Origin of the sequence: Thiomicrorhabdus sp. ZW0627 (assembly GCF_029767005.1) — a bacterium.
Taxonomy (GTDB): Bacteria; Pseudomonadota; Gammaproteobacteria; order Thiomicrospirales; family Thiomicrospiraceae; genus Thiomicrorhabdus.
Genome location: NZ_JARUQR010000003.1, coordinates 115,344 through 172,607 on the forward strand (window position 1 = coordinate 115,344; position 57,264 = coordinate 172,607).

Sequence of the window (57,264 nt, forward strand, 5' to 3'; positions counted from 1 at the left end):
GTCGAGTTGGCCAATCTTGATTTGATGCCGGCGAATGGTGACCTGACGGCCGCCGAAGTTGAACTTTTAGAAGAAAATATGGGGCCGAAGCGACTGCGTAAGGCTCTAAAAAAGGTTCGTACTGAGTATGATGCGGTGCTGATCGATTGTCCTCCGACCTTGAATATGTTGACCTTGAACGCCCTGACGGCGGCTGACGGGATTGTTGTACCGGTGCAGTGTGAGTATTTTGCGTTGGAAGGGCTTTCCGCACTTATGGACACCATCGAGACCGTTAAAGAACAGCTTAATCCGACTTTGCATATCGACGGTTTGTTGAGGACTATGCATGACCGTCGTAATAACTTGGCGAATGACGTTTCAAATCAATTGGTTTCACATTTCGGTATGAAAGTACTGCAGACGATCATTCCCAGAAACGTCCGTTTGGCTGAAGCGCCGAGTTACGGAGAATCAATTTTGGATTACGACGCGTCTTCAAATGGTGCCATCGCTTATCTTGCATTGGCGAATGAACTGATTCGAAAAACACAAATTTAACATTAACTCTGACAATAGAAAAAGAAGGTAGGGTAACCGTGGCAAAAAAACGCTCAGGAATGGGGAATCGTGGCATTCACGCCATGATTGGTGCAAAACAGAAGTCAGAGAACAGCAATACGGATCTGCGGATCGAAAAGCTTTCGGTTACTCAGTTACAGGCCGGGGTTTATCAGCCTCGCCAGCAGTTCGATGAAGCGGCCCTTAAAGAGTTGGCCGACTCCATCCGAGTTCAGGGTGTGGTGCAGCCTATTATCGTCAAGGCGGTGGATGATGACCGTTATGAAATCATAGCCGGTGAACGCCGCTGGCGGGCAGCACAACTGGCTGGCTTGGATAAGGTGCCGGTGGTAATACGTCAAGCAGACAGTCAGACTACCTTGGCGATGGCTCTGATTGAGAACATCCAGCGTGAAGACCTTAATCCGATCGAAACGGCAATCGGTCTGAAGCGTTTATTGAAAGAATTTGAATTGACGCAGCAAGAGGTGGCTGATGCAGTAGGTCGTTCGCGTACCGCCGTCTCTAACCTCTTGAGACTGTTAAAGTTGCCTCAAAGTGTGCAGGATGCATTGCATGATGGCCAAATTAGTATGGGACATGCCCGAGCCATCATTACGCTGCCTGAAGAAGTCCAGCTGCAATTGACGGATAAAGCTATCGAAAAGGGCTGGTCAGTAAGGGAAATGGAAGAAGCGGCACAGCAGATTCTTGTTCCATCAAAAATGGTTAAGCAAGCGAAGCAAAATCGCATTCCAGGCATTAAAGAAATTCAGGAAAAACAGCAGGTTCTGGCAGACAAGATTTCGGCTAAGGTCAGGATCAGCCACCGTGAAAACGGTAAGGGAAAGTTGGAGATAAGCTATAACGATATGGATGATTTGAATCGATTGTTAAATCTTTTTTAAAACAGAAAAAGTTGATAGAAAATCTCAATTAAAAAAGCTGGCCCATAAGACAAATATATCTAGTGGCATAAAATTTAGTACACACAGTATGTAGTTGATCGCAAAAAAAGCCATAGAAAAAACACAGAAAAACAAACTTATAAGCTAGCTTTTGGGTCCATAAAGCATTATTATGTGCGGCCGTTTAGCTTGAACAATTTTCAACTAAAAAGTATCATTAATAGAGTTTGTCATCGAATGAGTGATTCAAATAAAGAGCCACAGAAGCCAAAACCAGGTGACGCGCCGAAACCAGCGGTAAATTTCCTATTGATGAGTGCCGGATCGATTTTTACATCAATGATCGTGGCTGGTTTTTTGGTTGGCTATGCGTTGGATCAGCTATTTGAAACGACACCAATATTTTTACTTTTGTGTGGCCTGCTAGGGTTTATCGGCGGCACACAAAAGGTAATGCGGCTTTCGAGTAAATTGGATCCGGTTGTAGAAGAAAAGAAAGATGATCAAAAATCTTAATCAACCGTTGAAGATCCAGGGCATCATCGGTTTGATCGCCGTTGTGATTTTTGCCACTCAAGGTCAATTGTGGTCATCCGTTTATGGGCTGTTTATCGGTATGATGAACGTGCTTATGTTAAGCGTTACGTTCAAGAAAGCCGACCAGAAAGCGGCGGAAGATCCAAAGTTTGGAATTTTAGTTTTATATTTGAGTGCAGTCGTCAGATTCATTCTGTTGGCTGTGTTGTTTGTTTTAGGGCTGGCGCTCTTTAAGTTCGAACCAATGGCGGTTGTGCTGACATTCGTTGTCATGCAGATCGGTCAGATGTTCAACCTTAAAGGTAAGCGTCGTTTGACTGACTAAGGAGAAGACCCTTGAGTGCTGAAAAGATGGGAACTGTCGAGTATATTCAACATCACTTGACAAATAATCACATAGGCGAAGGTTTCTGGACATTTAACCTAGATACCATTGTTGTAAGTTTATTGCTTGGCGCGCTGATCGTATTTGTTGCAGCACGTCTTGGTAAGCAAATCGAAGCCGGAACGCCTGGTGGATTCCAGAACTTCGTAGAATCTATTCTAGAATTCGTTTCTACCAACGTTAGAGACGCTTTTCCTGGCCACAACCCTCTTATCGCGCCATTGGCATTGACCATTTTCCTTTGGGTTTGGTTGATGAACTTCATGGATTTGATCCCTGTTGACCTATTGCCATATCTATATCAGTTGATTACCGGTGATCCACATGCACATCTTAAGGTGGTTCCAACAACTGACTTAAACACGACTTTGGCAATGGCATTTTCAGTATTTGCTCTAATCGTTTTCTATAACATCAAAATCAAAGGTGTGGGTGGATTCATCAAAATGTTCCTATTCCATCCATTCGGTAAGTTCTTTGTTCCTGTGAACATTGTGATGACTTTGATTGAAGAAGTTTCAAAACCGCTTTCACTTGCTCTGCGTCTGTTCGGTAACATGTTCGCAGGTGAGTTAGTATTCCTACTGATCGCATTGATTGGTGGAACTTTAGCAGTGGGTGCCGCTGCGCTATTCTGGGCACCTCTACAAGTCCTGTTAGATTTAGGTTGGTTGATTTTCCACTTGTTGGTTATCACCCTACAAGCCTTTATCTTTATGGTGCTTACCATTGTTTATCTAGGGATGGCTCACGACGAAGGTCACTGAGTCTGACGTAGAGGCAATAAAAAGAATAGGTGGTTCTTGCGAACTACCAAAAAGGTTTAAGCGCACCTGCTTTAAGGTTTCATGATGAGGTCTGAAGTAAAAAGCTTTATTTATAACTTTTATTTTTTTAATTTTTAACTTGTAAAACTTTAGGAGAAAGTCGATGGAAGTAACTGCTACTATGATTGCTGATATCTACTCTGCAACTGCTATTGGTGTAGGTGTAATTTTGGCTGCTGCTGGTCTTGGTTCAGCTATTGGTTGGGGTCTGATCTGTTCAAAAACTTTGGAAGGTATTGCACGTCAGCCTGAAATGCGTCCTGCATTGATGACTAACATGTTCATCTTCGCTGGTTTGATGGAATCTTTCCCATTCATCATCCTAGCTTTCGCTATGTGGTTCCTATTCGCTAACCCATTCATCGGTGCAATGACAGCTGCTTTGGGTGCATAATCCAAAGCGCTTAATTAAATCGAAAATTTAATTTTTTAAATAACGAATGGCGAGGTAACCACCGTGAGTATTAACGCAACGCTTCTCATCCAGATTATTGCATTTGTGCTATTAGTCTGGTTTGTGAACAAAGTGCTGTGGGGGCCGCTGTCTAAGCTAATGGAAGAACGTCAGAAGAAAATCGCTGACGGTCTTTCTGCCGCTGAGAAAGGTAAGCATGAACTTGAGTTAGCCGAACAAAAAGCAAAAGAAGTGCTTAAGGAAGCTAAAGCTCAAGCTCAAAACATACTAAGTCAGGCTGAAAAGCGTAGCTCTGAAATCGTAGAAGATGCGAAAGTAAAAGCAAACGAAGAAGCTGACCGTATTAAAGCTGCCGCCCAAGCAGAAATTGAGCAAGAAGTTAGTCGTGCGAGAGAAGACCTTCGTAAAGAAGTCGCTTCTTTGGTTGTAACTGGTGCAGAGAAAATTCTTCAGAAAGAAGTCGATGCAGCAGCACACAATGACATGCTTGAAACCTTAGTTAAATCAATCTAAGGAAACTTCTATGGCAGAATTAATGACAATTGCAAGACCTTATGCTGAAGCTGCTTTTGCTATCGCAAAAGAGAAAAATCAGCTGACAGAGTGGTCTGAAGAGCTAGCAAATCTTGCTGCAATCGCTTCTGATGAAGCAATGCAGGCAATGATTGCGAACCCAGCTTACACAGACGAAAACGTGTTATCCGTTTTTGAATCTGTATTGGGAGCGAATCTTTCCGCTGAAGGTAAAAGCCTTCTTGCTGTAATGGCTGAAAATAAACGTTTAGCTGCACTTCCAGATCTTTCCGAAACTTTTGAAGAGTTGAAGGCTGTGGAAGAGAAACGCGTAAGAGCGACGGTTATTTCAGCGCGCAAAGCTACGGTTGAGCAGAAGAAAAAATTAAGTGCTGCTTTAAATGCTAAGTTTGATGCCGAAGTAGAGATTACTTATGAGGAAGATCCAAGCTTAATCGCTGGAATCAAAATCAAAGTCGGCGACTGGGCCATCGATGGTTCAGCAGTATCGCAACTTAACAAACTTGGCGCAGCAATCGCCCAATAATGGAGAGGAACACACATGCAATTGAATGCCTCTGAAATCAGTAACCTAATTAAAGACCGCATCGCCGGTTTTGACGGTGCTGCAGAGTCTGGCAGTGAAGGGACAGTCGTTAGCATCGCTGACGGTATTGCTCTTATTCACGGCGTGTCAGATGTAATGTATGGTGAGATGGTTCAATTCGACGAAAACACTTTCGGTATGGCGCTTAACCTTGAGCGTGATTCTGTAGGTGTTGTTATTCTAGGTGAATTTGAACACATCTCTGAAGGTGACAAAGTCACTTGTACTGGACGTATCTTAGAAGTGCCAGTAGGTCCTGAATTGAACGGTCGTGTAGTTGACGCCCTAGGTCGTCCTATCGACGGTAAAGGTTCTATCGACGCTAAAGTCACTTCACCAATCGAGCGTATCGCTCCTGGTGTTATCGATCGTAAGTCTGTAGATCAGCCTATGATGACTGGTATTAAGTCTATCGACTCTATGATTCCAGTCGGTCGTGGACAGCGTGAGTTGATCATCGGTGACCGCCAGACTGGTAAAACAGCTATTGCAATCGACGCAATCATTTCCCAGAAAAACACTGGTGTTAAATGTATCTACGTTGCAATGGGTCAGAAAGCATCTACTGTTAACAATGTAGCTCGTAAGCTTGAAGAATACGGTGCTATGGAAAACACGGTTATCGTTGCAGCTAACGCTTCAGATCCTGCTGCTCTTCAGTACATGGCAGCTTATGCTGGTTGTGCGATGGGTGAGTACTATCGTGACCGTGGTGAAGATGCATTGATCATCTATGATGATTTGACCAAGCAAGCTCAGGCTTACCGTCAAATTTCATTGTTGCTACGTCGTCCTCCTGGACGTGAAGCTTTCCCTGGTGATGTTTTCTATCTACATTCACGTCTACTTGAGCGCGCTGCTCGTGTAAACGAAGATTATGTTGAAAGATTCACTAACGGTGAAGTAAAAGGTAAGACCGGTTCTTTGACTGCTCTACCTATTATTGAAACTCAAGCGGGTGACGTTTCTGCATTCGTACCGACTAACGTAATTTCTATCACTGATGGTCAGATCTTCCTTGAAACTGGATTGTTCACTCAAGGTATCCGTCCTGCTGTGAACGCTGGTCTTTCTGTATCACGTGTTGGTGGTGCTGCTCAGACTAAAGCGATCAAGAAATTAGGTGGTGGTATTCGTCTTGACTTGGCACAGTACCGTGAATTGGCTGCTTTCGCTCAGTTCGCATCAGATCTTGATGCTGCAACTAAAGCACAGCTAGAACGTGGTAAGCGTGTAACCGAGCTGATGAAGCAGAAGCAATATTCACCTTTGACTATTGCTGAGATGGCAGTATCTCTATATGCCGCTAACGAAGGATACTTGGACGATATCGAAGTCGAAAAAGTATTGGATTTCGAAGCTGCATTACATGCCTCCCTAAACTCTGAACATGCTGAACTAGCCGCCAAGATCAATGAGAAAGGTGGTTGGGATGATGAAATCGTAACAGGTGTTAAAGCTTGTATCGAGTCATTCAAAACAAACGGCGTTTACTAAGATAAGGGGTAGGCCATGGCAGGCGGTAGTAAAGAAATACGAGCCAAAATTGGTTCCGTAACAAATACCAAGAAAATCACCAAAGCCATGGAAATGGTGGCGGCTTCTAAAATGCGTAGAGCTCAAGCTCGCATGGAAGCTACCAAACCATACGTCGAAAAAGTGAAGAGAGTAATCGAACACGTTTCCGGTGCACATCCTGAGTATAAGCATCCTTATACTCAGACTCGTGAAACGGTTAAACGTGTTGCATTGGTTGTCATCTCTTCTGATCGAGGTTTATGTGGTGGTTTAAACTCAAACTTATTCCGTAAGGCTTTGCCACAGCTTAAGGCGTGGAAAGAACAAGGTGTTGAGGTTGAGCTTGCTCTGGTTGGTAATAAAGCTAAAACATTCTTCCGTAGTTACGGTGGGAATGTTGTAGCTGCGGTTTCTGACCTAGGTGATACGCCTCATATTGAGGACTTAGTTGGTACTATCAAAGTTGTTTTAGACAAGTTTGATGCGGGTGAGATCGATGAAGTACATTTGGCTTCAAACGAATTTGTCAACACAATGGCACAAAACCCGAATATCCAGCAGTTAGTACCTCTTCAGTCTGTTGAATCAGATAGCGAAACGTATTGGGATTATTTGTATGAACCTGATGCTAAAACCGCATTGGATTTATTGATGCGTCGCTATGTTGAAAGCACTGTTTTCGGTGCCGTTGTTGAAAATGCTGCTTGTGAGCAGGGTGCTCGTATGATGGCAATGAAGAATGCAACAGACAACGCCGGTGAAATGATTAACGAGTTGAAATTGTCTTATAACAAAGCTCGTCAAGCTGCAATCACAGCGGAACTTTCTGAGATTGTTGCTGGTTCATCCGCTGTTTAAGTTTGAAGTATTTCAATAAAAGGTTAAAGATTATGAGTGGAAAAATAGTACAAATTATCGGCCCGGTCATCGACGTCGAATTTAAAGGTGCTGATTTACCAAAAATCTATGACGCGTTAAAAGTTGATGAACTAGATCTTACTCTTGAAGTTCAGCAACAAGTTGGTGATAGCGTAGTGCGTGCAATCGCAATGGGTTCATCCGACGGTTTGAAGCGTGGCATGGCGGTTACAAATACTGGTGAAGCGATTTCTGTACCAGTAGGTAAAGCAACACTAGGACGTATCTTCGATGTTCTTGGTAATGCGATTGATAACGCAGGTCCAGTAGAAACAGAAGAGCGCAACACAATTCACCGTGCAGCTCCTGCTTTTGACGAGTTGGCAGCTTCTCAGGAATTGTTGGAAACAGGTGTTAAGGTTATCGACTTGATCTGTCCTTTCGCGAAGGGTGGTAAAGTTGGTCTGTTCGGTGGTGCCGGTGTTGGTAAAACCGTTAACATGATGGAATTGATCCGTAACATCGCAATCGAGCACTCTGGTTACTCAGTATTTGCTGGTGTAGGTGAGCGTACTCGTGAAGGTAACGACTTCTATTATGAAATGGAAGAATCAGGAGTACTTGATAAAGTTGCTCTTGTATACGGTCAGATGAATGAGCCACCAGGTAACCGTCTACGTGTTGCTTTGACTGGTCTTACAATGGCTGAGTACTTCCGTGACGAAGGTCGTGATATCCTATTCTTCGTAGACAACATCTACCGTTATACTCTTGCTGGTACTGAGGTATCTGCATTGTTGGGTCGTATGCCATCTGCGGTAGGTTACCAGCCTAACCTTGCTCAAGAAATGGGTCAGGTTCAGGAGCGTATCACTTCAACTAAGACTGGTTCTATCACGTCTATCCAGGCTGTATACGTACCTGCGGATGACTTGACTGACCCTGCTCCTGCGACTACGTTCGCTCACTTGGATGCGACAGTTGTATTGAACCGTGCGATCGCTGAAACAGGTATTTATCCTGCGATTGATCCTCTGGATTCAACTTCACGTCAGCTAGATCCACAAGTTGTTGGTCAAGAGCATTATGACGTTGCACGTGGTGTACAGCAAACTCTTCAGCGTTATAAAGAGTTGAAAGACATTATCGCAATCCTTGGTATGGACGAGCTTTCTGAAGAAGACCGCTCTCTAGTAGCACGTGCTCGTAAGATGCAGCGTTACTTCTCACAGCCATACTTCGTAGCTAAGGTTTTCACCGGTGAAGATGGACGTTATGTCCCATTGAAAGAAACCATCCGTGGTTTTAAAATGATTATCTCTGGTGAGCTTGATGATGTACCTGAGCAGGCATTTATGTATGCTGGGGACATTGACGAAGTTCTAGAGAATGCTAAAAAATATAAAGGTTAATTGATCATGGCAGTCACAATGCAAGTCGATATTGTAAGTGCAGAAGGTGAAATCTTTTCTGGTAAAGTTGAGATGCTTTTTGCACAGGCTGCCGATGGTGAGGTTGGTGTTATGCCTCATCATACCCAGTTCCTTAGCCAGTTAAAGCCTGGAACAGTACGTGTAGTTAGTGGTGACGAAGAACAACATTTCTACGTCAACAGCGGCATCATCGAAATTCAGCCAAGTGTAGTAACGGTTTTGGCCGATACTGCTGTTCGTGCTGCAGACCTTGATGAAGCTGAAGCTGAAGCGGCTAAACAGCGTGCTGAAGAAGCAATGGCCAATGCCAAGTCCGATACGGATATCGCAAGAGCTCAAGTTGAGTTGGCGGAAGCGGTTGCTCAGATTCAGACGATCTCTAAATTAAGAGACCGTTTGCATAAAACTGGGTTGGCATAATTGTTAATCTTTGTGAAAAAGCGCCTTCATGGCGCTTTTTTTTCCTCTAGTGTTTTTAAATGATTCTTTATTCATTCGCTTTTGCTTATTGAATTTATTCAATAGTGATACGATCCCATGCGTTTTTCACAAGCAATTATCTAAAAGCACTATAATTTGTTATATCTTTTGTCTTCAAATTCACAGGTATGAGTATGTCCTTAAAGGTCGTGATCCTTGCCGCAGGTAAAGGTACGCGAATGCGTTCTTCCTTACCTAAAGTCTTACAGCCGTTAGCGCAAAAACCGTTACTCCAGCATGTTATTGATACTGCCGAACAGTTGGAACCTATTCAAATTGTCACAGTTATCGGTCATGGTGCAGAGCTTGTACGTGAAACGGTAACCGGTAGCGGCCTGGTATTCACCATGCAGGCATCCCAATTGGGAACTGGACACGCTGTAGTGCAAGCCAATGGTTATTACGAAGATGACGATACTGTATTGATTCTTTACGGTGATGTCCCGCTTACTGCTGAATCGACACTTCAGGATCTGTTATCTCAAGTTGATGACAGTCACCCATTGGCGTTACTGACTATTACGCTGGAAGATGCAAGCGGTTATGGGCGAATCGTACGTGACCAACACTATCAGGTCCAGGCCATCGTAGAAGAAAAGGATGCAACTACCGAAGAGAAAGCCATCAAAGAGGTCAATACTGGAATCATGGCTGTTAAGGGCCAGTACCTGAAAAAATGGTTGTCTAATCTTTCATCGGATAACGCACAAGGCGAATACTACCTAACCGATATTATCCAAATGTGTGTAGAAGATGGGTTCACCGTTCATACGACACAGCCACAGCGTATTCTTGAAGTGCTGGGGGTAAATGACAAGATCCAGCTCCAAAATCTGGAACGTCAATATCAGAAGGGCTTGGCTGAAGCACTTATGAAGCAAGGTACGACATTGATTGATGCAGATCGTTTGGACATCCGTGGAAATGTCAGTGTTGGTATGGATGTGACAATTGATGCTAACGTGATATTCGAAGGGACCAACCACCTTGGAGACGGTGTTTCTATTGGAGCGAACTGTATCCTAAAAAATGTCACTATCGGAGCGGGAACTGTTATCCATCCTTTCAGTCATCTTGAGGATTGTATTGTCGGACGCGATTGTACGATTGGGCCATACGCCCGGTTAAGACCGGGATCGGAATTGGCAGACTTGGTACGAATCGGTAATTTTGTTGAAACCAAAAAAGCTAAAATCGGCCAGGGGTCTAAAGTGAATCATTTGAGTTACATCGGTGATACCTTGATGGGGGCTGATGTTAACATTGGGGCTGGAACCATCACCTGCAATTATGATGGCGTCAACAAACACCTGACAGAAATCGGTGACCGTGTGTTTGTCGGATCGGATACCCAGCTGGTCGCACCGGTTAAAATCAACGACGGGGCAACCATCGGAGCTGGTTCGACCATCACAAAAGAAGCACCGGCAGAAGAGTTGACCCTGAGTCGTTCGAAACAGCTGACGATCAAGGGCTGGGCCAAACCCAGTAAGAAATAAACAGGCCTGTTGGGTTTTTCGTGCGATATATAACACTTGCTCCTGAACTGGCCGAGCCATTTAAAACAGCTTTGCAAAACCATGGTTGGCAGTTAAAGGGTCAGGATGCCGGTCAAGCGCATTTAGTCGGTTGGGGGTATGTCATGCACTGGAGCAAACAGGAAGAACGGATTCATCTTCATTACAAAGAAGTGCAAGGCAAAGCCGAGGCACAGCTTGAAATGACGCCGTCGGCCTTTAATGAAATTCAAGCAATCGTCGATCAACTCCATGAATAAAATTCACGCCTATATCGCTTTAACGCGCCTTGACCGGCCTATCGGTATCTATTTGGTATTATGGCCGGCTCTATGGGCCTTATGGCTCGCTTCAGACGGATTTCCGGATGCATGGCTACTATTTGTTTTCATTATCGGTGCGATTCTGATGCGTTCGGCGGGATGTGTCATTAACGATTATGCGGATCGAAACTTCGACGGTCACGTTAAGCGTACCTGCAACCGGCCCCTCGCGACCGGTGAGATTACGCCAAAACAGGCGTTGGTATTTTTTGCGGTATTATGCCTAGTCGCATTTGCGCTGGTTCTGACGTTAAATGCTTTAACGATCACTTTGTCTTTTGTGGCGGTCGGATTGGCTGCACTTTATCCATTTATGAAACGTCATACCCATTGGCCTCAGGCATTTCTCGGCGCAGCCTTCGCATGGGCGATTCCGATGGCGTTTGCCGCAGTACAAAATACTTTGCCCTGGCAAGCCTGGCCGGTTTTTGCTGCGACGATGGTTTGGTCTTTGATCTACGATACGGCCTATGCCGTCGGTGACAAAGAAGATGACCTCAAGATAGGCGTTAAGTCGACGGCGATATTGTTTGGACGTTATGTAGCCGAAATTATTGCCGTTTTCCAGTTGGTTATGTGGTTGTTATTATTGTGGATGGTCGACCTATTTGCGCTCGGCTGGCCTTATTGGGTCAGTTTAGCGCTGGTGGCCGGTATCTTTGTCCACCATTACTTGCAGTTGAAGAAGAATGACGACCGGGTTGCATTCCAAGTGTTTTTGCAAAACCATTGGATCGGTTTGATCGTTTTACTGGGAATTGCAGCAGATAAGGCGCTATGAGACTACTGTAATCGACTTTCTTTAGGCAGCTGTAGAATCGGTTCCAGATCCAATTGCCAGTTCGATGCATCCAGTGCCTTGCTGAAAATTTTCAACAGAATCGCAAGTACATCCGGCTGAAACGGTAGACCAATTCCCGGTCCGTTTTCCGGTTCCAGATTCAGTTCCGGATTATCGCTCCCCAACTCTTTGAACGTGATTCTGGTCAATAGGATTGGCTGTTCCCCCAATGGGTAGTCGGCTTTTTCGGGTTCTTGGTAATCGGTTTCGAAATCCCCTTCGGCCTGTGCAGCTTCCTGACGCATTCTGTTCTCAATGCTTTGTTCTTCGGAAAACAGTGCTTCACCGGTTTGTGGGTGTTGGCCTTGCAAAGCCGGAATCAATATACGCATATAGCGTCGTGTTATCCAAGCTGAATACACCTGTTGATTGAGTGTCTTTATCTTTAGGAGTATTCTATCTTCTAGTGGATTATAAGAAGCCTGGATTTGGGAAATTGCGTCTGACATAAATTGGCTATGGGAGTGTTGTTTTGCACGGTTGGCTAAAAAATATCATTATAAACTGCCTACAAGTTCTTGGGGGAATAATCCTCTCCGTGTCTGCTTATGCCGATTCTGTGGACGGTTGTTGCCATCCCTTTATCGATCGAAAGACTCCAATCCCCTTTTCGTACTTGGCTTTGGATGAAACCGCCAGCGAATCCTCTACGCTAAATGACAAACCTGATACCGAGAAAGATAATCCGCCGAAACCGAAAGAAAAATCCTATCTGCTGGAGGGGATAGACAAGACCTGGTTGAACGAAGGCTTGGAGTCCTTGGAACGGTTTCAGGTCTGGTTAGGTGCCCATGTCCAGCATACCACCGAAGGCATTGACGATTATTTTGGCACCGAAGAGGCATTTGAACGATCAAGAGGAAGCCGTCTGGACATCATGACGCCTGTGATTTTTCATGATTCCGGTCAAATTGAAATGTCGATGCGTTTGAGAGCGAAATTCGCCTTGCCCAAAATAGAGCGTCGTTGGCATCTTATGATCACGTCGGAAGACACCAGTGTCAAAGGCCAGGTTAATAATGATTTGGCTAGGGAAGTCACAGAACAAGATGGAACCGCTTCGCTTGGTTTCCAGGTGGCATTGGAGGACTTCAGCAAGTTGGCGACGTTGTTGGATTTCGGGATGAATTTTAAAAATGTGGTAGACCCCGATCCGTATGTCCGACTTAAAAAACGTTATGAGTGGGATATGGGATCAGACTGGACCGGCCGTATGGGGCAAGATCTATTTTGGGAGAGTATTGCCGGTTTGGGGCTGAATTCCAAGTTCGTATTCGACAAAAGACTGGATGATGAATATCTATTTCGTAGCCAGAGCAACGGGACATGGTGGCAGCAGGACGGATATTATGAATTGACCGAGCAACTCCTGCTCTATCAACAAATCAACCCATATCGAATCCTGACCTATCAGACCTGGTATAGCTGGAGTACTGAGAACACCGGTGTGCATACTACCGGTTACGGGGTCACGGTTAACTGGCGGGAACGCGCTTATAAGAACTGGCTCTTTTTCGAGGTTCAGCCCGGTATTGGTTTCAGCGAAGACAATGATTTTAAGAAGGCGGATTTAACCTTGATGCTGATGCTTGAGATGCGTTTTTTTCAAACTTAGCCGGGCATGCCGGGTAGAAAAACCTCTGTTAACAGTAGCGGCGCCTGTTGCTGTCTGAATAACGATCGTCGGGCGTAGCAGATATTCTCCGTCGAACTTTCCGGTTGCGGCATTCTCTCTTTAGGAAAAGGCCACGAATCCATCGGTTGTTTGCTTAGCTCAAATTCCGAACGTTCCAGGTTTTTCAATTCAAACAGTACCTCACCCAATGGCTTGTCTCCAAGAGTCTGTAAAGAATGCCAAGGGTTTTCGGTAGACATATTAGGGATGACGGTTCGCGCATAGACCCAATCCTGGTGCCCGCATTTCAGCATGACGCAACGAATCCACGCTTTATCTTGAATAGGAAGGTTTAGAGCCAGTGCTTCACTTCGAAGTGGAACCTGCCAAGCTTCGGATAGAATTTCCACCTGCATTTCCGGACAGGCCTGTCGAATCCTTTGCGTCAATGACCCTGGAGTCAATAACCAAGATTGGATTGACGGTGAAGAGGTAATGCGTTGAATGAGTTTTTGCGGTTTCCAGTGCATAAGACGGCCGGTTAGATATTCATGTTTAGGCTTGATGCGTGATATTTTAGACACATCATAGCGTGCTTAGGCGTGTTGATATTCAATTTTTTCACCAATCCAGCGGGATTGAAGTTTATCAACGATCTCCTGATGGGAGGCCACCAGTTTTTCGGACCAGTTTTGCGCCAGCGGAATCCACTCGGCGTCGCGTCGGAGATCGGCGATTCGGAATTGCAGTCCGCCGGTTTGCCGGGTTCCTAGAATTTCACCCGGCCCGCGGATTTTCAGGTCCTCTTCGGCGATTCTGAAGCCGTCGTCCGTGTCACGCATGATCTGTAAGCGTGCTTTGCCCGTTTCCGACAAGGGCGGCTGGTAGAGGAGTACGCAGTGGCTTTTCTTGCTGCCGCGGCCGACCCTCCCTCGCAACTGGTGTAATTGGGCCAGCCCTAGCCGTTCGGCGTTTTCGATGATCATCAAGCTGGCGTTTGGCACATTGACTCCAACTTCGATGACGGTGGTCGCAACCAGCAAGTCGAGTTCATGGTTTTTGAATGCATTCATGACGTTCGCTTTTTCGTCACTTTTCATGCGCCCGTGAATCAGTCCTGTACGTAGGTCAGGCCAGTAGCTTCGGAACTGTTCCGCCGTCACTTCTGCCGCTTGGGCGTGCAGTAGTTCCGATTCCTCAATCAGCGGGCAGACCCAGTAGGCCTGTACGCCTTCATGGCAACGTTCAGCCAGGTGTGTCATCACTTCCATGCGTTTTTCATTGCTGAGCACGGCGGTATCGATTGCTTGACGACCGGGAGGACGCTCGTCGATGACGGAAAGATCCAGATCGCCGTAAGCGGTCATCGCTAGAGTACGAGGGATGGGCGTTGCAGTCATTATCAACTGGTGAGGGTGGACTTCCATCACTTCATTTGGCTGTTCGGTTTCACCTTCCAGTACGATCTGATGCCCTTTCTGCTGTAAGGAGAGACGCTGGTGCACCCCGAAACGGTGCTGTTCGTCGATAATCACTAATCCAAGCAGATTGAAATTGACCGCTTCCTGAAATAGGGCATGGGTACCAATCACCACTTTGGCTTCGCCCGATTCGATTCGGCCCAGCATATAGCGTTTCTCGGCGGCTTTCATTTTGCCGCTCAGCCAGGCCGTTTCAATTCCTAAAGGTTCCAGCCACTCAGAAAAGGCGTTGCGGTGCTGTTCAGCGAGTATCTCCGTCGGTGCCATGATGGCGACCTGATAACCGGCTTCGGCCGCTTGAATTGCGGCGATCGCAGCTACGACGGTTTTACCGGAGCCGACATCCCCTTGAACCAATCGCTGCATCGGGTGGGTTTGGGAGAGGTCGTGGTGAATCTCTTGTAACACCCGTTGCTGCGCCGAAGTCAGAGTGAAAGGCAAAGATGCAATCAGTTCGTTGGCCATCCGGCTCGGCGGCAGTTTGGGCGCCAGACGTTGCTTTTCGAGCAGCCTAAGTTGCTGCAATCCAACCTGGTGGCTGACCAGTTCTTCAATAATGAGGCGTTGTTGAGCCGGGTGTTCGAAACGTTTGATGGCACCGAGGTCATCATCCGGTTGCGGACGGTGCAGGGTCATGATCGCTTCATTGAGATTTGGCAGGTGTTCGGTGGCCATCATCTCATCGGGCAGCAGTTCCTCAAGCGGGTATTGCTTTAACAGAACCAATGCCTGATTGATCAGTTTCAGCAGACTGGCCTGCCCGAAACCTTCCGTGGTCGGATAGGTCGGGGTTAGAGTGTCGTCCAGTTCAGGCGGATGGTTTGGATCGATGAATTCATAGTGGGGGTGAACCATTTCATGGCCGTTGGGGCCGCCACGGACTTCACCGAAGACTCGCAGGGTTTTTCCGCGGGTGAATTGTTGGGCCTGCCGATAGTGAAAATGGAAAAAACGTAACGTCAGGAAGCCGCCGGAAGGCGACTGGATTTTGACTAGTAAGCTGCTGCGCCGGCCGCGCGTCAGGTGTTGCGAGAAGATGGTACCCTCGACTAATGCCTCCTGACCGATGAAGATGCTGTCCAGAGGGGTGAGGCGAGTCTTGTCCTGATAGCGTAACGGGAGGTGGAATAGCAGATCTTGAACCGTGGAAAGCCCGAGACGTTGCAATTTCTCCAGTTGCTTGGGACCGACTCCTTTTAGATTTTCGATAGGGTAGCTGGCTAACATGGAATTCATCAAATTAACGGATGTAGAGATTCTATCAAAAACCACCAGGCCTGTTGGCTTTTGAGGATTTAGAAAACGTGGTTAAACATCCATTTTATCCGCTACCTGTTGGATAAAGTCGTGAATGTAAGGTTGGTCGTGCAGGTCGATGTGAGTCGCGGCATATAGGATCGACCACAGTCCTTCCTTACCAAGGCTGCGTGTTGGCAGGTGACTGAATTCGGGTTGAGTTTCGATCAGCCATTTGGGCAGGACGCATAACCCTCTGCCGGAATCGACCAGTTGGAGCATCATCAGGGTCAGCTCCGAATGACGTAACTGTTTGGGCTGGACGCCCTGAGGGTTTAGAAATCTGCGAAACACATCCAGTTTTTTATGTTCCACCGGATAGGCAATCAGAGTTTCGTCGGCAAAGTCTTGAGGATCCAGCCACTCCTTGGTGGTCAAAGAGTGTGTTTGAGGCAGGACGCAAACCAATTCGTAACTGAAAAGCGGATCGAATTTCAGGTTCTTCATCGGTTCTGGATCGGACGTGATGACCAAGTCGAGCTGTTGCTGCTGGAGTTTTTTAAGGGGACGGTCGCTCAAGGAGTTAAGAATATCCAGATCCACGCCTCGCCATTTCTGTTGATATTGACGCAGCATCGGTAGCAGCCACTCAAAACAAGTATGACAGTCCACACCAATGAACAAACGTCCTTGTTCACCTTGCTCGAGTGCTTGCAGGATGGTTTCGGTCTGCTGGAGTTTCGGTAGAACATCCTGAGCGGTTTTCAGCAAGGTCTGGCCTGCGGGTGTGAATTGGATCGGCGTCGTTTTACGTTCGAACAGCTTCAGGCCGAGTTGGCCTTCCAGCTGTTTGATCTGGTGTGAAAGTGCCGACTGGGTCATATAAAGATGATCGGCGGCTTTATTGACGCTGCCTTGTTCTGCCAGAGCGAGAACGGTTTTGAGGTGCTTAAGTTCTATCATGAAATAAATTCATATTAATGTGAAAATTAATCGTTTGTTTTCATATTGTTCAAATTCTATCATCCCTCTTCATAAAAACGAACTGTTGAATGAAGAAAGGAAACGATATGACAACGCATAATTTGGGGTACCCTCGCATCGGCCAAAAGCGAGAATTGAAGTTTGCCATCGAGGCTTACTGGAAAGGTGAAAAGAGTGTACTTGAACTGGCCGAAATCGCAGCGGAAATCCGCCGTTGGAATTGGCAGACTCAATTGGATGCCGGAATTGATCTATTGCCGGTGAACGATTTCGCTTATTACGATCAGATGCTGAATATGAGTACGCTTCTGGGGGTGATTCCTTCGCGTTTCAGACAGGAGTCTTATGAATTGGACGTGGCGTTCCGAATGGCGCGTGGACGTGCACCGAGCGATGATAGAGAGTGTGGTTGCGGTGGTCATCATGTGTCTAAAGCCGGTTCTGCTTGTGACATGAAAAAGTGGTTCGACACCAACTACCATTACATCGTTCCGGAACTGGAAGCGGATACCGTCTTCAAGCTGACCGATACGCGTCTGTTCGATGAATTGCATGAAGCCAAGGATCTGGTTGGGGACGCCTCGGTGTTGAAACCGGTATTGATCGGTCCTTTGACTTATCTGTATCTGGCTAAAGAAGTCACGGGTTCCGACAAACTGGATCGCTTGCCTGCGTTGCTTGAGGTTTATTCGCAAGTACTGAACTTGATAGCGGAAGCTGGAGTGAAGTGGGTTCAGATTGACGAGCCGATTCTGGTTCTGGAACTGGACCGCAAATGGCAGGAAGCCTTCACGCAGGTCTATGGAGAGACCGATGAAAGGCTGGATGTTTCGGGGCTTAAGGTTTTATTGGCCACCTATTTCGACACCTTGGGCGATAACTTGGATAGGGTGGTGAGTTTGGATGTCGACGGTCTGCATATCGATGCGGTGAGAGGGGCTTCTCAGGTGGAGGCCGTCATCGAGAAGTTTTCGGAAAATCGGGTACTTTCTTTGGGATTGGTGGAAGGCCGTAATGTTTGGAAGAACGATTTTGAAAGCAGTTTGAGTAAGGCTGGTGATGCTTATGTTAAGTTCAAAAAGAACCTCTGGTTGGCGCCGTCCTGCTCTTTACTACATTCACCGGTCGATTTGGATTTGGAAACCAATCTGGATGCAGAGTTGAAACACTATCTGAGTTTTGCCAAGCAGAAGTTAGACGAAGTCCGAATTTTGTCTTTGGCGTTGCAAGGCAAGGGTGTGGACAAGGAATTGGCGGTTAACAAAGAAGCGATAGAGTCCCGTAAGCATTCTGATCGCATTCATGATCGAAAGGTTCAGGAACGTTATGCGGCCATCGGGCAAATTGGGCTGAATCGAGAGGCACCTTATGCAGAAAGATCTTTGCTTCAGCGTGAAAAGTTTAAGTTGCCATTGTTTCCAACCACCACGATTGGTTCCTTTCCGCAAACGCCGGAAATTCGTCAAACTAGAAGATGTTTTAAGTCCGGGAATTTGAGTGAGGCACAGTATGTTGACAGAATGCAGGCTGAAATCCGTGATGCCGTCGAGCGACAACATCGCATCGGTCTGGATGTGCTTGTTCATGGTGAGCCTGAGCGAAACGATATGGTGGAGTATTTCGGTGAACAGTTGAACGGTTATGCATTTACCGAATTTGGCTGGGTCCAGTCTTACGGCTCCCGATGTGTAAAACCGCCGATCATTTTTGGAGATGTTTCACGTGAAAACTCGATGACGGTGAGTTGGTCTAAGTATGCTCAAAGCCTGACCGAGAAAACCATGAAGGGGATGCTGACGGGGGCGGTGACGATGCTGCAGTGGTCGTTCGTACGAGACGATCAGCCTAGAGAGGTGACTTGTAATCAAATCGCTCTGGCGTTGCGTGACGAGGTGATGGATCTGGAGGAGGCCGGCATTGAAATGATACAGATCGACGAGGCGGCTTTGCGAGAAGGCTTACCATTGAAAAAATCCCAGTGGCAAGGTTATCTGGATTGGGCGGTGAACTCATTTCGGTTGACGACATCGGGCGTAAAAAACACAACGCAGATCCATACCCATATGTGCTATTCGGAGTTCAATGACATCATTAAAGCGGTGGCCGGAATGGACGCGGACGTAATTACCATTGAGACCTCAAAGTCACATATGGGGTTACTTCAGGCGTTTGTGGATTTTGAATATCCCAATGAAATCGGGCCGGGGGTGTATGACATTCATTCGCCGAATGTGCCACTTGTGGATCAGATGGTGCAACTGATGGAAAAGGCCGCTGAAAACATTCCATTGGAACGCTTATGGATTAACCCGGATTGCGGTTTAAAGACTCGTGGTTGGACGGAAACGGAAGCGGCTCTATGTAATATGGTTAAGGCTGCTGAAACATTGCGAGAGCAATACCTATTGAAAAGTGCATGAAATTAATGGATGAAGTAAACGGTTAATCCGGCCTTACCTCATCCGTATAGTAGCTTGGCAGGTCTGTCATGCCACTATCTTCTTTTTATTTTCAGCAGGCCTGTTCAGGCCAGTACCCATTGTCCTTTTCCTCGGCGTTTGGCGACGTACATCGCTTTATCGGCCTGGTTGAGGATATCATCTACACTGAGTTTGATTTCATTGTCGAAAATCTTCAAGCCAATCGAAGCGTTGACGAAGCCTTCTACTTCGTTAGGTAGCATGATTGGTTGTTTCACGGCATGTATGATCTTATCCGCAACCTCAGCGGCGAAACTCTCGTTTTGAATGTTTTCCAAGAGCACAACGAACTCATCACCTCCAAATCGAGCGGGAAGGTCTGTTTTTCGGACCGAGGACTGAATGCGCATCGCCGCTTCTTTCAATAGGATGTCTCCGGCATCATGTCCGTATTCGTCATTGATCATTTTGAACCCATCCAGATCGATAAACAGCAAGGCATTGATTTGCGGCTGCCGGTTTAAGCGCTCGAGAGACCGGGAGAGTTCGTTAACCAGAAGTCTACGCTTCGCCAATCCAGTCAGTTGGTCGTAGTTGGCCATGTGGAAGGTCTCTTCGATCAGGGCCTCTTTTTCAGCGCTTAATTGATTGAAGGCTTGGGTAACATGGTTGTAGTAAGTCGCGATGAGTGACGCGTCGGAATGAGGCTCAACCATGATTTTCTTTGAAAAATCCTGTTCCTGGGCTTGGGTGTTCATTGCCTTGGCCAAATCGTACATTGATGTTGAAGACTGGTGTTCACTCATGTTCAGACCAAGAATTTCCGCCGCTTCGGAAACTCGAAGTGTATGGAAATGGTTAATCAGCTTTAAAAGCAGGAAGGTGACTGAGAAGGAAAGGAAACCGACCGTCAGGATACCGATAGCTTGTACTTTGAATTGATCATAAAAGCTGACGTTCTCAACCAGAGCGGCCACGGCAAGCGTACCTGCAATACCGGCAAACAGATGGACTGGAACGGCTTCGAGTGCGTCATCGATTTTCAACTTGATTAATAGTACCTTACCCAGATGGTAGGCGACATACCCTAATAGTCCGATAAAGATCGCAGAAATTGGAGAGGCCAAGTGGGCGGAAGCGGTAATGGCAACCAGTCCGGCCAAAACGCCGTTAATGATGTCGAAAACCTGGTAGTAGCCGGTAGTGATTCGATTAATGATTAATCCGGTCAAGCCTCCAATAGACCCGGCAATCATGGTGTTCAACACCACCAGTCCAGTCTGTTGGTTGAGTTCAAGGACACTTCCGCCGTTGAATCCGATCCATCCAAGCCAGATAAGAAAGACACCAAGCGCACTGTAGGCTAAGTTGGATTGTTCGAAATTGATGACACCGTCTTCAAAGCGTCCAATTCGAGGGCCTATGACCAAAATGGCCGCTAAGGCCGCCCAGCCTCCAACCGAATGAACAACGGTAGAACCTGCGAAATCGATGAAGCCCATCTGTGCTAACCAGCCGTCCCCGTTCCAGATCCAATGTGCCTGAATGGGGTAGATAAACATTGAGACGATGACCGCAATTAAGAGGTAAGAGCTGAACTTGGTTCGCTCGGCGATGGCACCTGAGATGATGGTGACCGCAGTGGATGCGAACATGGCATGGAAGAGTGTGAGAACCAGGTCGGAAAGCGTGTATTGGTAAAAGAAGACCGGGCTCCAGCCAAATAGTCCATCATGGCTTGTTCCGAGCATGATACTGACGCCGAAAACGATAAAAATCATAAAAGCGATCAGAAAGTCGCTGACGTTTTTGATGGCAGTCGAGATTGAGTTTTTTGTTCGTGTCGCCCCAGCTTCTAAAGCTGTAAATCCAGGTTGCATCATTGCTACAAGCACAGCACTGAATAAAACCCACAGAATATCAATTGGTTGATCACTCATATCGGCACAACTTTTAGGCTAAATGATTTATATAAAGCAAAAATTAAGCCTTAAATAAAATAATGTTTACAATTTAACATGATATGCAAATGATAAACGTTTTTATTTTATTTGTTGTAATTTAATGGTGATATTTGCACTAAATATTGGCAAAACAACCCGTTAAGGTTGTTTCACTGCTTAATTATTGTGCAATTTAAGACAAAAGTTTCTGACTGTCTACTTTGAAGAAAGCCATGGTTTTTCTCATATCGTCCGATTCGTCCTGCATTTGAGTCGAAGCAGAAGAGGTCTGTTCAGCCAGGGCCGCGTTTTCCTGAGTGATTTGGTCAATGCTGGTGATCGCTGTGTTGACCTGCTCAATCCCTTGCTGCTGCTCCATAGAGCCTTGGGCGATCGATTCGATCATATTGGCTACTTCAGTAATAGCCTGGTTGATGTCACTTAAGGTTCTGCCTGTTTCTGCCACTTGCTTTTCACCCATTTCAACCTGGGCGACACTGCTTTCAATCAGGGATTTGATTGTATTGGCGGCTTCCGCAGATTTTTGAGCCAGGTTTCGTACTTCGCCTGCCACGACCGCAAAACCGCGTCCGTGTTCGCCGGCACGAGCCGCTTCAACCGCTGCGTTCAATGCAAGCAAGTTGGTCTGGAAAGCGATGCTGTCGATCAAGCCGATAATTTCTGCAATTTTATGGCTGGATTCGGTAATTTGAGACATGGATTCTTGAGCTCGCTGTACGACTACCATACTGGCTTGCGATTTACTGCGCGCATTGTGAGCCATGCTGTTAGCGTCCTGAGCCGCTTCCGTATTGGAGCGGATGGTCGCAGTCATTTCTTCCAGCGCACTGGCGGTTTCTTCCAAACTGGCCGCCTGTTCCTGCGTGCGACCGGAAAGGTTATTGCTGCCTTCGAATACTTGACTGACAATCAACGATACACTTTCAGTAGACTGCTGGACATCCTGGACGATTTTGGAAAGCCCTGAGATGGACTGATTGACCGAGTTAGTCAGATCGCTGAAGCGTCCGTTGTATTCGGTGGTAATGATACGGGTGAGGTCACCTTCCGACTGGGCTTGGGTCACACGACTGATATCGTCGATGGCTTGCGCAATGGTATCGATGGTTTCGTTGATCGCCTGCTTCATATTGTCCAGTTGACCCGGAAGGTCGATGTCGATGCGATTGTGTAACTCACCCTGGCTGACCGCTTCCATGACTTGATTGGTTTCGGTCACGAAGCCGTTCAACATCTCAACCGTACGGTTGACTGCGTTGGCGGCACGTTCGAACTCTCCCTTAAGTTCCAGTTCGATTTTGTTAGAGAAATCGCCGGACGACAAGGCTTGGTTGACGTTGTTGAGTTCTCTGAAGATCGATTGGATCTGAATGACGGAGCGGTTGATGTTCTGTTTCATCTCGTCGAAATCACCGACCAGGTCAGTTTGAATCTGGTTGTCAAAGACCCCTTCAGCCATGTCGTGCATGACGGATTTGATCTCTTCGATCGCCTCATGCTGAACCTTGAGCATCTCATCGAAAGCGCTGGCCATCTGACCAATTTCATCGTTGGAGGCGATGTTGGTTCGTTGCGAGAAGTCACCGCTCTTATGGACTTCGACGATGGTGTTTTTCAGGTGTTCGATCGGTGCGTTTACTTTACGTGAGATGTAGAACACGATCAGTATGGAAAGTAGCAAGCTGGCCAGAGTCGCAATCATAGTGGTCTGGATCAGGGTATCCGCACTGGTCTGAATTTGCTGAGTGTCGCTGCGAGTCATGCTCCAGATTTCTTCTTGTAGGCGTTGTGAGCTATCGATCAAATTCGCCGTGATTTCGACCAGGTCTTTATCAGTCATGGTATCGAGCGTTTCCAGATCCATTTTGAATCGGAACAGGGAGCGTTTGATTTTATTGATGTTGATGTACGCTTTTTTCACCCAGCCATTCTGACGTCGGTCCAGCGGGTAGCTTTCAATGATTCCGAGGACGTCTTGAAGCGCCAGGAGCTCCAGATCGATACGGCGGAAATCCGAAATGTTATGAGTATTGTAATAACGCAGGGTGTATTGTTGTGCTGTATTGAAGTGTTGAATTGCCAGAGCGGCTTCTTTGGCAACCACTTCATTGGAATAACGTCTCAAGTTGGTCAGTTGTAGAACGGCTTCAGGCGCCAGTTTATTAGTGACATCGTTGAGCTTTTCGAGTGAATTGGTTGCCTTCGGCATGATCTTGTTGATTGATAATCCGAAATAGGCCTTATTGGCCTCTTCAATGTTTTTAAGAAGTTCAAGTTCCTTTTCACCGAGTGGGTAGGTCTTGAGCTCTTCCTGCAACCACTCCGCACGCTCTTTCAACAGGCGAAGTTCTTTGCCGTATTTTTCTTCATGCGTCAGCAGGTAGTTGGTGATCAGAATCTGCGCCTGCTGGGTGTTTTTCAGCAGGTCAGTGGATAGGTTGACGACCGGAATCGAGGTTTGTTTAACCCCGGTGGCAGCATTGAAAATTTTATTGGAATTCAAGTAGGTGATGGCTCCGATCATAATCATTAAAAGGATCATGATCACCGGTGCAATCGACAGTTTGGAAGTCATTTTCAGGTTCGAGATGAAGCCCGAATGGTTAACTGCTTTAGACATGGCCGACTCCTTATTGTGCTAACGCATCAATTTTGCGACCGACTTTGACCATAAGCTGGTGTACTTCAAAAGGCTTTTTGCCTTCAAGCAATGCCGGGGTAGGAGCAGGTTCTGTAATGCCTAGCTTGGCTTTGATGCGAACCAGTTCAGCCAGAATATTATTGGTCATGTCATAGACTTCGGTCGGAGTGATTTTTCCAATCGGGAAGTCGGCAACACGTACGGCAGGGATGCCGAGTTTACGTTCCAATTTGGCGATTTTATAAAGATTCATGAAGCCTTCAATGGTCGAGTCGTAAGGTGATGCGCTCTTATCAAGCGGCACTGTACGATCCGGGATTTTTACCTGCATCTTCTTGGCGATGGTGTCAAATTCGGCATCGATGATTTCACTGTTTCTGAATACCTGGTTCGGGTTGATAGGACCAATCAGATCGTCGATTGCTAAAGAGGCTTCCATCATTTTTTCGTAAACGTTTGAAGGTGTTTTTCCATCGACGAATTCCGCGTGTTTATACGTCAACCCTTTGGATTGTGTGACCTTTCCGAGTTCAGCATTTAGGAATGCAACAATCTCGTATACATCGTTCGGTGTGATTTCTTTAATCGGAATCGTTTTTTGCTCGGCAACAGATAAATTCATTTTCTTTTGAAGTCGAATGATTTTTTGATTCAATTCGATTGCCTTGGAGTAGACGTGTACAGGTAGCTTGTTTGTCTGTACCGCTGGTTGGGCCAGCTTCGAGCGTATTTTGGCGTCATTTCGAATGGCAAGAATCTGGTTTTCAAGATCGGCCGCCTGTTGGAAAACGTGGCTAGGAGTTTCTGCGGATGCCTTCATTGGAATCAAGCAGCTAGCGAAAAGAATGAACATGTATAAACGACTTGAAATCTTCATTGATATTCCTTTTTATACGGATAAACCTAAACTGTTTTGGGCTAAAAGCAGGTAAAGTGCCAGTTTTTTTTGATAAATCCTATTTGTGCCAATGAAAGATAAAAATGATAAGCAGATATACCCTTTAAGATGAATTTTTAACGTAATTTTTTGACGTTTTTGAGGTGGAAACAGCAATTTTTTAAATAAATATGAGGAAATTTTTTTTGATTTTTTTTGATGAAAAAAGGCTTGAATGAGATTTTTGATTTGTATGAATTAAAATTAATTAAAGTTGCACCATTTTGTACATTTTCTTTATCTATAAGGAATTGTTTGATCGTTACTGGGTTTATATAAACAAAAAAGCCCTCTTATGAGGGCTTTTTCAGTTTAAGGGATAGGTGCTTCTTAGTAAGAAGACAGAGCCATTACACCATCCATTTCCACATCCGTCCCTTTCGGTAGCTCTTTAACCGCAACCGCAGCACGTGCAGGATAAGGTTCCTGGAAGTATTCGGCCATGATTTCATTCACTTTCGCAAAGTGGGACATATCGGTCAAGAAGATATTCAGTTTGACGATATCTTGCAAACAGCCGCCGGCGGCATCGCAGACGGCGGAAAGGTTTTTGAAAACCTGGTGGATGCGTACCGCAATATCGCCTTCCGCAAGTTCCATGCTCTCCGGAATCAGAGCGATTTGGCCGGAAAGGTAAACGGTGTTTCCAAAACGTACCGCTTGTGAATAGGTACCGATGGCTTGTGGGGCATTTGGAGTAGAGATCACTTCACGCATGAGGGTTTCCTTTATCAAATTAAGTGGAATCGACGCTATTGTAGCAAAACCAACAGGCCTGCTGGTTTTGAAAATGTTGGAATGTCTGACTGCTGAATGACCTGAAAGTGCTTAGATACGCTGGATTTTATCTACAATCGGTACACGTTTCAGGAATCGCATCACTTGTGCCAGGTGAGTACGGTCGCGCACGGCAATCACAAAGTTCATTACGCTATAGGTCTCATCCTTATCTTCTGAGCGCACGCGTTCGATGTCGGTTTTGTTTTTTGCGATTTCGTTTGCGATGGTCGCAAGCGCCCCACGCTGGTTTTTGACTTCCAGTTGGATTTCAGCCAGATAGGTCGCTTCGTTGTCCTCTTCCCAGTTCACGTCGAGCATTTTTTCAGGCTGGTTTTTGATCTTCTTGACGTTGTGGCAGTCATCGCGGTGAATAACCAACCCTCTTTCGGTACTGATGAAACCGACGATCTTATCGCCCGGAATCGGGTGGCAACAGTTGGCGAAGTTGATCACCATGCCTTCGGTTCCGGAAATCGCCAGCGGCATGTCTGCATTCGGCTCTTTGGCAGGCAGTTTGTCTTCGGTACCGAGTAGCAGGTCATGGATCTGCTTGGAGACCAGTCCAGCCATACGATTCCCGAGTCCGATTTCGCTCAACAGGTCTTCCCAGCCTTCCAGTTTGAGGGCGGCGGCAATTTCGCGGCGAATCAGTTCGGTCAAGCCGTCATAAGCCATGTTTTGGGTACGCAGTGCTTTAGTAAGCAGCTTTTCTCCGAGACTGATGGCTGCGCCGGTTTTCTGGTTCTTAAGGTAGTGACGGATTTGCGAGCGTGCTTTGGCCGTGGTGACAAAGTTCAGCCAGGCAGGGTTCGGCTGGGCGTCCTTACCTTTGATGATATGAATGGTTTTCCCGCTCTCAAGCGGCGTTCGTAAAGGCACCAGTTTCTTGTCAATGCGGCAGGCAACGGTCGAGTGGCCGATGTTGGTATGGACCGCATAGGCGAAATCGACTGGCGTTGCACCTTTCGGCAGTGTGATGATGTCGCCTTTTGGTGTAAAGACGTAAATCACATCCGGGAATAGGTCGATTTTGACGTTTTCCAGGAAGTCGAGAGAGTTCCCTGCGCTCTGCTGGATCTCCAGTAGGTTTTTCACCCATTCCTGGGCACGCACTTCGACCGAGCTAGGCGAATTATCCTCTAGCGTAGCGCCGTCTTTATAGTGCCAATGCGCGGCAATCCCGTGTTCGGAAACGTCGTGCATGGTTTCGGTACGTATCTGGACTTCCAGGTGGATGCCGTAAGGCCCGAACAAAGTCGTGTGCAATGACTGGTAACCGTTGGGTTTAGGAATTGCGATATAGTCCTTGAACCGGTTTGGTAAAGGTTTGTAGAGCGAGTGAACCGTTCCAAGGGTGCGATAACATTCGTCTGCCGTATTGACGATGATGCGGAACGCGAAAATATCGAGGATGTCGCTGAAGCTCTGGCGCTTGTTGCGCATCTTTTTATACAAACTGTACAGGTGTTTTTCCCGGCCAAGAACGCGTGCCGGGATGTTTTCCTGGGCCAGACGGTTCTGCAAGGTCTCGGTGATGTGTTCGATCACTTCATGGCGGTTACCGCGCGCTTTCTTGACGGCGTTTTCCAATACCGCAAAGCGCAGAGGGTGCATGGCCTTGAAGCCAAGGTCTTCCAACTCGATTCGAATCGCGTTGATCCCTAATCGTGCTGCAATCGGTGCGTAGATGTCCAAGGTTTCGTGAGCGATTCGGCGTTGCTTTTCAGGGCGCATGACACCCAAGGTACGCATGTTGTGAAGGCGGTCGGCCAGTTTGATGAGGATGACTCGGATGTCGCGAGCCATTGCCAGAATCATTTTACGGAAGTTTTCCGCCTGGGCTTCCTGTGGGGTTTCGAACTGGAGTTTACCGAGTTTGGTGACGCCATCGACGATTTCGGCGACGTTTTCACCGAATTGGGTGATGATGTCTTCTTTGGTGTAAGGGGTGTCTTCGACGACATCATGGAGGATAGCGGCGATGATGCTCTCTTGATCGAGCTGCATTTCGGCCAGTATCTCGGCCACGGCAACCGGGTGCCAGATATAGTCGCCACCCGCTTTTCGGGTTTGGCCTTCATGCGCCTTGGCACCGAATTCGAACGCTGCTTTTATCTTTTCGACGCTCTCGTCATTTAGATAAAGGGATGCCTTTTCAATTAATCCTTGAAGTGAATTCGGTGTCGGCATAGATTGGATGGGGCTCCTTAGCTGAAGTATGGAGGAGTATCAGGATCCGCCATGACCACATCACGATCGATTGAGTTCTCTGCCAATTCACGCAAAGCCATTACGGTCGGCTTGTCGTTGTCCCATGACAAAGTCGGTTCGGCACCATTCGCCAACTGACGTGCGCGTTTTGCACTGACAATCACTAACTCAAAGCGGTTTTCAACCTGGGTTAAACAATCTTCAACGGTAACTCGTGCCATAATTTTTAGTCCATCTATAAATTTCAAAGTTAAGGAGCTATTTTACCTTAAATTTAATCATACATTAAGATGAATATTCAGCGAAACCTCTGTTTTTATTGCTTATTTAAGGAAATGTCGAGTGTTTCCAGGTATTTCTGAAGGGTATCCTGTTGTAAATCAAGCGCCTGTTTTGCGCCCATACCTAAATTCTGCGCTTTTTCAGGGTCGTTCATCAGGGTTTGTAAAGTGGCTTTAAGCTCGTTGTAATCTTGGGTTTGGACAATACCTTGATGCTCTTTGAGTAATGCCAATTCGTCTTCGAAGTCGGACATGTCCGGCCCTGTGATGATCGGCTTGGCAAAGGCCGCAGGCTCAAGGATATTGTGGCCGCCTTTCGGCACGAAGCTGCCGCCCATGATGACCATTTCCGCATGGGCGAACAGGGCCATGAGCTTGCCGATACGGTCATCCAGAAACAGCTTGGTGGTTTCTTCCGGAGTCTCGTTTTTACTGGCCACTTTCAATCCGGCATCCAGGGCAATCAACTGTTTTTGAATCTGGCCGCTGCGTTGGGGATGTCGGGGCACGATCACCAGCAGCTCGGGGCGGTTGAGAGAAAGCCAGATACGGCTGATTTGAAGTTCTTCGTCTTCATGAGTTGAAGCCGCTAGAACGTAGGGGCGTTCGATCGGTCGGACTTGGCTGTGTACTTCTGGCAAGGCGGCGTATTTCAGGTTATTGAGCACCTGAATGGTTCCCGGTTTGGCGCCAAGTGCTTCAAAACGTTTGGCTTCATCTTGGGAGCGCGCGATGATCATGTCCACTTGAAGCAGGCTTTGTCGGTAGGTTTTTTGCAGCCAGGCCGGTGCTCGTAGGGTTTTTTTGGAAAGTCGGCCATTAAGAATGCAAAGCTCGATCTCATTAGCGGAGACGATACGGTAGAGATTGGGCCAGATTTCGGTTTCCATTACCCAGAGTCGAGCGGGTTGATGGCGTTTGAGAAAGTGGCGGATTGCGAACGGCCAATCTAAAGGCAGATAGCGATGGACAACTTGATCGCCGAAGCTTGAAACAACCAGGTCTTTTCCTGTTGGAGTGCTGGTGGTAATCAGCAGCGGATAGTGCGCTATGAGCGCACGAATTAAAGGTTCCGCGGCTTTAACTTCACCGACGGAGGCACAATGGAACCAGATCGGTTTTTGATTTGGCTGGAGTGTTTTTAACGGTGGGTAATAAAGTCCTAGGCGTTGAACCACAAACGGCCAGCCGCCTTTGCGTTTAAAGGCATCGACAAGTATCAAAACCCAAATCAGCGGGCTCAGTAATCGAATCAACAGCTGGTACATGGTTTTGGGCTCAACTCCGAACGGGTTTTAAAAAGTGAACAGGCCTGTCGGGATTTTTAATGCCCGGCCACCAGCAGGGCTTCCATGATGGCGATGTCGCCCGGCAGATCGACTTCCGGAGAATCCCATTTACTTTCTACCACTTTGATCTTATGCCCGTATTCGAGCGCACGAAGCTGCTCTAGTTTCTCGATGTCTTCCAAACGACCCATCGGCAGGGTGTTGAATAAATCGACAAAACGCTTTGTATAGGCGTAGACGCCCAGGTGCTTGAAACTGTCGTGATCCCAGTAATCACGGCCGTGCGGAATGGTGGCACGAGAGAAGTACAGAGCGAAGTCATTCACGTCGGTGACCAATTTGACGTCTTTGGGATTGGTGATTTCCGCTTCGTTGACGATTTTGAACGATAGGGTGCTCATCTCGAAACTGCCGTCGTAGTCGTCAGCCAGAAACGGCGCAATCACGTCTTCGATTGATTCATGATGAACCAGCGGCTGGTCTCCCTGTACGTTAACGATCAAATCGTCGTCATTTAACCCTAAAGCGTTGGCGGCTGCGGCGATGCGGTCCGTACCGGAGGCCGCTTCCACAGGAGTCATAACGACTTGTCCGCCGAACTCTTCGACGACGGTTTTGATGCGGTCATCATCGGTGGCGACATAAACACCTTTTAACCCTTGTGCTTGGGCAATGCGTTCGTAAACGTGCTGAATCATCGGCTTGCCGTTGATCAGTTTCAAAGGTTTTCCGGGTAAACGGGAAGAACCGTAACGCGCAGGGATAAAGACATAGGTGTTCATTTGTTCGGACTCAATGGTGGTTTAAATGGTTCGACTGCAGGATATAAAAGCCGGCCGGACTAATTTCCGGCCGTCAAAGATCACATTTTTTCGTATAGGGAGCGCAACTTTTCCGGCGTGACGTGCGTCTGCCAGTCCGGACCGTAGACGTTTTCCCATAGAGGCGCCAAACCGGAAGCGACTTTGATCATCTTGTCCATGTCGGCTTCGCTCATGTCTTTGGTGATGCCTTTCGGTAAGGTGATATTGTGTTTTTTCATCATCTCACGGAACACCTTGACGCCTTCCGGATAGAATTCGTCCAGAACGTCGAACGCGATGCAGTTCCCGATTCCGTGGTGGTAGCCCAGTACGTAAGACAGACCGTAAGACAGAGCGTGACAAGCGCCAACCTGGCTGTAAGCGATACTCTGCCCACCCATGTAAGAGGCCATCATCAGTTTCTCGTCGGCATCCGGGTGGTCTTCCAGGAAGATTTCATGGCACAGGTCTAATGACTTTTCGCCGAACGAACGTGCGAATTCGTTGATATAGGTGCCGTTCAACGCTTCGATGTTGTGGATGTAACAATCCATACCAGTGTAGAACCACTGATCTTTCGGTACACCTTTGATTAGGTTTGGATCTAGGATGATCTGATCGAATACGGTGTAATCCGAGTTCATGCCTAGCTTTTTGTCAGGGCCCGTCAATACCGTGGTGCGCGAAGCTTCCGCTCCGGTTCCTGATAGCGTCGGGATACCGATGTGGTGAACCGCCGGGTTCTTGATCAGATCCCAACCCTGGTAAGAGGCTGAACCGCCCGGGTTGGTCAACATCAAGGAGACCGCTTTGGCCATATCCAGTGTCGAACCGCCGCCCAGTCCGACGACGCTGACCGGATTCTTTCCGTTAGCGAATGCCTGGACTTCTTCAGTCAACTGATCAACGTAGGTGGTTTTCGGTTCATCCGTGGTGTCGATCCAGATGATCATGTCCTGTGGCTGTGCCGGAATCTGGTCTTTCAACGGAAGGTTGCGGTGAACGTGGTCAACCGCGAACACGACGAAGTCGTCAGCCTGTTGACGTTCAGCAGCCAATACGTCGTCGAGTTGTTCGAAAGATCCGCGTCCGAAGATGATTTTAGGGACGGTTTTAAAGTTACGAAATTTCATTGGATAAACCTATTTTTTGAATACGTTTGCAAAAGCATCGATGCGTTTCTGAATGTCTTCTTCCGTCCAAGCCAGTTGGATCAGCATCGACAGGGTGCGGCTCATGATCGCATCCGATTTCGGAGTAGAGACCTGGGAGTAATCCGGACGGTCTTCAACTAGTTCGATCGGCAGTTTGGCCGGACCTTTCATCTGGTGGATATGTGTCCAGTTTTTCAAGTAGTGCCAGTTATTTGCATACCAGTAGAATACCGCTGGTACGCCTTCAGCGGCCAGTGCGCTGACGACTTCCTGGGCACGTTCTTCGGAAGGAAGGAAGAAACTCAGGAAACCGGCGTTGTCGCCCGCTTCGTCCGGGATTTCGCGGAAAGTCACTTCAGGGTATTGTGACAGGGCTTCTTTCAACGCTTTTTTGTTGCGGCGTTGGATTTCCAGGATACGGTCCAGTTTTTTCCATTGAGCGACACCGACCGCGGCGTTCATTTCCGAGATGCGGTAGTTGGCTCCCATGATCGGATGGCCTTCCGCACCACGGTCCATGCCGATGTGGTCGTGACCGTGATCGGAGTACATGTGGGCATGGGCGTAGATCAGTTCGTCATTGGTCAGGACAGCCCCGCCTTCTCCGCAGGAGATGGTTTTGACCGAATCGAATGATAAAGTTCCTACCTGACCGATGGTACCCAGAGCCTTACCTTTGTAGGTGGCACCGGTTGCCTGACAGGCATCTTCCAATAGAATCAAACCGTGTTTGTCACAGATTGCCTTGATTTCGTCCATTTTCCCCATTGAGCCGCACATGTGTACGAAGTTCACGGCTTTGGTACGAGGCGTGATTACCGCCTCGATGCCTTCCGGCGATAGGGTCAGGGTTTCGTCGATTTCGGCGAAGACTGGAATCGCACCGGCCAGCACGATCGCTTCGACGCTGGCGACGAAGGTGAAAGGAGGCACGATGACTTCGTCTCCGGCACCGATGCCTGCGGAGGCCAGAGCGGTCGATAACGCTGCCGTTCCGCTGGAGACCAAGTGCGCATGTTTGACGTTTAGAGTGTCGCAGATCATGCCTTCAAGTTCGCGCGCTTTCCAGACATCATTACGCATGCCGTCAAAGTTATAGCGGAAGGTAAAACCTTGTTCCATCACTTCATTAATCTGTTGTTTTTCGGATTCGTCGAAAATCTCAAAGCCTGGCATTGCGTGACTCCTTGGTCGCTATGGTTCGGGTGTTCTGGTTAGGCGCTAATTGGCGGATTCCAATTATTTGGAAGCAATCAGTGCGTTGATCAAATTGGCGTGCTGCGTTACCTGCTTCTGCTTGGTGAGACGGCCCGCGCTGAAAATACTTTGCAACTGCTTTAGGGCGATTTCAAAGTTGTTGTTGATGACAATGTAGTCGAATTCATCGTAATGCGACATTTCGCTGACGGCATCGCTCATGCGTCGGGCGATGACCTCTTCACTGTCGGTTCCGCGGCCGTTCAAGCGGCGATTCAGCTCTTCCAGCGAAGGCGGAAGGATGAAGATCGAAATGGCTTCCGGAATCAACTTGCGAACTTGCTGTGCGCCTTGCCAATCGATTTCCAGAATGACGTCTTTGCCGGCTTCCAGTTGAGCTTCCACAGTACTTTTTGAAGTTCCGTAAAAATTATCGAACACCTGGGCGTGTTCCAGGAAATCGTTTTGGGCGATTTTTTCCTGAAACTGTTCCACGCTCAGGAAGTGATAGTTGACGCCGTCTTCTTCGCCCGGACGCATCGGACGTGTGGTGGAGGAGACTGAAACTTTGATATGGCTGTCCAATTCAATTAATTTGCTGACCAGCGACGTTTTACCCGCGCCGGAAGGGGCAGAAATTATATAAAGTGAACCGCTCATTGTCCGTCTCCAATCCAGATGAATCTATTATGTATTTTAAGTTAATGCGGTATTTTAGCAGAGAAATCCAGGTTGTTGGAATCTAAGCGTATAAGACATTTGAAAACCGAATTTTAATTCAGGCGGAAGGGGAATTTTACGTTTCAGCACGGTTTTTAAATAATGGGCAGGCCTGTTCAAAATGAGTCTTGTGGTTTTTGGTTTTTGGAGTGTGTAATTTAATGAGCTAGGATCAGGATTTTTTTAAAGATTTTTGAAAATCTTAAATGGAGGCAAATCCTTAAATCCATTACAATGCGTGTATGCATAAGGAAAGTATATTTTTAATAGGTCCAATGGGGGCGGGTAAATCGACCGTAGGTCGCGCTCTGGCTGAACGGCTGCAATACGAGTTCGTCGACAGTGATCATGAAATCGAAGCGCGTACCGGTGCGACGATCCCTATGATTTTCGACATCGAGGGTGAGTCCGGTTTCCGTGATCGTGAAGAGAACGTGATTGACGAGTTGACCCAGCGTCCAGGAATTATTTTGGCCACTGGCGGTGGCGTTGTGGAACGCGAAATCAATCGCAAGCATTTACGCACCCGAGGGTTTGTGGTCTATTTGAAATCGCCGGTCGAGGCGTTGATCCAACGTACCAAGCATGACCGCAACCGTCCGCTTCTACAGCAGGCCAATCCACAGAAGGTGCTAAAGGATCTGATGATCAAGCGTGAACCGTGGTATCTGGAGATGGCGGATCTGGTCATTGAAACCCAGCAAGTGCCTGTACATAGGGTTGTTAAGGTGATTGCGGATCGATTGTTGGCCGAACAGGTCGTTTAAACGATTTAAACGTCATAGTTGAATAGAATTAAAGTTAAGAGAGTAGTGAGTGAAAACGTTAACGGTTGATTTAGGGGATAGAAGTTACCCGATTTTCATTGGTGAAGATTTGTTGGGCGATGCCGAGTTGGTGAAGCCTTACGTGAAAGGCACGCAGGTTTTGATTGTCACTAATACAACCGTCGCTCCGCTGTATCTTGAACAGTGTAAGAAGGCTTTCGCCGATTTTGAAGTCGAGACGGTAATCTTGCCGGATGGCGAGCAGTATAAGAATTTGGAAGTCTTGAATCAGGTGTTTGATGCGTTGATCGGCAAGCGTTTCGACCGTCGCTGCACGTTGGTTGCCTTGGGCGGCGGGGTCATCGGTGATATGACCGGTTTTGCCGCAGCTGCTTTCCAGCGCGGTGTGAACTTCATTCAGGTACCGACAACTTTATTGTCGCAAGTGGATTCTTCGGTGGGCGGCAAGACGGGCGTCAACCATCCTCTTGGAAAGAACATGATCGGGGCATTCCATCAGCCTCAGTGTGTCATTATCGACACCAAATCCTTGAATACTCTGGAAGACCGCGAATTGTCGGCAGGCCTGGCGGAAGTGATCAAATACGGTCTGATCGGCGATTACCCGTTCTTCGAATGGTTGGAGGCGAATCTGGAAGCGTTATTGGATCGTGATCCTGTGGCGTTGGCGGAAGCGATTCAGCGTTCGTGCCAGAACAAGGCCGATATCGTTGCTAAGGATGAAAAGGAAGCCGACATGCGCGCGCTATTCAACTTGGGACATACTTTCGGTCATGCGATCGAAGCCGGTATGGGATACGGTGCTTGGCTGCACGGCGAAGGGGTCAGTGCGGGAACCATGCAGGCTGCGTATATGTCCAAGTTGATGGGCAATATCAATCAAGCGGATTTTGACCGTATCCAAGCGATTTTCGAACGCGCCAAGTTGCCGGTTTGTCCGCCTTCGACAGATGAGATGCCGAACCAGAAATACATGGATCTGATGGCCGGTGACAAGAAAGTTCAGGCCGGTACGATTCGTCTGGTCTTGTTAAAGACCATCGGCGAAGCTTATGTAACTGGGGATTATCCGGCGGATCTGTTGCAACAAACTCTGACCGAATGGCGTTGCTGAGACTGATTGTTCACAGAGGACATCGGGCGACGTTTGAAATGTTGAATTTTTGATCGAGGAGCTCGTTATGCCCGAACGTTTTGCCAGCCAGTTTAATGTCAAAGGTGTGACGTTTTCCATGCGCGACCATTTGATGATGATCGATGTGGAGAACGAGCATGCCAAGGTAACTATCACCACGCACGGTGCTTCCGTACTCAGTTATGTGCCTAAAGGCGAGCATGAAGATGTCTTGTGGGTCAGTCCCACGGCCGTCTTTAATGGCAAGAAGGCCGTACGAGGCGGGATCCCCATTTGCTGGCCGTGGTTTGGCAAGGCGAACTCGGCGGGCCTGCCAGCCCACGGTTTTGTTCGCAATATGGTCTGGCATCTTGATCATGTCGCTAACCTCCCTTACGGCGTCACCGAAGTTGTGTTGACTTGCAGCGACACAGAAGAGACTCGTGCCTTATGGCCTCACGCCTTTCATTTGCAACTCAAGATCGAAGTCGGCGAAAAACTGGCTTTGACTCTGACGACCACCAATCCAAACGATCACGATATTGAAATCACCGAGGCGTTGCATACTTATTTCAATGTCGCAGACCCTAGAGACATGTTGATCACAGGGCTCGAAAACACAATTCACCTGGATAAGTTGAGTGAAGACGTCCCACCGGAGATTCAGGCCGAACCGGTTGTTTTGAATCCGCCGAAAGATTCCGTCTTCCTGGATCATATCGGTGATGCCGTTATCGAGGATTCAGGCAATCATCGTCGGATATTGATCGAGAAAAAGAATTCGTCTTCCAGTGTGGTCTGGAATCCGGGACCGGAGATTGTCAAAGGCTTTGATGACATTCCTGATGATGGTTGGTTGACGTTCGCTTGTGTCGAAAGCGGTAACGTGCTCGATAATCAGGTCGTGGTTCCAAGTGAAGGCAAGCACAGCTTGACCATGATGCTTTCTGCTGAAGCGGTTCGATCACGACCAGGCCTGTTCAGAGTGAAATAACCGGCGGTTCAGGGCTTTCGGAAGTAGTATTTGAAATAGATCACACCTAAGGAACCTGTGATGATGCTTGGTATGATCAATGACCAGTTCGGGATTTCCCGGTAGGCGAAGATTCCGAGTATCCCCCCGATCAGAAAGCTGAACAGCAGTACTAAAAGCAAATTCGCCTGCCAGGGCCAAGGTTGCCCCGTTTTTATCTTGTTGGCTAGATGAACGCCTATATCCGTTACCGTTCCCGTCATGTGTGTGGTTCTCAATTGCAATCCACGATAACTCGCTACCAGCGCGTTCTGCAGGCCGCAGGCGATGGCGCTAAGAAGCAGGGAAACTTCCGATTGGATGAAGCTGAACAGGGTAGCAGAGCCTAAAATAGCGCTGTTAATCAGCAAAGCATGGCCGTAATTGGCGCTGGTTTTGAATTGTGCTTTGCCGATCAACAGGCCGGAAATCAATGCGCCGCCCAGGAATCCAATTAGAATCATGAAGCTATTCAGGAAGTCGCGAAGTTCGAGATGGGCGATGGCATCGCTTAAACGAGACGTAACACCAGTCATCTGACTGACGGGAATACCGAATTCAATCAGCATGGCACTGTTGATATAGCCAGCCATTGACGCCATGAGCATGGCGATGATAAACGACTTGCGAATCGAAAAACGAAGTTCCGAATCGTTCGCAGAGGCTTCAGGGAATTCTTTAGGTGGATAGGGCATGGTTAGAGAATAAAACAAAAAGGCCTGTTTGAAAACAGGCCTTTAGATAGTTTAAGCAATTAGCTGGTTTTTCAGCTTGTTCAACGCTTGTTTTTCTACTTGGCGGATTCTCTCCATAGAGACGCCGAACTCTTCGGAAAGTTCTTTCAAACCAACTTTGTCATCCGTCAGCCAGCGTTTCTGGATGATTGCGCGACTACGCTCGTCGAGAGTTGCAAGCGCCGCCTGCATTCTGCCCAGTTCGTATTCCGCCTGGTTTTCCTGTACCAGTACCGTTTCAGGGTCGGCGTCTTGGCTGACCAGAATCGGGAAGGTGGTATTTTCGTCATCTTCCACTGTCGGGTCAACCGAAATGTCTTTACCGTATAGGCGGCTTTCCATTTCTAGAACGTCTTTACGTGATACGCCAAGCTCTTCAGCGACTGCATCCGCGTCCTTGTCACCAAACCATTCCAGGTTTTTCTTGGTGCTGCGCAATTTAAAGAACAGTTTGCGTTGCGCTTTGGTGGTTGCGGTTTTGACGATTCGCCAGTTTTTGATTACGTATTCGTTGATTTCGGCACGAATCCAATGAACCGCAAACGTCATCAGACGTACGTTTTCTTCAGGATTGAAGCGTTTGACCGCTTTCATCAGACCGATGTTCCCTTCCTGAATGATGTCGCCCAGAGGCAGTCCGTAACCGTTGTACGAACGCGCTACCGGCACGACATAACGCAAGGATGACAAAATCAACTGTCTGGCTGCCGATAGGTCTTTTTCATAAAAGAGCTTCTCGGCAAGCGCCTTTTCCTGCTCGGCAGACAACTGCTCGATGCTTTGAATGGTACGCAAATACGTATCCAGATTCTGGCCTGGAGACAGTTCAAATGCCGAAACATTCGTTGCCGGCAAGTTTGCATGTGAGTTCAATCGTTTAGTTCTTGGATGTTTTACAAGAGATTTCATACTCGTTTCCCTCCTGAACCTAATTTAATTACTTAATACTACAACATTTTTAGCACTCATTGCAAGAGAGTGCTAATAAAATTCACGATTGATTCATACTGTTTTTAACTGTTTGAAAAATAAGAGTTTATGAAAATAAAAAAGCCGTATCGGAAACAACCGATACGGCTTTTTTTGACTGGATTAGAGTTAGATTGTTGGATTATGCGTTGTCGGAAAGCTGTCCTGTCTGCTGCATCATCTCCAACCAGGCATCGCGAAGTTCTGTCAGGATCTCAACGGCGCTGTCCAGGTAAAAAGTCTCTTTTTCAAATACCGATTCCTGAATGCACTGGTCTGCATAACGGTAAAGTTCTTCAAGGTCAAATGCCAGAGGCGTTTCCTTGCTGAATTGAAGGCGGTCGCGTAAAGCATCCAGAATTGTAGTCATGCGGCCAAGATGGAAGCCTTTTTCAACTAGAGCGTTGCTCTGGTGACAGACTTTCGCCAAGTTTCCTTTGTCTACCGCGCCTTGTAGCAACAGTAAAACTGTTTTACGTGGGTTTTCAGCCAGTTGATGTTCGGTTTCTTGGCTGCGCTGATATTCTTTCAATAAAGGTGCTTGTGCTTTTGAGATTGGATTGTTGGTTGTCATGGCAATTTCCCTGTTGTTTTGTGTGTGAGGCAAAAAATGCCTATAAAAAATTAAAGTATTATCGTTTTCTGTCGTACAGCAGGGAGCATGCCAAAAAACAATAATTTATCGGACAAAGGGGTATTGAAAGCCGGTTTTAAGAGGGGTTTTTAGGGTATTAACCTATTGATTTTGAAAGTTATATCTAGATTTAACGATTTTTTTAAGATGGGGTGGTAATGGAAGGGGCGGCACAAACGAACAAGGAGGGCGATTGTGCCAGTGTCAAAGATTTGGTGTTGCCGCCCAGGTAATTGATTTCACGTTCAAATTTCCGGGCGGCAAGTTTTAGAACGTGACTTTGACGGCCGAAGCGACATTCTTGGCTTTTTCAATCGCTTCTTCGATGGTTTCGGCTCGAGCAATCGCCACGCCCATGCGTCTGCGACCGTTGATATCCGGTTTGCCGAACAGACGAATTTGAGTGTCTGGTACGGCCAAGGCGTTTTCTAAATTGGAAAAGCTTGTCTGGGTTGATGTGCCGGTCGGCAGAATCACACTGGAAGCGGAAGGACCATGCTGTGTGATGTTCGGAATCGGTAGCCCCAGGATCGCTCTGGCATGTAGTGCGAATTCGGACAGGTCCTGCGACATCAATGTAACCAGACCGGTATCGTGCGGGCGAGGCGAAACTTCGCTGAAATAGACCTCGTCGCCTTTAACAAACAGTTCGACACCGAAAAGGCCAAAACCACCCAGGGCGTCTGTCACTTTTTTGGCGATTTCTTGAGATTTGTCAAGCGCGGCCGAACTCATAGGATGCGGTTGCCAAGATTGACGGTAATCGCCGTCTTCCTGATAGTGTCCGATTGGTTCGCAGTAGCTGGTTCCGTGGATGTGGCGTACGGTCAGCAAGGTGATTTCGTAGTCGAAATCGACAAACCCTTCAATGATGACGCGGCCTTTACCTGCACGTCCGCCTTCTTGGGCATAGGCCCAGGCCTGTTCAATTTGGTCTGCCGTTTTTATGACACTTTGTCCCTTTCCGGAAGAGCTCATGATCGGTTTGACCACGCAAGGCATGCCGATGCGCTCGATAGCGGCAGTGAAGTCTTCCTGAGTGTCCGCGAACTCGTAAGGCGAGGTTGGTAACCCAAGCTCTTCGGCCGCCAGTCGGCGGATTCCTTCACGGTTCATTGTCAATTGAGTGGCACGTGCCGTAGGAATGACGGTGACGCCTTCGGATTCCATCTCCGCTAGTGTATCTGTGGCGATGGCTTCGATTTCCGGAACGACATAATGTGGCTTTTCCTGTTCAATGACCTTTCTCAAGGCATCGCCATCCAGCATTTCAATTACGTGAGAACGGTCTGCAACCTGCATGGCCGGGGCGTTTGCGTAACGGTCGACGGCGATGACTTCCACGCCCAAACGTTGCAATTCAATGGCAACTTCTTTGCCTAATTCTCCGGCACCGCAGAGCAGAACACGAGTGGCGGTTGCAGAAAATGGTGTACCAATGCTAGACATGGCATCTCCTTTGCTTAATACAGGTTAAGAATTTTAAAAGACAGCGATCACGGTCAATTTTTCATCGGATAGATTGCGACATTATACGGCAAACCACGTTAGGGTTCAGTTCAAGAAGTGGATTTGTCCGAACAAGGGATTAACATGTTAGAGCTTCGTAAATCAGACAGACAGCAGGCCGATTCCATCGGTATGTTACTTGAGGATGAGCGCGTCCGCACTTCCAGAATGGTAAAGCGCAGTGAAGTGGAGAAGCGTTCGGACATTAAAAAAGTCATTAGCGATTTGCAAAAGCAGTTTTCACAATCAGTTGATATGCCTGCAGAAATTGCCGATATGGTTGAAGCACAAGTAAAGCTTCGTACTCGCGACCTATTTCGTCAGGCCAACTACGATGCCTTGACCCATCTGCCGAATCGTACCTATTTCGGAGAAACTCTGGAAAAGGTGCTGGAGAGTGCCAAAGCCGACAAAACCGAGTTCAGTCTGTTATTCCTTGATTTGGACGGGTTTAAAGCCGTTAACGACGTTCTTGGTCATCAGGCCGGTGACGAGTTGTTGCAGAATGTCGGTGCCCGATTGATTTCGTCTGTTCGTGAAGGCGATATTGTCAGTCGTCGTGGTGGGGATGAATTCGTAATTTTATTGGCGGATCTGTCCGATCGCGAAGACATCGTCAAGATTTGCAAACGCATCATCACCGAAGTCAGTCGTCCGTATTGGTTGGGACAGAAAGAAGCGGAAATTTCCACCAGTATCGGTGTGGCCCGTTATCCGTTGGACGGTAATACGCCTTCTGAATTGATGGAGAAATCCGACGAGGCCTTGTATGTTTCGAAATCGAAAGGTCGTCGCACTTATCGTTTCTATAACGAAATCATGGAAGAAGTTCCGGCAAGATGTCATGAACTTCAGGATGAATTTTCAACCGCCATCGACAATGGGTTGGTCGAAACCTGTTTTGAACCTCAAGTCGAACTGAAGACGGGGCGTGTGGTCGGAACCAGTGTGACGGCACGCTGGGATAACGAACATTTTGAAACGCCTTATCTGAACAGTTGGATGGAGTTGCTGGTTAAAAGCGGTAGATCAAAATCGGTCGCGACTTGGCTGGTGGATACTTCTTTGTATTATCTTCAGCAATGGCGTGAACTGGAAAGCGATTTGGTGGTTTCCGTACCGGTTTTGGACAGTCTTTGGGAGCAACACGATCTCGTGGCATTTCTGGATGAACGTGTTCAGCGTTATCAGGTTAGTCGAGAACAGTTGCAGTTGGAGTTTTCGTTGGGCACTCTGCAGAATATCGACGATAAGTTGAAAGCAACATTGAAAGACTTAGGCAATGCAGGCTATCAGATTACGTTGACGGAAGTGGGTGCGTATTCGCTGGATTTGGCGTTATTGTCCGAGTTGCAGTTAAACGAGATCAAACTTGATAAAGATTGGCTGCAAAATTCTATGGAAACAAAATCCGGGCAGGCCTGGTTGCAGGCATTGATTCAAATGGCGAAAAGTCTGGATATCTGTGTTATTGCTACTGGAGTCGATTCCCACGAACAGGTTCGCAAGTTGCGTCAGTGGGGATGTTTGATGGGTCAGGGTAAAGTATGGTCTGCGCCGATTGAAGCCGAACGTTTCAATAAGCACATTGTGGCGCGCTATCGCGTAGGCGCTTGATTACTTTTCCGAAAAGGTGTGCTCCGTACCGGCCGGTACGGAGCGAATAAGATCATTTCAATTTTTTCAGCTGTTTCAGCATTTCAAGAATGACCTTGGCGGAGTGGGTAGCGGCCTTCTCCAGATATTGTTCGAAGGTCACCGCATTTTCTTTACCGGCGATATCCGATAGCGAACGGATGATGACGAACGGGGTGTCAAAGGTGTGGCACACCTGAGCAATCGCAGCCGCCTCCATTTCACAAGCAATCATTTCTGGAAAGTTGTTACGCGTGTTCGTGACGTCTTCCGGTTGATGCATGAATCGGTCACCTGTGGCAATCAGGCCGTGCATATGTACCACTTCCTGTAGGGCGTCGATGCTGTTCTGTGCTGCTTTCACCAGTTTTTCATTCGGCAGGAAGCAGGACGGCATGCCCGGCACCTGTCCCAAGTCGTAACCGAACGGGGTGACGTCGACATCATGATGGCAGACAGAACTACTGATGACGATGTCGCCCACTTCCAGATCGGTATGGAAACCACCTGCGGTTCCCGTATTGATGACGTAATCCGGATCGTACAGTTGAAGCAGTAAGGTGCTGCTGATGGCGGCGTTGACCTTGCCGATTCCTGATCGAAGCAGTACCACTTCAGTATCACCGATTTGTCCTAGATAGTACTCAAAGCCCGCATGCTTCTGGGTTTGCAGGTAGGTCATATGACTGCGTAGAAGAGAGACTTCCTCTTCCATCGCGCCGATAATTGCGACTTTCATAGTTCGTTGCCTAGCTCTTTTAACGTTTCCGGCGACAAAGCGATGTCGGCGTTTTTGTTGACTCCAATACCGTGATCGATGATCTCTTGAGCGATCTGTTTGGCTTCATCCAAAGAGTGCATCACATAGGTCCCGCACTGGTATTCGTTCAGTTCCGGAATGTCTTCCATACGCTCGACGTTCAATACGTCCTTCATGGATTCCAACCAGGCCTGGCTAACGCGTTCTTCGCTAGGGGCGCCTAAAAGGCTCATGTAGAAGCCGGTACGGCAGCCCATTGGTGAAATATCGATGATTTCGACATCGTCGCTGTTGAGGTGATTGCGCATGAAACCGGCAAAAAGATGTTCTAGCGTGTGAATCCCTTTTTCACCCATCATAGTTTCGTTCGGTTTGTTGAAACGTAGATCGAAAACGGTGATGGTGTCGCCGGAAGGGGATTTCATCGTTTTAGCGACGCGAACCGCCGGAGCGTTCATGATCGTGTGGTCAACGGTAAAACTGTCTAATAAAGGCATAGCAAAGTCCTGTTAAAAATTAAATGGATTCAGGGTGATGATCCGGCGCCAATGGCTTTTTGAGCAACCAGCCGTTATCGGTTTTGATAAATAGATAGTTACGTTTAAATTCCAGTTCGTCACCGGGTTCAAAAGCTGGCATTGTCATCTTCAGCAAACCGAGATTAACGGTTCGAGAAATTTTTTCAAAGGCGGATAACGACTGGTCGAGCATGATGAGCTCGGTGTATTCCTGCAAATTGCGTTCCGCTTTTACTTTAAAGGTCATTTCGGCAACGTAATGGGTGTCATTTTCCTTATAACCGTTGTCTTTGTGCGTCTCGATCACGCTGAACAGGCCAGGGTACTGCTGATTGAAATGCTCGGTTGTCATGGTTTTAATGCTTTCTTCGCTCGGTTGGGTAATTCCGAGGCAGCCGGCCAACAGCAAAAAACTTAGAATCAGGGCGTTTAGCAATGAGAGACGCATAATTAAAACTCCGTTTCGGAGAGAGCCAACGGGACTGAAAAGGATAACATAAACTGGATGTTAGGGTGAATCTACGACAATATTATATTGTTGGAAAAGAAAAAATTCAGACATAAAAAAAGCCAGCATAAGCTGGCTTTTGGGGGCTATGTGAGGGGGGTGGTCCTCACATAAAAGATGGTGCGGAAGGAGAGACTCGAACTCTCACACCAAAGGCACCAGAACCTAAATCTGGCGTGTCTACCAATTCCACCACTCCCGCGTATCTTATATTGTAACTTTTTATTAAAAAGCTACATAAAGAAATGGTGGCCTGACCTGGAATCGAACCAGGGACACAGGGATTTTCAATCCCTTGCTCTACCGACTGAGCTATCAGGCCTAAATCAGATTTGGCGTATTATAGGGATGGGCTTTGCGACTGTCAAATTTAATTTGAAAAATATTTACAATTTTCTAAGGAGAGCGGCGTTTTTCTAAGGAGAGCGGCGTTGGGTTTGTCCAGGATTGAATCTTGCCTGATAAGAAGTGGCTTGGTCGATTTTTGCGCCGTCTAATCTCTATACGCTATATTTCTAGCCATGATGGGCTGATAGAATTAGAATATTCAATTATTCAGCGGCGAATAGACAATTTTAGGCCGTTTTTTAAAAAAATAAGAAAATAAAGATTAAGGATAAAAGATGACTCCAGAACAAGCCGAAATTGCTGAAATGATCATTGAGTCGGTTAATTTAGAAGATGTTTCCGTGGATGAGATCAACCCTGATGAACCTATTTTCAATGACGGATTGGGGTTGGATTCGATTGATGCGTTGGAAATCTCTTTGGAGTTGAACAAGCGTTACGGGATCAAGATCAAGTCAGACGACCAGAATGTGGGTGAAATCTTTTCCTCGGTTGCGGCTTTGACGGATTTTGTTCAGGCAAACAAACAGGCCTGAATGCGGACGTGTCGGGTTCCGTGATTGAGACGATGATGAAAGGGTTGTTTTCGGACGACCCTTTTGTGCTTTTGGAAGATGGCCGTTATTCGCGCCATCAGATCGTCTCGGCCGCTTTTCATTTAAGTCGGGCACTGCCTGAGGCGCCTGTGGTGATGAATCTTTATACCCAGCGCCATGAATTTCTGGTGTTGTTGTTGGCGGTGGCCTTCAAAGATGGGATCATTGTCCTACCGCCTAATACGGCCGAGAACACTCTGAACGGTCTGATGGATGCAATCGATTCCAGGCATAAGTTTATTGCCGGTGCGCGAACCGAGCGTTGGAATTTTGAGGATGAAACGGTTGCACGTATTGATGTAAAACACCTTTTATCTTCAGGATTAGTGGATAAAGCACAATTGTCGCCGTTGCTACGGAAGTTGCCTGTAGCACAAATCTGGCTGTATACCTCCGGCTCGACCGGCCAGGCTAAAAAAGTGGTCAAAACCTGGTCTCAAATGATGAGGCTGGCGGCTAAAGCCATTTCACGATTCGGTTTTGATCGGACCGAATCTCCACGTTGCGTGGTAGCGACGGTTCCGAGCCAGCACATGTTCGGTTTGGAGACGACGATATTCTGGCCGTTGTTCTCACGACTTAAAGTCTGGGCGGGTAGACCTATGTTTGCTGAAGACATCAAAGCGGCCTTGGACTTTGTCAAACCGCCTGTCTGGTTGGTTTCCGCTCCTTTGCACCTGAAAAAGCTCACACAGTTCGATACGGAATGGCCGAGTTACAATGAATCCGAAGATGGACTGAAAGTTTTGTCGGCCACAGCACCGTTGGACGTGGCGTTGGCCAAAACCGTCGGCACGAAAATGCACGCACGGGTTTTCGAGGTGTTCGGTAGTACCGAAACCGCTTCAATTGCTTCACGTGAAACATTGGTTTCTGATGAGTGGCGGTTATACGATCATAACTGTTTGGAAGAAGATAAGAATTCCGGCACTTATGATGTGATTATGCAGGACCTTGATGAGCGACACAGGCTACAGGACACAATTCGCACTGTTTCCGCCGACCGTTTCCGAGTGCTTGGACGACAGTCGGACTTGATCAAGGTGGCCGGAAAACGCGCTTCGATGACGGATCTCAATCGGATTTTGCAAGCGGTTCCCGGGATTGAAGACGGCGTTTTTTGGCGGTCGGAAGCGAGTGAACGTTTGCAGGCGTTTGTGGTGTCGAATTTGTCTTCTCAGGAAATAAGACAGGCTCTGTCCAAGTCGATGGATGTGGTTTTTTTACCCAGGCCGCTTCATTTCGTAAAACGGATTCCACGAAATGAAATGGGCAAGATCCCGTTTCAGGCGTTGTTAGAATTGGAAAGCCAGACAAGAGAGAAGGTTGGATAACGGCAATGGTGATGGAAAACCTGACAGGTTCTTTTGTAATTCCACAGAACCATCCCAGTATTGCCGGCCATTTTCCAGGTCACCCAGTTGTTCCGGGCGTGGTTTTGCTGGCGGAAGTTGAACGCCTTTTCAAGGCGCATTTTGAAGACATTCAAATTTTGAAAGTGGTTCAGGCCAAGTTCAACCGCCCGGTGACGCCGGAACAGACGGTTCGTATCTCGGTGGATTGGATGGAAACCAAAACACCGGGGCAGTGGAAAGCCAGTTTTAAATTATTTACGGAAGTCGGTACTTTGGCGGCTTCCGGTCAGATGTTATTGGAGTTGCAGGTTTGATGGCGAGGAACAACTTGAAAGACTGGACGGCACAAAAGGAGCGTACTTCCGGTTTCTGGTTGAAGATCATCCGGCGTTTGGCGCTGTTGTTGCCGCGTTGGGCTGTGGGTTTGCTTCTGCATCCGATCACGTTGTTTTACCTGTTGATCTCAAAGCAGCAAAAGGCAGCTTCCCGTCATTATTTGAATCAGGTTTTGGACAGGCCTGTCCGTTTTTCTGATGTCTACAAACATTTCCTGTGGTTTGCGACCACGATTCTGGATAGGGTCTATTTTCTGACGGGGCGTATTGACGGTTTCCAGGTGGAATACGATAACCTGGAGGAGTGGCGGGCCTCCATGGCCGAAAACCCGGCACAGCTTTATTTGGGGGCGCATTTCGGCAGTTTGGATGCCATTCGGGCGTTGTCGTTGGACCAGTACGGCATCAAAATCAAAATCGTGTTGAAGGTCGATCAGAATCAGGCACTGGTAAATCTGTTGAACGAACTCAATCCGGGGCTGGCCGAGAATGTGATTCCTTACAATGGGATGAAAACCATTTTTGATATTCATGAAACGCTCGAATCGGGCAATTCGGTTGCCATGCTCAAAGATCGAGCGGTCGGTGAAGAGGCGACGGTAACGGTTAATTTCTTCAATGATCGGATCGCGGTTCCGGTGTCGGGATTCAAACTGGCGAAGCGTTTCAATATTCCGATCAATGTGTTTTTCAGCCGTTTTGAAGGTGGAAACAAATATCATGTCCATAGCGAACAATTAGAGTTCGATCAGCAAACCAGTTTGCAGGAGATGGCGCAAATCTTTATGAACCGGGTGGAGGAGCAATGCCGAATCGCCCCTTATAACTGGTTTAACTTTTATCATTACTGGTTAGACACGGATGAGTCCGATGCCGGTTAAACAAGCGCTTCTCTTCGGATTGGGTGTGCTGATTTTCAGCATTCAATCCGCGTTTGCCGTCACTAAAGAAGACCTTTATCAGAATTGGCCGTTACCGGCGGAAAACCAATCGTTTACCGAAGAACGTTATGATGCATTGTTGGAACTGAAATCGGTTTATCGAGGCGTGTTTCATTTTTACGGTGCGCAATCTTTCGAGATCGAATACCAATCGCCAATCCAAGGTTCCTTGTCACTTAAAGATTCGTTGCTTTCCATCGATTTTCCTCAGCGTAAGCTCGAAATCGGCTTGAGCCAACTGCCCGAAGTGGCGCAATTTCTCTTGCCTTTACAAAGTCTGATGTCCGGCCACCCACAGGCTCTGGAGAAGCAGTATCAAGTTTCCGTTGAATCGCTTCCTTCCAATCGCTGGCGTTTGATTCTGGAACCTAGGTCGGCCATGAGTCTGACGGCGAACCGAGTTACCGTTACGGGAAAGACCGAAAACAATCAAAGCCGGGTTTTGGACATCCAGCTTGATTTCAAAAGCGGTGATTGGCGGCGGTTTGAATTAAGTTATGAATAGCTCAAGACCCTATCTCATTACCATTGGATTTGTGGCGCTGTTGATTGTCACAGCCATGCTTGTCTGGCCAACATTATCGCTGCAAAATCAATTGACCGGATTCTTTCCCAAACCCCAGAGTTCTGAAAACCGATTGCTGATGGGCGCGCTTGAGCAGATGTTGAATACCGATTCCGGTGATCAGCCCGTGATGATTTCGCTTTCCGCACCGTCTGAAACCGACGTTCACGATTTGGCGGCCATCAGTGTTCAATTGAAGCAAGCACTTACAAGTCAGAAGTGGGTGCGGAGCGTGGAAAACGCGCCGCCGCCACTTAGCCGTTGGCAAACCAGCACGTTACGGGATTACCGTTATCTATTCACCGACTTTCAGCCCGATGGGCTAACGGCAAGGATTCAGGAGCTGTGGCAGGCATGGCAGTTGGGTGTGGTACTGGATAAAAAAACCGCATTGAGCGATCCAACCCAACAATGGTTACGCTATTTACAGGCAGGGCAGACGGCGTCTCAAATTCCGACGACAGACGGCGTGTGGCTGTTGCCTGCTTTTGAATCATCCCAATCACAGCATGCGTTGTTGTTGGTGAATCTACAACCAAACGATACCGATGCGTTGAAATCGATTCGTCCGTTTGTCGAGTCTTTTATTGCCGAAAATGCCAATCCGACGGTTCATGCCCGACTTTCCAATGCCGGGCTTATTGCATTGCAGGCCAGGGAAAAGATGCAGAGCGAACTGCAGACGCTCTCGATTTTAGCCACGGTGACGATTCTGCTGTTTTTAGGTTTCGTATTCCGCAATGTTGTCTGGGTAGGATTGAGCTTTGTGCCGTTGGCGGGAGCGACCTTGGCGGCGGCCGTGGTTGTTAATCTATTGTTCGGCTCGATTGAAGTGCTGACTCTGGCGTTGGGTGTGGTGTTGATCGGCGTGACGGTGGACTACCCGATTCATGCCTTTTCGGCTTTGAAGAATGGCCGGGAATCGGCCAACCGAATTTGGCCGGTTATCCAATTGGGCGGTCTTACCAGTTTGGTTGGGTTTTTGAGTCTGGGGCTATTAGATATTCGAGGTATTCAGCAAATTGCGGTATTTGCCTCGGTTGGCATTTTCACTGCGCTGATGATTACCCGCAGCATGATGTTGCAATTTCAGGAATATCCGCCAATTTCGGATTCGGAAAACCGAACAGGCCTGTCGAAAATATCGAAAGGGCTTTTAGATCGTTCTTTTGCGAAACTCTCGCCTTTTTCAATGCGCGTCTTATTGATTTTGTTGGTAGGCAGTTTGATTTTGGTAGTGATCTCGCCGTTGAAGTGGCAGGATGATCTCGCCAGTTTGAGTCCGGTTCCTAAAAGCCTGCTGACACAGGACGGGCAGTTGAGAAAGCAGTTCCAGCAGGCGGAAGCGGGACAGTTCTTATTACTGCGTGCACCGGATGTTGAAAGCTTGCTGCAACAACAGGAACGGATTCGATCTGAGTTGGCGAAGCTGCAACAAGACGGTGTGATCGGCGGGTCTATGCAGTTGGCGGATTTTCTTCCCAGCCAGAAATTGCAATTACAACGTCAAAACAATCTGCCTGAAACCGCCGCATTGCAATCGAAAATAACGGCCGCCGAGACACCTTTGCAGGTCAAACATTTTGGTAATTTCTTTGAAAACGTTGAAAAGAGCAAACATCTCTCTTTGGTGGATTATCCGCATTTTCAAACCTTGGCGCTGGATTGGCAGAAAACCTTGTTGCCGGTTCTGGTGTCGTCAATCGACGGGCAAACGGTTGGTAAGGTTCTGCTTCAGGGCGTGACGGATTCGGAAGTGTTGAAACGGTGGAGCGAACAGCACGGTCTTGTCTATTTTCATCAACGTGAATTTGTCGAAGAATCGGTATTGGAACTCAGAGGGCAGTTGGCTTGGGTGATGGTTTTGTTCGCTTTCATCATCGCCCTGTTTCTGATTTGGCGCAAACGGGATTTTGAGCAGGCCTGGTCGGTTTTGGTTCCGGTTGTGTTAGGACTTTGGCTGGCGTTTGCCACTTTGGTTGGGTTCGGGCAGGCTCTGACCGTGTTCCACTTGTTATCGGCGTTGTTAGTGGTGGCCATCGGGCTGGACTACAGTCTGTTTGCCCAGGATGCCAAATCCGCACCAAAGAGCTTGAATTCGGTGTCGGTTGCTTTGATGACCACGGTGATTTCGTTCGGCTTCCTGTTGTTCACCCAAATCCCGATTCTGGTGGCGATCGGGCAAACCTTGGTGTTGGGTGTGCTTTGGATTTATCTGACAGCGCGTTTATATCATCGCGTGTGAATCAATCATTGCGGATCAGTTCGATTCGATCATTGCCACCAACGTATCCACGGCCACGCCTGAGTTTTTGACGAAGAAATTGTGTTTGTTCCAAACGTAACCGCTCAGTACCGAAGTAATCGATTGTTTAATCTTCGGTTCTTTGTCGGCGGCAAAGAAGATGGTTTGCAACCGTCCGTCGTACCAGGCGTTGACGAATTCGCGGAACACGTCGATGCCCAACATCATGTAGTCTTCGTATTCGGTTTGCCAGTCAACCTGTTCGCCTTCCAATTCCTTGATCGTCAAATCGGCAGCGACCGAGCCGGATTCCAGTGCAAGCGTAACGCCGGAACTGAAGACCGGATCCAAGAACTCCGAAGCGTTACCCACCAGCACGAAGTTATCTCCGTAGAGTTTCTTCACGGCGGCGGAATAACCGCTTAATGAATTGACCTCGTTGATTTTGGTGGCGTTTTGGTAGCGGTGCTTCGAGCCGGGTGTGGTTTCAACGATTCGATCCCAGAACTCCGCTTCGGACAAGTTGAACGACTGGAAATACTCTTCTGTACAGACGATGCCGACCGAGGTGATGCCGTCATTGAAAGGAATGTTCCAGATCCAGGCGTCGTTGTCGCCGTGAACATCGACATAGATATAGCCGTCCGTGCCGTCGTCGGGACGGATATCGCCCTTAACACGGCAGAAGGTGGCGCGTCGCAGCGCTTGTTTTGGTTTGGCGTCCAATTCCAATAAGCGTGGCAGCACGCGTCCGTATCCGGAAGCGTCGATGACTTTTCTGGCCTGATAGGTTTCGATGTCGCCCTGTTTGGTTTTGACGGTCACGATGTTTTGTTCCGGATCGTAAGCGGTGACTTCGGATTCAAATTCTACGTCCGCTCCCTTACGTTCGGCATCCTTTAATAATTCGTGGTCGAAGGTTTCGCGTTTGACTTGAAACGAGCTGTTGAAAGGCTCGCCAAGGTTGTCGTCGAAATGGAAGATTTCGAATTTACTCTGATCTTGAAAAGCAACGCCGCCTTTGAATTGGAAGTTGGCGTTTTCGATTGCTTCGAGCATGTTGGCTTCATTCAGAAGCTGATTGCAACGTGGCAGAAGCGATTCGCCGATGACAAAGCGCGGGAAGGTTTGACGTTCCACCAGTTTGACTGAATAACCGGCCTGAACCAGTTTGGCCGCCGCAATCGACCCGGCCGGGCCGCCGCCGATAATGAATACATCGCAGGTTTTCAAGAATAGTTCCTTTTAAGTCGTTGCATGTCTGTATAGAAGATACGAACTGGTTAAGCGATCATTCGAAAATGGTCGGTTTCTTAATCAGTGAATTGAACAGGCCTGGTAGGTTCAGTGCGCGTTTGAGCAATTTTTTGGCGACCATCAACGTAATTTGAGTAATGTCGAAGCCGGGACGGAAGTGGCTGGCACGTCGTAATTCCGGATAACTGGACTCAATGGGAACGAAGACAAAATTGAATCCCTGGCGTGACGCGTCGATCAGAATTTCGCTTTCAAATACAAAGCCTGAAGGATTGTTAGCCTGTGTCTGCATCTCTTTCAGCAAGCGGATCGGATACAGGCGGAAACCGGACTGACTGTCTGCAATCGGTTTGGAGGCCGCCCAACTGACCCAGAAATCGGCGATTTTATTGGCCATCAGACGGGCTTTGGGGGCGTTCTCCCGGTTTTTAAGTCGTGCCGCGACGATGAGATGTTCAGGGTATTGAGCATAAGCCGCTTGCAGTTGCGGGATATTATCCGGGCTGTGCTGACCGTCGCCGTCAATGGTGATGACGTAATCCGCGCCCAGTTCAATCGCCTTTTTGAAGCCGGAGAGCATCGCGCCGGCTTTACCTTGATTCTGCTTGTGTTCGATAAGGATGGCGTCAGTTTGTTTGGCCAGTTCTGCGGTATCGTCTTTTGATGCGTCGTCGATCACGATCACCCAAGGAGAATGTTTAAGTGCCGATGTGGCGACCGCCTGAATGGTCAGTGATTCGTTATAAGCCGGAATGATGATGGCGAAGTTAGGGTTGGGAGTCGTCATAGTCAGTGTATTTTGCTGAGCATCCGTTTGTTATTGAGCCATCGGCTGATAAAAGAACCGGTATGGTACCAGTGAATAAAAAAAGCTTCCATGAAGATTTTGTAAAGGTTTTGAAAGTCCGCAACAAAATCGTCTTCGGCCGCGATGAGCGTTCCATCCAGTCCGAGTCCTTTCGCCATCACTTGACATCGGTTCAGGTGATAACGGTTTGTGATCAGCCCTGCCTGTAAGGGTAAATTGTGTTCGTTCAGATAGATTCTAGCCTGTTTCAGGTTTTCCAGAGTGTTTCTGGAGGATTCTTCCAAGACCAGCTTATCGGAAAGTTCGGGGTGTTCTGCCAGTAAGGCATCGGCTCCCGCTTGTGCTTCGGATACTGTGTTCTGATTCGTGATTCCACCTAGGAGGAAAATTTTCTGATCAGGGTGAATTGTGTTTTGCAGTGTAGACACACGGTTCAGACGGGTTTTAAAGTCTTCATCCATTCGATTTTCGTGAAGTTGTTTGCCGAAAACAATCAGTGGTATGGAAGTCTTGTCTGGGAGAGAGGTTTCGGCGGATTGCGCGATTCGATAGCATTGAAAGGCTCGCCAGAACCAGAAAAAACCGAACGTTAATAACGCAGAAAGGATAGACAGAGACAGCATAAGCAGGCCGTCCCAGTCTATCCCTTCTTGGGTTGCGCTTGAGGTTAAGCGCATCAACTTACATTCCGTTCAATTGTACTTGAATTCGGTTGTTCAGGTTTTGCATCCAGCCATTGAAGTTTTTATGGATGGTTTTTTCTTCCGGGTTGTAGTCCAAAGCGACACTGGATTTGTAAATCAAGCTGTATTCTTTCTCAGAATATGGGATGGAGATGACAGCTTGGTGTTTTCTTAGATTCAAAGTACCTTTTAATTGGTTATCACCCGAATCTGTGATGATCCAGCCTAGGCTGACACCAGCCAGACGAATCGCTTTTTTAACCTGTTCGGCAGATTTTATATTGGTTGGGACTGGCTGTGATTCATAGTTATGAACCGGTTGAGCCGTACAGCCGGTCAATGTTAGAGCAAAGGCGATTAGGGTGGCGAAAAACGTACTTTTAATTGTAAGTGACTTCATGAACATTCCTTGTTTCTATCAGATTTTGAGAAGTGTGAAAAAGTATCGGGATTAATTTAAATCACCAAAACGTGCTCCATCAACAGGAGAGTTTAACCATAAGACTGTGTCTTCGGCATTGGCCTCAACGGTACGTCCTAGAACAGAGCAGGAACCTTTATAGCCACCGAACAAACCGCCCCCTGATACGCGACCAAAATCGGCTTCGGATACTTTTTTACCGTCCTTGTAGAGAGTTAAATGCATTTCCGTGTATTTATTATGCCCTATAAATGCATTACCGCTACTGCGAATTTGGGTAAATGAAGGTAACAGGAAATAACCTTGCTTAGTCGGTTCTTGTGAATCTACGACTTCGACATTGATACCGTTGTCATTGGCATGTGCAAAAAGCAACTCGGTGTATTGGGTTGGTAGGGTGCATTCGCTCAAGGCTGCTTGACTGAATGGTCCTCTGTTTTTAGAAATAGGGATGATTCTTGGTACGGAGAGAGTGGTGACTTTATCGCTATTGGCAATGCTTTGAGCTGTGGACGAGTTGTTGGCTGGTTTGGTTGGTGTTCCGCCACAAGCGACGAGCGCGGAAGTGGATAGTGTAATAATCGCTAGTTGTAATTTTTTCATGTAATCCTCGTTGATTCACTATATAAGACCTAATACTATTTAGGTGCGAATAAGTTACCATCTGAGATTTGTTTTGAAAAGTGGAATCATCCAGATTCCGGTGCCGAATCTCTCTATTTACGCCATTCCGCCATTCACCTGAATGACTTGGTTGGTGATATAGGCGGCTTTGTCCGAAGCCAGGAAGCTGACGGCATAGGCAATCTCTTCCGGCTGGCCGGTGCGTTGCATAGGAACCATCTTTTTAACGGTTTCCGGCGGAAAGACGTCTTGAGTCATTTCGCCTTCGATAATGCCGGGTGCCACGACGTTGACGGTGATTTTGCGCGACGCCAGTTCCAATGCCAATGATTTGCTGGCACCAATCAGGCCGGCTTTAGCCGCGGCATAATTGGCTTGACCGCGGTTTCCTGTAACGCCTGCAATGGAAGCGATGTTGATGATTCGGCCCCAGCGAGTACGGATCATCGGTAACAGTAAAGGTTGAGTCACGTTAAAGAAACCGTTCAGGGAAACGTCGATCACCTGCTGCCATTGTTCATGGGTCATACCGGCCATGACGGCGTCGTCATGAATGCCGGCGTTGTTGACGATGACTTGAATTGTCCCGTCTTCTAACAGCTTATCCACAGCCGAAGCGACTTCCTCAGGCTGCGTCACGTCGAATTGCACGGCTTGCGCTTTGAATCCGTCTTTTTTGAGTTGTTCGGCGATGGCTTCGGCTTTGGTCAGATTGCTGTTGGCGTGAACGATTACTTCAAAACCGTCTTCGGCAAGCTGTCGGGCAATCGCCGAACCGATGTCGCCACTGCCGCCGGTAATCAAAGCTCTTTTGGGTGTTTGCATAGTCTCTTGCCCTTACGTTTTATTCTTGGGGGTGAATGACCAGCGCCCGGCCCGAACACAGTGGGCGTTGCTGTTGATCAGTCACTTCAAATTGATACAGTTTGGACTGGTCGTCCGCCATGAGCTGGGTTGCCTGTACATATAAATAGGGTGTGGTCTGATCGAATTCGCCGAACACGACGTTTTTGACGCTGGCGAGGTAGCCGATTTTCGGTTCTTCTTGTTGTTTTGACAATAAGCCACCGTGGATGGCGATGGATTGCGCGCCGAACTCAATCAGATGAATTTTGGACAGGACGCCTTCTTCTTTGAGGGGGTGGTTTTCATCAAGGTGTCTGGCGGTGCGGCATTGGATACTCTCTTCGTCAAAAGCCAGCACGCTGTCCCATAGACACATGTCGCCACTGTGCGGAATGAGTGCGTCAATCTCGTCGAAACCATAGAGTACAGACTTCGTCATTGGCTGCTCGGTGTAAGATTTAAGCTGATTGCCTGTTTTGCGGAAAGCGGGAAATGGAATTCGCCGGCCTCCCTTTTGGCAATGCTTTTCAATACTGGAAGAAATTCCGCGGCTTTGTTTTCAGGGAACGCTTCTACCGGATCGATTTTATAAATCTTATCCGAGAGAGTCAGCTCGATTTCGGCGATGCTGTCAGCGGTAGGTTGCAGACTGAGAACCAAAGCGCACGCAAACGCCTGGACTTCAGGCGAGTGCTTTTTGATTTCCGGATTGATCGGCAAATCGTAGATGACCAGCAAGACTTTCGGATGTGCGTTGGAGAGTTGGGTAATCGCTTCGATCAAGGTGTTGGCAATTTGGTAATCGCCTGCTGAAATCGCCGAAGCCGCCTGTTGATTGTGTTGTCCAATCATCCAATACCCCGCCGGTGCGTTGTGGACCGAGTTGTGGAAGTGGATCGGTGAAATCATCGGTTCTTCTTCCATGACGGCTTCAACCATCTTGGCCGAGATGGTTGTATCGCCGTCCACGCAAGCGAACAGGGTCGGCATTTGTGAAATCTGTTCTTCGCTGTAGTTTTCCACCGCTTCTTCTGCCGTGCGCAAAGCCAGTTTGATGGTGTCGGTGGTGCGTCGACGTTCGTTGGCGGGCAGAAATTTCGGACTGTATTTTGATAGAGGTTCCGATTGATAGGGTTGTTTGTCCTGTAGAACTTCCTGAGAGGCCTGCCAGCTTTCCAGTCCCGGAGCTTGAAGGCCGATGCTTTCGATGTAGGCGATCATCGGCTTTCTCCTCCGGCATTTTGTGCCAAGCTGAAAATCAGGCAGGCGTTGTTGCCGCCGAAGCCGAACGAATTGCTCATGCAGTGACGGATTTCAGATTCGGTGGTTTCGATAATCGGGTTCAGATTCAGTTCGGGATCGAGCGATTCCAGGTTCAGGTTCGGAAAGGCCAATTGGTTTTCCAACGCTAGTTGGCAGAATACGGCTTCGGTGATTCCGGCAGCTCCCAGCGTATGGCCGGTAAACCCTTTGGTGGAACTCAGCATCGGTTGGTTTTCGCCGAACAGATCGTTGACGGCGTGGGCTTCCGCAAGATCGTTGCTTTGAGTCCCTGTGCCGTGCAGGTTCAGGTAATCGATTTCAGCGCTGTTCAGTTCGGCCATTTTCAGCGCGTCTTCCATGGCGATCTTGGCTCCAAGTCCTTGAGGATGCGGTGTGGAGATATGGTAAGCATCGCTGCTTTCGCCAAACCCGCTCAGTTGGATGTTTGATACGTTATTGTCAGACTTTTCCAACAGCATGAAGCCACCCGCTTCGCCTATGTTGATGCCTTTGCGGTCGCAGTTCAGCGGTTTGACGATGTCCGGGTTGACGAGTCCGAGCGCATTGAAGCCGTGGATGGTGGTCAGACATAGAGTGTCCACACCGCCCACAATGACTGCGTCCACCAAACCGTGGTCGATCCAGCGGGAAGCCGAAGCGAATACCTTTGCACTCGAAGAGCAGGCGGTGGAGATGACGATTCTAGGACCGTAAATTTCCAAAGCATCCGCACAGAAGTCGGCCAATGAATTCATTCTGTGTGTGGTTTCGTAGTGGTAATCCGTTTCGAATTCCCCTTCCGCATTTTTATGCGGCCAGGCCTGTTCGGTTTCTAAAATACCGGAGGTACTGGTTCCGACGGCCAGTCCGATGCGGGTGGCACCGTATTTGTGCTTGGCTGCTTCTACCGCCTCGATAAAACCGTCGGATTGCAGTGCCAGCCACGCCAGTTGATTGTTGCGGCAATGATAATCCTGCAAGCTTTGGGGAAGTGCCACTTCGGTCACCCCCGAGACTTCGCCGTAAAAAGAATCCAGTCTGGGATTTAAAGAATCGATTGTGTTTTTTAAACCGGTCCGGTGTGCCTTCAAGGCGGAAAGGTGTGCACTTTTTCCATTGCCCATACTGCTGACAAGGGAGGAGGCTGTAATGTGAATCGGAAATTTCATGTTACGGTGGTTACTGTCACTTGGTTCTATAAAGTTGAAGTTATTTTAAACGCTATTATTTCGATCGGGCGAATGTTGTGGCTTAAATTGCCAAATTGTTTTTAGGGATATTCGTGAAATCGCCATAACGAAATCCTGAATGGAACCGTGATCTTTATGAGGAAAGAGCTGTTTTCGAAGATAGAACTCCCCTAAGAACAGAACAGTCATAC

58 protein-coding genes, 2 tRNA genes and 1 pseudogene (2 of these 61 running past the window's edge) are annotated in these 57,264 nt (G+C 47.8%); 27 read left to right on the top strand and 34 right to left on the bottom strand.

Annotation, left to right across the window (positions count from 1 at the left end):
* From QCB45_RS08015 to ubiA, 15 genes are all read left to right on the top strand, one after another.
* A protein-coding gene (locus tag QCB45_RS08015) for an AAA family ATPase (protein ID WP_279420398.1) crosses the window boundary here: on the top strand, positions 1-540 show its 3' portion. 228 nt of this gene lie to the left of the window's left edge; 540 of the gene's 768 nt are visible here — the last part of the coding sequence; its start codon lies off the left edge, out of view; it ends in the stop codon at positions 538-540.
* Between the two features lie 38 nt (positions 541-578).
* A complete protein-coding gene (locus QCB45_RS08020) occupies positions 579-1,448 on the top strand; it encodes a ParB/RepB/Spo0J family partition protein (protein WP_279420399.1) in 870 nt (289 codons plus the stop codon).
* 237 nt (positions 1,449-1,685) lie between these two features.
* The gene (locus QCB45_RS08025) at positions 1,686-1,964 is read left to right on the top strand and encodes an AtpZ/AtpI family protein (protein ID WP_279420400.1); all 279 of its coding nucleotides are present in this window, start codon (positions 1,686-1,688) and stop codon (positions 1,962-1,964) included.
* Entirely contained in the window at positions 1,948-2,310 is a 363-nt protein-coding gene (locus QCB45_RS08030; RefSeq protein WP_279420401.1) for an ATP synthase subunit I, read from the top strand. The genes QCB45_RS08025 and QCB45_RS08030 overlap by 17 nt, the downstream gene beginning before the upstream one ends.
* A gap of 11 nt (positions 2,311-2,321) precedes the next feature.
* A complete protein-coding gene (gene atpB / locus QCB45_RS08035; protein WP_279420402.1) occupies positions 2,322-3,137 on the top strand; it encodes a F0F1 ATP synthase subunit A in 816 nt (271 codons plus the stop codon).
* Positions 3,138-3,300: 163 nt separating this feature from the next.
* Positions 3,301-3,591 carry a F0F1 ATP synthase subunit C gene (gene atpE / locus QCB45_RS08040; RefSeq protein WP_279420403.1) on the top strand — a complete coding sequence of 97 codons (291 nt, stop codon included), beginning with the start codon at positions 3,301-3,303 and terminating at the stop codon, positions 3,589-3,591.
* A gap of 63 nt (positions 3,592-3,654) precedes the next feature.
* Positions 3,655-4,125, top strand: a complete 471-nt coding sequence (locus QCB45_RS08045) for a F0F1 ATP synthase subunit B (protein WP_279420404.1) — start codon at positions 3,655-3,657, stop codon at positions 4,123-4,125.
* Positions 4,126-4,135: 10 nt separating this feature from the next.
* On the top strand, positions 4,136-4,672 hold the full coding sequence (locus QCB45_RS08050; RefSeq protein ID WP_279420405.1) for a F0F1 ATP synthase subunit delta: 537 nt from the start codon (positions 4,136-4,138) through the stop codon (positions 4,670-4,672).
* A 15-nt stretch (positions 4,673-4,687) separates the two neighbouring features.
* Positions 4,688-6,229, top strand: a complete 1,542-nt coding sequence (gene atpA, locus QCB45_RS08055; RefSeq protein ID WP_279420406.1) for a F0F1 ATP synthase subunit alpha — start codon at positions 4,688-4,690, stop codon at positions 6,227-6,229.
* Positions 6,230-6,244: 15 nt separating this feature from the next.
* Complete coding sequence (gene atpG, locus QCB45_RS08060) at positions 6,245-7,108, top strand: F0F1 ATP synthase subunit gamma (protein ID WP_279420408.1); 864 nt, start codon at positions 6,245-6,247, stop codon at positions 7,106-7,108.
* A gap of 29 nt (positions 7,109-7,137) precedes the next feature.
* On the top strand, positions 7,138-8,520 hold the full coding sequence (gene atpD, locus QCB45_RS08065) for a F0F1 ATP synthase subunit beta (RefSeq protein WP_279420548.1): 1,383 nt from the start codon (positions 7,138-7,140) through the stop codon (positions 8,518-8,520).
* Positions 8,521-8,526: 6 nt separating this feature from the next.
* Positions 8,527-8,961 (top strand): F0F1 ATP synthase subunit epsilon, encoded by a 435-nt coding sequence (locus tag QCB45_RS08070; RefSeq protein ID WP_279420409.1) that lies wholly within the window; start codon positions 8,527-8,529, stop codon positions 8,959-8,961.
* Between the two features lie 194 nt (positions 8,962-9,155).
* The gene (gene glmU / locus QCB45_RS08075; protein WP_279420410.1) at positions 9,156-10,520 is read left to right on the top strand and encodes a bifunctional UDP-N-acetylglucosamine diphosphorylase/glucosamine-1-phosphate N-acetyltransferase GlmU; all 1,365 of its coding nucleotides are present in this window, start codon (positions 9,156-9,158) and stop codon (positions 10,518-10,520) included.
* A 20-nt stretch (positions 10,521-10,540) separates the two neighbouring features.
* Entirely contained in the window at positions 10,541-10,798 is a 258-nt protein-coding gene (locus tag QCB45_RS08080) for a hypothetical protein (RefSeq protein WP_279420411.1), read from the top strand.
* Positions 10,791-11,642 (top strand): 4-hydroxybenzoate octaprenyltransferase, encoded by an 852-nt coding sequence (ubiA, locus tag QCB45_RS08085; RefSeq protein ID WP_279420412.1) that lies wholly within the window; start codon positions 10,791-10,793, stop codon positions 11,640-11,642. The genes QCB45_RS08080 and ubiA overlap by 8 nt, the downstream gene beginning before the upstream one ends.
* Before the next feature lie 2 nt (positions 11,643-11,644).
* Here ubiA and QCB45_RS08090 read toward each other — a convergent pair whose 3' ends face one another.
* A complete protein-coding gene (locus QCB45_RS08090; RefSeq protein ID WP_279420413.1) occupies positions 11,645-12,034 on the bottom strand; it encodes a hypothetical protein in 390 nt (129 codons plus the stop codon).
* Between the two features lie 206 nt (positions 12,035-12,240).
* On the opposite strand from QCB45_RS08090, the gene QCB45_RS08095 reads away from it, so the two are divergent.
* Positions 12,241-13,317: a hypothetical protein gene (locus QCB45_RS08095; RefSeq protein ID WP_279420414.1), complete on the top strand. Its 1,077-nt coding sequence runs from the start codon at positions 12,241-12,243 to the stop codon at positions 13,315-13,317.
* On the opposite strand, the gene QCB45_RS08100 is transcribed toward QCB45_RS08095, so the two are convergent.
* The 3 genes from QCB45_RS08100 to QCB45_RS08110 all read right to left on the bottom strand — a co-directional run bounded on the left by QCB45_RS08100 (position 13,314) and on the right by QCB45_RS08110 (position 16,997).
* On the bottom strand, positions 13,314-13,901 hold the full coding sequence (locus tag QCB45_RS08100) for a chorismate lyase (protein WP_279420415.1): 588 nt from the start codon (positions 13,899-13,901) through the stop codon (positions 13,314-13,316). The two genes, QCB45_RS08095 and QCB45_RS08100, sit on opposite strands and share 4 nt — an antisense overlap.
* A 12-nt stretch (positions 13,902-13,913) precedes the next feature.
* Complete coding sequence (recG, locus tag QCB45_RS08105; RefSeq protein ID WP_279420416.1) at positions 13,914-16,025, bottom strand: ATP-dependent DNA helicase RecG; 2,112 nt, start codon at positions 16,023-16,025, stop codon at positions 13,914-13,916.
* A gap of 81 nt (positions 16,026-16,106) precedes the next feature.
* Positions 16,107-16,997 carry a LysR family transcriptional regulator gene (locus tag QCB45_RS08110; RefSeq protein ID WP_279420417.1) on the bottom strand — a complete coding sequence of 297 codons (891 nt, stop codon included), beginning with the start codon at positions 16,995-16,997 and terminating at the stop codon, positions 16,107-16,109.
* Positions 16,998-17,104: 107 nt separating this feature from the next.
* Here QCB45_RS08110 and metE point away from each other — a divergent pair, with 107 nt between their 5' ends.
* Positions 17,105-19,438, top strand: coding sequence for a 5-methyltetrahydropteroyltriglutamate--homocysteine S-methyltransferase (metE, locus tag QCB45_RS08115; RefSeq protein WP_279420418.1), 2,334 nt, complete (start codon positions 17,105-17,107; stop codon positions 19,436-19,438).
* A gap of 104 nt (positions 19,439-19,542) precedes the next feature.
* On the opposite strand, the gene QCB45_RS08120 is transcribed toward metE, so the two are convergent.
* The 11 genes and pseudogenes from QCB45_RS08120 to gmk form a co-directional block, all read right to left on the bottom strand.
* On the bottom strand, positions 19,543-21,378 hold the full coding sequence (locus QCB45_RS08120) for an ammonium transporter (protein WP_279420419.1): 1,836 nt from the start codon (positions 21,376-21,378) through the stop codon (positions 19,543-19,545).
* A gap of 196 nt (positions 21,379-21,574) precedes the next feature.
* Entirely contained in the window at positions 21,575-24,022 is a 2,448-nt protein-coding gene (locus QCB45_RS08125; protein ID WP_279420420.1) for a methyl-accepting chemotaxis protein, read from the bottom strand.
* A gap of 10 nt (positions 24,023-24,032) precedes the next feature.
* Positions 24,033-24,920, bottom strand: coding sequence for a hypothetical protein (locus tag QCB45_RS08130; RefSeq protein WP_279420421.1), 888 nt, complete (start codon positions 24,918-24,920; stop codon positions 24,033-24,035).
* A 390-nt stretch (positions 24,921-25,310) separates the two neighbouring features.
* Positions 25,311-25,697 (bottom strand): RidA family protein, encoded by a 387-nt coding sequence (locus QCB45_RS08135; protein WP_279420422.1) that lies wholly within the window; start codon positions 25,695-25,697, stop codon positions 25,311-25,313.
* 111 nt (positions 25,698-25,808) lie between these two features.
* Positions 25,809-27,950, bottom strand: coding sequence for a bifunctional (p)ppGpp synthetase/guanosine-3',5'-bis(diphosphate) 3'-pyrophosphohydrolase (locus QCB45_RS08140; RefSeq protein WP_279420423.1), 2,142 nt, complete (start codon positions 27,948-27,950; stop codon positions 25,809-25,811).
* Positions 27,951-28,003: 53 nt separating this feature from the next.
* A pseudogene (gene rpoZ, locus QCB45_RS08145) lies at positions 28,004-28,192 on the bottom strand (DNA-directed RNA polymerase subunit omega); the annotation flags it as partial.
* A 95-nt stretch (positions 28,193-28,287) separates the two neighbouring features.
* On the bottom strand, positions 28,288-29,520 hold the full coding sequence (locus QCB45_RS08150; protein ID WP_279420425.1) for a 3-deoxy-D-manno-octulosonic acid transferase: 1,233 nt from the start codon (positions 29,518-29,520) through the stop codon (positions 28,288-28,290).
* Between the two features lie 56 nt (positions 29,521-29,576).
* A complete protein-coding gene (kdsB, locus tag QCB45_RS08155; protein ID WP_279420426.1) occupies positions 29,577-30,323 on the bottom strand; it encodes a 3-deoxy-manno-octulosonate cytidylyltransferase in 747 nt (248 codons plus the stop codon).
* 80 nt (positions 30,324-30,403) lie between these two features.
* Positions 30,404-31,477, bottom strand: a complete 1,074-nt coding sequence (locus QCB45_RS08160; protein ID WP_279420427.1) for an iron-containing alcohol dehydrogenase family protein — start codon at positions 31,475-31,477, stop codon at positions 30,404-30,406.
* 9 nt (positions 31,478-31,486) lie between these two features.
* A complete protein-coding gene (locus tag QCB45_RS08165) occupies positions 31,487-32,674 on the bottom strand; it encodes a DegT/DnrJ/EryC1/StrS family aminotransferase (RefSeq protein WP_279420428.1) in 1,188 nt (395 codons plus the stop codon).
* 63 nt (positions 32,675-32,737) lie between these two features.
* Positions 32,738-33,355 (bottom strand): guanylate kinase, encoded by a 618-nt coding sequence (gene gmk, locus QCB45_RS08170; protein WP_279420429.1) that lies wholly within the window; start codon positions 33,353-33,355, stop codon positions 32,738-32,740.
* Positions 33,356-33,657: 302 nt separating this feature from the next.
* On the opposite strand from gmk, the gene aroK reads away from it, so the two are divergent.
* From aroK to QCB45_RS08185, 3 genes are all read left to right on the top strand, one after another.
* Complete coding sequence (gene aroK, locus QCB45_RS08175) at positions 33,658-34,182, top strand: shikimate kinase AroK (protein WP_279420430.1); 525 nt, start codon at positions 33,658-33,660, stop codon at positions 34,180-34,182.
* Positions 34,183-34,231: 49 nt separating this feature from the next.
* Positions 34,232-35,317 carry a 3-dehydroquinate synthase gene (gene aroB / locus QCB45_RS08180; RefSeq protein WP_279420432.1) on the top strand — a complete coding sequence of 362 codons (1,086 nt, stop codon included), beginning with the start codon at positions 34,232-34,234 and terminating at the stop codon, positions 35,315-35,317.
* 67 nt (positions 35,318-35,384) lie between these two features.
* Positions 35,385-36,311 (top strand): D-hexose-6-phosphate mutarotase, encoded by a 927-nt coding sequence (locus QCB45_RS08185; RefSeq protein ID WP_279420433.1) that lies wholly within the window; start codon positions 35,385-35,387, stop codon positions 36,309-36,311.
* An 8-nt stretch (positions 36,312-36,319) separates the two neighbouring features.
* Here QCB45_RS08185 and QCB45_RS08190 read toward each other — a convergent pair whose 3' ends face one another.
* From QCB45_RS08190 to purT, 4 genes are all read right to left on the bottom strand, one after another.
* Positions 36,320-37,042, bottom strand: a complete 723-nt coding sequence (locus QCB45_RS08190) for a YoaK family protein (RefSeq protein WP_279420434.1) — start codon at positions 37,040-37,042, stop codon at positions 36,320-36,322.
* Positions 37,043-37,075: 33 nt separating this feature from the next.
* Entirely contained in the window at positions 37,076-37,972 is an 897-nt protein-coding gene (rpoH, locus tag QCB45_RS08195; protein ID WP_279420435.1) for an RNA polymerase sigma factor RpoH, read from the bottom strand.
* A gap of 202 nt (positions 37,973-38,174) precedes the next feature.
* Positions 38,175-38,606 (bottom strand): flagellar protein FliS, encoded by a 432-nt coding sequence (locus tag QCB45_RS08200; protein WP_279420436.1) that lies wholly within the window; start codon positions 38,604-38,606, stop codon positions 38,175-38,177.
* A 327-nt stretch (positions 38,607-38,933) separates the two neighbouring features.
* Entirely contained in the window at positions 38,934-40,115 is a 1,182-nt protein-coding gene (purT, locus tag QCB45_RS08205; protein WP_279420437.1) for a formate-dependent phosphoribosylglycinamide formyltransferase, read from the bottom strand.
* A 144-nt stretch (positions 40,116-40,259) separates the two neighbouring features.
* Between purT and QCB45_RS08210 the strand changes: the two genes are divergently transcribed.
* Entirely contained in the window at positions 40,260-41,792 is a 1,533-nt protein-coding gene (locus tag QCB45_RS08210) for a diguanylate cyclase (RefSeq protein WP_279420438.1), read from the top strand.
* Between the two features lie 52 nt (positions 41,793-41,844).
* Here QCB45_RS08210 and mtnN read toward each other — a convergent pair whose 3' ends face one another.
* The 5 genes from mtnN to QCB45_RS08235 form a co-directional block, all read right to left on the bottom strand.
* Complete coding sequence (gene mtnN / locus QCB45_RS08215; protein WP_279420439.1) at positions 41,845-42,549, bottom strand: 5'-methylthioadenosine/S-adenosylhomocysteine nucleosidase; 705 nt, start codon at positions 42,547-42,549, stop codon at positions 41,845-41,847.
* Positions 42,546-43,067: an S-ribosylhomocysteine lyase gene (luxS, locus tag QCB45_RS08220; RefSeq protein WP_279420440.1), complete on the bottom strand. Its 522-nt coding sequence runs from the start codon at positions 43,065-43,067 to the stop codon at positions 42,546-42,548. Before luxS ends, mtnN begins: the two co-directional genes overlap by 4 nt.
* A gap of 19 nt (positions 43,068-43,086) precedes the next feature.
* Positions 43,087-43,536 (bottom strand): hypothetical protein, encoded by a 450-nt coding sequence (locus QCB45_RS08225; protein ID WP_279420442.1) that lies wholly within the window; start codon positions 43,534-43,536, stop codon positions 43,087-43,089.
* Between the two features lie 178 nt (positions 43,537-43,714).
* Positions 43,715-43,798 (bottom strand) — tRNA-Leu (locus QCB45_RS08230).
* A 44-nt stretch (positions 43,799-43,842) separates the two neighbouring features.
* Positions 43,843-43,918 (bottom strand) — tRNA-Phe (locus QCB45_RS08235).
* A 301-nt stretch (positions 43,919-44,219) separates the two neighbouring features.
* On the opposite strand from QCB45_RS08235, the gene QCB45_RS08240 reads away from it, so the two are divergent.
* From QCB45_RS08240 to QCB45_RS08265, 6 genes are read left to right on the top strand one after another with little or no spacing between them, the layout of a single operon-like run.
* Positions 44,220-44,480, top strand: a complete 261-nt coding sequence (locus QCB45_RS08240) for a phosphopantetheine-binding protein (RefSeq protein ID WP_279420443.1) — start codon at positions 44,220-44,222, stop codon at positions 44,478-44,480.
* 8 nt (positions 44,481-44,488) lie between these two features.
* Positions 44,489-45,874 (top strand): AMP-binding protein, encoded by a 1,386-nt coding sequence (locus QCB45_RS08245; protein ID WP_279420444.1) that lies wholly within the window; start codon positions 44,489-44,491, stop codon positions 45,872-45,874.
* A 5-nt stretch (positions 45,875-45,879) separates the two neighbouring features.
* A complete protein-coding gene (locus QCB45_RS08250; RefSeq protein ID WP_279420445.1) occupies positions 45,880-46,209 on the top strand; it encodes a hypothetical protein in 330 nt (109 codons plus the stop codon).
* Positions 46,209-47,111, top strand: a complete 903-nt coding sequence (locus QCB45_RS08255; RefSeq protein WP_279420446.1) for a hypothetical protein — start codon at positions 46,209-46,211, stop codon at positions 47,109-47,111. Before QCB45_RS08250 ends, QCB45_RS08255 begins: the two co-directional genes overlap by 1 nt.
* Positions 47,101-47,676 (top strand): LolA-related protein, encoded by a 576-nt coding sequence (locus tag QCB45_RS08260; protein WP_279420447.1) that lies wholly within the window; start codon positions 47,101-47,103, stop codon positions 47,674-47,676. Before QCB45_RS08255 ends, QCB45_RS08260 begins: the two co-directional genes overlap by 11 nt.
* Positions 47,669-49,981, top strand: coding sequence for an MMPL family transporter (locus tag QCB45_RS08265; RefSeq protein ID WP_279420448.1), 2,313 nt, complete (start codon positions 47,669-47,671; stop codon positions 49,979-49,981). Before QCB45_RS08260 ends, QCB45_RS08265 begins: the two co-directional genes overlap by 8 nt.
* Before the next feature lie 15 nt (positions 49,982-49,996).
* Here QCB45_RS08265 and QCB45_RS08270 read toward each other — a convergent pair whose 3' ends face one another.
* The 10 genes from QCB45_RS08270 to QCB45_RS08315 form a co-directional block, all read right to left on the bottom strand.
* A complete protein-coding gene (locus QCB45_RS08270) occupies positions 49,997-51,214 on the bottom strand; it encodes an NAD(P)/FAD-dependent oxidoreductase (protein WP_279420449.1) in 1,218 nt (405 codons plus the stop codon).
* 58 nt (positions 51,215-51,272) lie between these two features.
* The gene (locus tag QCB45_RS08275; RefSeq protein ID WP_279420450.1) at positions 51,273-52,025 is read right to left on the bottom strand and encodes a glycosyltransferase family 2 protein; all 753 of its coding nucleotides are present in this window, start codon (positions 52,023-52,025) and stop codon (positions 51,273-51,275) included.
* A 2-nt stretch (positions 52,026-52,027) separates the two neighbouring features.
* Complete coding sequence (locus tag QCB45_RS08280) at positions 52,028-52,723, bottom strand: YdcF family protein (protein WP_279420451.1); 696 nt, start codon at positions 52,721-52,723, stop codon at positions 52,028-52,030.
* Positions 52,724-52,727: 4 nt separating this feature from the next.
* Complete coding sequence (locus tag QCB45_RS08285) at positions 52,728-53,129, bottom strand: hypothetical protein (RefSeq protein WP_279420452.1); 402 nt, start codon at positions 53,127-53,129, stop codon at positions 52,728-52,730.
* Between the two features lie 51 nt (positions 53,130-53,180).
* Positions 53,181-53,753, bottom strand: a complete 573-nt coding sequence (locus QCB45_RS08290) for a hypothetical protein (protein ID WP_279420453.1) — start codon at positions 53,751-53,753, stop codon at positions 53,181-53,183.
* A gap of 117 nt (positions 53,754-53,870) precedes the next feature.
* Positions 53,871-54,599 (bottom strand): 3-oxoacyl-ACP reductase FabG, encoded by a 729-nt coding sequence (gene fabG / locus QCB45_RS08295; protein ID WP_279420454.1) that lies wholly within the window; start codon positions 54,597-54,599, stop codon positions 53,871-53,873.
* Between the two features lie 19 nt (positions 54,600-54,618).
* On the bottom strand, positions 54,619-55,059 hold the full coding sequence (locus tag QCB45_RS08300) for a hypothetical protein (RefSeq protein WP_279420455.1): 441 nt from the start codon (positions 55,057-55,059) through the stop codon (positions 54,619-54,621).
* On the bottom strand, positions 55,056-55,841 hold the full coding sequence (locus QCB45_RS08305; protein WP_279420456.1) for a beta-ketoacyl synthase chain length factor: 786 nt from the start codon (positions 55,839-55,841) through the stop codon (positions 55,056-55,058). The genes QCB45_RS08300 and QCB45_RS08305 overlap by 4 nt, the downstream gene beginning before the upstream one ends.
* The gene (locus tag QCB45_RS08310; protein WP_279420457.1) at positions 55,838-57,052 is read right to left on the bottom strand and encodes a beta-ketoacyl-[acyl-carrier-protein] synthase family protein; all 1,215 of its coding nucleotides are present in this window, start codon (positions 57,050-57,052) and stop codon (positions 55,838-55,840) included. The genes QCB45_RS08305 and QCB45_RS08310 overlap by 4 nt, the downstream gene beginning before the upstream one ends.
* Before the next feature lie 45 nt (positions 57,053-57,097).
* On the bottom strand, positions 57,098-57,264 hold the final stretch of the coding sequence (locus tag QCB45_RS08315) for a hypothetical protein (protein ID WP_279420458.1). It continues 358 nt past the right edge of the window; the window shows 167 of its 525 coding nt (coding positions 359-525); its start codon lies beyond the right edge, outside the window; it ends in the stop codon at positions 57,098-57,100.

Coding starts and splice junctions, on each gene's coding strand:
- QCB45_RS08025 (WP_279420400.1), top strand. CDS start 1,686: ATGAGTGATTCAAATAAAGAGCCACAGAAGCCAAAACCAGGTGACGCG.
- QCB45_RS08030 (WP_279420401.1), top strand. CDS start 1,948: ATGATCAAAAATCTTAATCAACCGTTGAAGATCCAGGGCATCATCGGT.
- atpE (WP_279420403.1), top strand. CDS start 3,301: ATGGAAGTAACTGCTACTATGATTGCTGATATCTACTCTGCAACTGCT.
- QCB45_RS08050 (WP_279420405.1), top strand. CDS start 4,136: ATGGCAGAATTAATGACAATTGCAAGACCTTATGCTGAAGCTGCTTTT.
- atpA (WP_279420406.1), top strand. CDS start 4,688: ATGCAATTGAATGCCTCTGAAATCAGTAACCTAATTAAAGACCGCATC.
- atpG (WP_279420408.1), top strand. CDS start 6,245: ATGGCAGGCGGTAGTAAAGAAATACGAGCCAAAATTGGTTCCGTAACA.
- QCB45_RS08070 (WP_279420409.1), top strand. CDS start 8,527: ATGGCAGTCACAATGCAAGTCGATATTGTAAGTGCAGAAGGTGAAATC.
- glmU (WP_279420410.1), top strand. CDS start 9,156: ATGTCCTTAAAGGTCGTGATCCTTGCCGCAGGTAAAGGTACGCGAATG.
- ubiA (WP_279420412.1), top strand. CDS start 10,791: ATGAATAAAATTCACGCCTATATCGCTTTAACGCGCCTTGACCGGCCT.
- QCB45_RS08090 (WP_279420413.1), bottom strand. CDS start 12,034: ATGCGTATATTGATTCCGGCTTTGCAAGGCCAACACCCACAAACCGGT.
- recG (WP_279420416.1), bottom strand. CDS start 16,025: ATGTTAGCCAGCTACCCTATCGAAAATCTAAAAGGAGTCGGTCCCAAG.
- QCB45_RS08110 (WP_279420417.1), bottom strand. CDS start 16,997: ATGATAGAACTTAAGCACCTCAAAACCGTTCTCGCTCTGGCAGAACAA.
- metE (WP_279420418.1), top strand. CDS start 17,105: ATGACAACGCATAATTTGGGGTACCCTCGCATCGGCCAAAAGCGAGAA.
- QCB45_RS08120 (WP_279420419.1), bottom strand. CDS start 21,378: ATGAGTGATCAACCAATTGATATTCTGTGGGTTTTATTCAGTGCTGTG.
- QCB45_RS08125 (WP_279420420.1), bottom strand. CDS start 24,022: ATGTCTAAAGCAGTTAACCATTCGGGCTTCATCTCGAACCTGAAAATG.
- QCB45_RS08130 (WP_279420421.1), bottom strand. CDS start 24,920: ATGAAGATTTCAAGTCGTTTATACATGTTCATTCTTTTCGCTAGCTGC.
- QCB45_RS08135 (WP_279420422.1), bottom strand. CDS start 25,697: ATGCGTGAAGTGATCTCTACTCCAAATGCCCCACAAGCCATCGGTACC.
- QCB45_RS08140 (WP_279420423.1), bottom strand. CDS start 27,950: ATGCCGACACCGAATTCACTTCAAGGATTAATTGAAAAGGCATCCCTT.
- QCB45_RS08150 (WP_279420425.1), bottom strand. CDS start 29,520: ATGTACCAGCTGTTGATTCGATTACTGAGCCCGCTGATTTGGGTTTTG.
- kdsB (WP_279420426.1), bottom strand. CDS start 30,323: ATGAACACCTATGTCTTTATCCCTGCGCGTTACGGTTCTTCCCGTTTA.
- QCB45_RS08160 (WP_279420427.1), bottom strand. CDS start 31,477: ATGAAATTTCGTAACTTTAAAACCGTCCCTAAAATCATCTTCGGACGC.
- QCB45_RS08165 (WP_279420428.1), bottom strand. CDS start 32,674: ATGCCAGGCTTTGAGATTTTCGACGAATCCGAAAAACAACAGATTAAT.
- gmk (WP_279420429.1), bottom strand. CDS start 33,355: ATGAGCGGTTCACTTTATATAATTTCTGCCCCTTCCGGCGCGGGTAAA.
- aroK (WP_279420430.1), top strand. CDS start 33,658: ATGCATAAGGAAAGTATATTTTTAATAGGTCCAATGGGGGCGGGTAAA.
- QCB45_RS08185 (WP_279420433.1), top strand. CDS start 35,385: ATGCCCGAACGTTTTGCCAGCCAGTTTAATGTCAAAGGTGTGACGTTT.
- rpoH (WP_279420435.1), bottom strand. CDS start 37,972: ATGAAATCTCTTGTAAAACATCCAAGAACTAAACGATTGAACTCACAT.
- QCB45_RS08200 (WP_279420436.1), bottom strand. CDS start 38,606: ATGACAACCAACAATCCAATCTCAAAAGCACAAGCACCTTTATTGAAA.
- purT (WP_279420437.1), bottom strand. CDS start 40,115: ATGTCTAGCATTGGTACACCATTTTCTGCAACCGCCACTCGTGTTCTG.
- QCB45_RS08210 (WP_279420438.1), top strand. CDS start 40,260: ATGTTAGAGCTTCGTAAATCAGACAGACAGCAGGCCGATTCCATCGGT.
- mtnN (WP_279420439.1), bottom strand. CDS start 42,549: ATGAAAGTCGCAATTATCGGCGCGATGGAAGAGGAAGTCTCTCTTCTA.
- luxS (WP_279420440.1), bottom strand. CDS start 43,067: ATGCCTTTATTAGACAGTTTTACCGTTGACCACACGATCATGAACGCT.
- QCB45_RS08225 (WP_279420442.1), bottom strand. CDS start 43,536: ATGCGTCTCTCATTGCTAAACGCCCTGATTCTAAGTTTTTTGCTGTTG.
- QCB45_RS08240 (WP_279420443.1), top strand. CDS start 44,220: ATGACTCCAGAACAAGCCGAAATTGCTGAAATGATCATTGAGTCGGTT.
- QCB45_RS08250 (WP_279420445.1), top strand. CDS start 45,880: ATGGTGATGGAAAACCTGACAGGTTCTTTTGTAATTCCACAGAACCAT.
- QCB45_RS08255 (WP_279420446.1), top strand. CDS start 46,209: ATGGCGAGGAACAACTTGAAAGACTGGACGGCACAAAAGGAGCGTACT.
- QCB45_RS08260 (WP_279420447.1), top strand. CDS start 47,101: ATGCCGGTTAAACAAGCGCTTCTCTTCGGATTGGGTGTGCTGATTTTC.
- QCB45_RS08265 (WP_279420448.1), top strand. CDS start 47,669: ATGAATAGCTCAAGACCCTATCTCATTACCATTGGATTTGTGGCGCTG.
- QCB45_RS08275 (WP_279420450.1), bottom strand. CDS start 52,025: ATGACGACTCCCAACCCTAACTTCGCCATCATCATTCCGGCTTATAAC.
- QCB45_RS08280 (WP_279420451.1), bottom strand. CDS start 52,723: ATGCGCTTAACCTCAAGCGCAACCCAAGAAGGGATAGACTGGGACGGC.
- QCB45_RS08285 (WP_279420452.1), bottom strand. CDS start 53,129: ATGAAGTCACTTACAATTAAAAGTACGTTTTTCGCCACCCTAATCGCC.
- QCB45_RS08290 (WP_279420453.1), bottom strand. CDS start 53,753: ATGAAAAAATTACAACTAGCGATTATTACACTATCCACTTCCGCGCTC.
- fabG (WP_279420454.1), bottom strand. CDS start 54,599: ATGCAAACACCCAAAAGAGCTTTGATTACCGGCGGCAGTGGCGACATC.
- QCB45_RS08300 (WP_279420455.1), bottom strand. CDS start 55,059: ATGACGAAGTCTGTACTCTATGGTTTCGACGAGATTGACGCACTCATT.
- QCB45_RS08305 (WP_279420456.1), bottom strand. CDS start 55,841: ATGATCGCCTACATCGAAAGCATCGGCCTTCAAGCTCCGGGACTGGAA.
- QCB45_RS08310 (WP_279420457.1), bottom strand. CDS start 57,052: ATGAAATTTCCGATTCACATTACAGCCTCCTCCCTTGTCAGCAGTATG.